General features: G+C 33.4%; 53 protein-coding genes, 1 tRNA gene and 1 pseudogene (1 of these 55 cut by a window edge). 43 read left to right on the top strand and 12 right to left on the bottom strand.

Translation table 11 applies throughout. From position 1 onward, the window contains the following. From pgeF to tnpA (CACET_RS21315), 17 genes and pseudogenes are all read left to right on the top strand, one after another. Nucleotides 1-492, top strand: the 3' portion of a protein-coding gene (gene pgeF, locus CACET_RS10600) for a peptidoglycan editing factor PgeF (RefSeq protein ID WP_052661454.1). It extends 324 nt beyond the left edge of the window; only the last 492 of its 816 coding nucleotides appear in the window; its start codon lies off the left edge, out of view; the stop codon is at nt 490-492. A gap of 12 nt (nt 493-504) precedes the next feature. Then, entirely contained in the window at nt 505-1,194 is a 690-nt protein-coding gene (locus tag CACET_RS10595) for a response regulator (protein WP_044825077.1), read from the top strand. Nucleotides 1,195-1,202: 8 nt separating this feature from the next. Then, entirely contained in the window at nt 1,203-2,966 is a 1,764-nt protein-coding gene (gene pnpS / locus CACET_RS10590) for a two-component system histidine kinase PnpS (RefSeq protein WP_044825078.1), read from the top strand. A 377-nt stretch (nt 2,967-3,343) separates the two neighbouring features. Beyond that, on the top strand, nt 3,344-4,066 hold the full coding sequence (locus tag CACET_RS10585) for a YphA family membrane protein (RefSeq protein ID WP_044825079.1): 723 nt from the start codon (nt 3,344-3,346) through the stop codon (nt 4,064-4,066). Beyond that, nucleotides 4,056-5,246: a stage II sporulation protein P gene (spoIIP, locus tag CACET_RS10580; protein ID WP_052661455.1), complete on the top strand. Its 1,191-nt coding sequence runs from the start codon at nt 4,056-4,058 to the stop codon at nt 5,244-5,246. The genes CACET_RS10585 and spoIIP overlap by 11 nt, the downstream gene beginning before the upstream one ends. A 13-nt stretch (nt 5,247-5,259) precedes the next feature. Further along, nucleotides 5,260-6,186: a YIEGIA family protein gene (locus tag CACET_RS10575; RefSeq protein ID WP_052661456.1), complete on the top strand. Its 927-nt coding sequence runs from the start codon at nt 5,260-5,262 to the stop codon at nt 6,184-6,186. Between the two features lie 37 nt (nt 6,187-6,223). Further along, nucleotides 6,224-6,415: a capping complex subunit for YIEGIA gene (locus CACET_RS10570; protein ID WP_044825081.1), complete on the top strand. Its 192-nt coding sequence runs from the start codon at nt 6,224-6,226 to the stop codon at nt 6,413-6,415. A 9-nt stretch (nt 6,416-6,424) separates the two neighbouring features. After that, on the top strand, nt 6,425-6,691 hold the full coding sequence (locus CACET_RS10565) for a DUF3189 family protein (protein ID WP_044825082.1): 267 nt from the start codon (nt 6,425-6,427) through the stop codon (nt 6,689-6,691). 27 nt (nt 6,692-6,718) lie between these two features. Then, on the top strand, nt 6,719-7,177 hold the full coding sequence (locus tag CACET_RS10560) for a DUF3189 family protein (RefSeq protein ID WP_044825083.1): 459 nt from the start codon (nt 6,719-6,721) through the stop codon (nt 7,175-7,177). Nucleotides 7,178-7,217: 40 nt separating this feature from the next. Continuing rightward, nucleotides 7,218-8,621 carry a DUF512 domain-containing protein gene (locus tag CACET_RS10555; protein ID WP_242849903.1) on the top strand — a complete coding sequence of 468 codons (1,404 nt, stop codon included), beginning with the start codon at nt 7,218-7,220 and terminating at the stop codon, nt 8,619-8,621. A gap of 21 nt (nt 8,622-8,642) precedes the next feature. Then, entirely contained in the window at nt 8,643-9,968 is a 1,326-nt protein-coding gene (der, locus tag CACET_RS10550; protein WP_044825084.1) for a ribosome biogenesis GTPase Der, read from the top strand. After that, nucleotides 9,969-10,556: a glycerol-3-phosphate 1-O-acyltransferase PlsY gene (plsY, locus tag CACET_RS10545; RefSeq protein WP_242846935.1), complete on the top strand. Its 588-nt coding sequence runs from the start codon at nt 9,969-9,971 to the stop codon at nt 10,554-10,556. 16 nt (nt 10,557-10,572) lie between these two features. Continuing rightward, entirely contained in the window at nt 10,573-11,607 is a 1,035-nt protein-coding gene (locus CACET_RS10540) for an NAD(P)H-dependent glycerol-3-phosphate dehydrogenase (RefSeq protein WP_044825085.1), read from the top strand. Nucleotides 11,608-12,044: 437 nt separating this feature from the next. Next, nucleotides 12,045-12,746 carry an iron-sulfur cluster repair di-iron protein gene (gene ric / locus CACET_RS10535; RefSeq protein WP_044825086.1) on the top strand — a complete coding sequence of 234 codons (702 nt, stop codon included), beginning with the start codon at nt 12,045-12,047 and terminating at the stop codon, nt 12,744-12,746. Nucleotides 12,747-13,249: 503 nt separating this feature from the next. After that, on the top strand, nt 13,250-14,728 hold the full coding sequence (gene spoIVA / locus CACET_RS10530; protein WP_044825087.1) for a stage IV sporulation protein A: 1,479 nt from the start codon (nt 13,250-13,252) through the stop codon (nt 14,726-14,728). A 431-nt stretch (nt 14,729-15,159) separates the two neighbouring features. After that, nucleotides 15,160-15,236, top strand: a tRNA-Pro gene (locus CACET_RS10525). 210 nt (nt 15,237-15,446) lie between these two features. Beyond that, nucleotides 15,447-15,635 (top strand): annotated as a pseudogene (tnpA, locus tag CACET_RS21315) (IS66 family insertion sequence element accessory protein TnpA); the annotation flags it as partial. A gap of 30 nt (nt 15,636-15,665) precedes the next feature. Here the strand turns inward: tnpA (CACET_RS21315) and CACET_RS21310 are convergent. The 5 genes from CACET_RS21310 to CACET_RS10510 all read right to left on the bottom strand — a co-directional run bounded on the left by CACET_RS21310 (nt 15,666) and on the right by CACET_RS10510 (nt 17,890). Beyond that, nucleotides 15,666-15,920 (bottom strand): tyrosine-type recombinase/integrase, encoded by a 255-nt coding sequence (locus CACET_RS21310; protein WP_423229897.1) that lies wholly within the window; start codon nt 15,918-15,920, stop codon nt 15,666-15,668. 483 nt (nt 15,921-16,403) lie between these two features. Continuing rightward, the gene (locus tag CACET_RS20485; RefSeq protein WP_158386035.1) at nt 16,404-16,544 is read right to left on the bottom strand and encodes a hypothetical protein; all 141 of its coding nucleotides are present in this window, start codon (nt 16,542-16,544) and stop codon (nt 16,404-16,406) included. Between the two features lie 179 nt (nt 16,545-16,723). Then, nucleotides 16,724-17,062, bottom strand: coding sequence for an IS66 family insertion sequence element accessory protein TnpA (tnpA, locus tag CACET_RS10515; protein WP_044825089.1), 339 nt, complete (start codon nt 17,060-17,062; stop codon nt 16,724-16,726). A 12-nt stretch (nt 17,063-17,074) separates the two neighbouring features. Next, nucleotides 17,075-17,305, bottom strand: coding sequence for a hypothetical protein (locus tag CACET_RS20165; protein ID WP_144414759.1), 231 nt, complete (start codon nt 17,303-17,305; stop codon nt 17,075-17,077). 234 nt (nt 17,306-17,539) lie between these two features. Further along, nucleotides 17,540-17,890, bottom strand: coding sequence for a helix-turn-helix domain-containing protein (locus CACET_RS10510; RefSeq protein ID WP_044825090.1), 351 nt, complete (start codon nt 17,888-17,890; stop codon nt 17,540-17,542). A 166-nt stretch (nt 17,891-18,056) separates the two neighbouring features. Between CACET_RS10510 and CACET_RS10505 the strand changes: the two genes are divergently transcribed. From CACET_RS10505 to CACET_RS10460, 10 genes are all read left to right on the top strand, one after another. Next, complete coding sequence (locus tag CACET_RS10505; RefSeq protein ID WP_044825091.1) at nt 18,057-18,869, top strand: hypothetical protein; 813 nt, start codon at nt 18,057-18,059, stop codon at nt 18,867-18,869. A 119-nt stretch (nt 18,870-18,988) separates the two neighbouring features. Continuing rightward, nucleotides 18,989-20,716 (top strand): phosphoadenosine phosphosulfate reductase domain-containing protein, encoded by a 1,728-nt coding sequence (locus tag CACET_RS10500; RefSeq protein WP_044825092.1) that lies wholly within the window; start codon nt 18,989-18,991, stop codon nt 20,714-20,716. A gap of 1 nt (nt 20,717) precedes the next feature. Beyond that, entirely contained in the window at nt 20,718-21,647 is a 930-nt protein-coding gene (locus CACET_RS10495; protein WP_044825093.1) for a DUF4007 family protein, read from the top strand. Then, nucleotides 21,640-25,281 (top strand): hypothetical protein, encoded by a 3,642-nt coding sequence (locus tag CACET_RS10490; protein ID WP_044825094.1) that lies wholly within the window; start codon nt 21,640-21,642, stop codon nt 25,279-25,281. The genes CACET_RS10495 and CACET_RS10490 overlap by 8 nt, the downstream gene beginning before the upstream one ends. A gap of 79 nt (nt 25,282-25,360) precedes the next feature. Beyond that, nucleotides 25,361-26,515, top strand: a complete 1,155-nt coding sequence (locus tag CACET_RS10485; protein WP_044825095.1) for an aminotransferase class V-fold PLP-dependent enzyme — start codon at nt 25,361-25,363, stop codon at nt 26,513-26,515. Between the two features lie 28 nt (nt 26,516-26,543). After that, the gene (locus CACET_RS10480) at nt 26,544-28,226 is read left to right on the top strand and encodes a hypothetical protein (RefSeq protein ID WP_044825096.1); all 1,683 of its coding nucleotides are present in this window, start codon (nt 26,544-26,546) and stop codon (nt 28,224-28,226) included. A gap of 12 nt (nt 28,227-28,238) precedes the next feature. Next, complete coding sequence (locus tag CACET_RS10475) at nt 28,239-29,810, top strand: hypothetical protein (RefSeq protein ID WP_044825097.1); 1,572 nt, start codon at nt 28,239-28,241, stop codon at nt 29,808-29,810. Next, nucleotides 29,807-34,918 carry a DNA translocase FtsK gene (locus tag CACET_RS10470; RefSeq protein ID WP_044825098.1) on the top strand — a complete coding sequence of 1,704 codons (5,112 nt, stop codon included), beginning with the start codon at nt 29,807-29,809 and terminating at the stop codon, nt 34,916-34,918. The genes CACET_RS10475 and CACET_RS10470 overlap by 4 nt, the downstream gene beginning before the upstream one ends. A gap of 299 nt (nt 34,919-35,217) precedes the next feature. Continuing rightward, nucleotides 35,218-35,811 carry a type IV toxin-antitoxin system AbiEi family antitoxin domain-containing protein gene (locus CACET_RS10465; RefSeq protein WP_044825099.1) on the top strand — a complete coding sequence of 198 codons (594 nt, stop codon included), beginning with the start codon at nt 35,218-35,220 and terminating at the stop codon, nt 35,809-35,811. Continuing rightward, a complete protein-coding gene (locus CACET_RS10460; protein ID WP_052661457.1) occupies nt 35,808-36,002 on the top strand; it encodes a nucleotidyl transferase AbiEii/AbiGii toxin family protein in 195 nt (64 codons plus the stop codon). Before CACET_RS10465 ends, CACET_RS10460 begins: the two co-directional genes overlap by 4 nt. 528 nt (nt 36,003-36,530) lie before the next feature. Here the strand turns inward: CACET_RS10460 and CACET_RS21120 are convergent. The 4 genes from CACET_RS21120 to CACET_RS10440 form a co-directional block, all read right to left on the bottom strand. After that, complete coding sequence (locus CACET_RS21120) at nt 36,531-36,689, bottom strand: transposase domain-containing protein (protein WP_144414758.1); 159 nt, start codon at nt 36,687-36,689, stop codon at nt 36,531-36,533. 97 nt (nt 36,690-36,786) lie between these two features. Further along, nucleotides 36,787-37,080 (bottom strand): ATP-binding protein, encoded by a 294-nt coding sequence (locus CACET_RS10450; RefSeq protein WP_278287105.1) that lies wholly within the window; start codon nt 37,078-37,080, stop codon nt 36,787-36,789. Nucleotides 37,081-37,179: 99 nt separating this feature from the next. Then, entirely contained in the window at nt 37,180-37,362 is a 183-nt protein-coding gene (locus CACET_RS10445) for a hypothetical protein (RefSeq protein WP_044825102.1), read from the bottom strand. Then, nucleotides 37,355-37,861 carry an ATP-binding protein gene (locus CACET_RS10440; protein ID WP_201774944.1) on the bottom strand — a complete coding sequence of 169 codons (507 nt, stop codon included), beginning with the start codon at nt 37,859-37,861 and terminating at the stop codon, nt 37,355-37,357. Before CACET_RS10440 ends, CACET_RS10445 begins: the two co-directional genes overlap by 8 nt. 4 nt (nt 37,862-37,865) lie before the next feature. Here CACET_RS10440 and CACET_RS21115 point away from each other — a divergent pair, with 4 nt between their 5' ends. The 10 genes from CACET_RS21115 (at nt 37,866) to CACET_RS20480 (ending at nt 44,969) form a co-directional block, all read left to right on the top strand. Then, nucleotides 37,866-37,955: a hypothetical protein gene (locus tag CACET_RS21115; protein ID WP_278287075.1), complete on the top strand. Its 90-nt coding sequence runs from the start codon at nt 37,866-37,868 to the stop codon at nt 37,953-37,955. Next, a complete protein-coding gene (locus CACET_RS19860) occupies nt 37,942-38,223 on the top strand; it encodes an ATP-binding protein (protein ID WP_278287074.1) in 282 nt (93 codons plus the stop codon). Before CACET_RS21115 ends, CACET_RS19860 begins: the two co-directional genes overlap by 14 nt. A gap of 363 nt (nt 38,224-38,586) precedes the next feature. After that, nucleotides 38,587-39,087 (top strand): hypothetical protein, encoded by a 501-nt coding sequence (locus tag CACET_RS10430; RefSeq protein WP_044825103.1) that lies wholly within the window; start codon nt 38,587-38,589, stop codon nt 39,085-39,087. A gap of 1,116 nt (nt 39,088-40,203) precedes the next feature. After that, a complete protein-coding gene (locus tag CACET_RS10425) occupies nt 40,204-40,542 on the top strand; it encodes a DUF4258 domain-containing protein (RefSeq protein WP_052661458.1) in 339 nt (112 codons plus the stop codon). Further along, entirely contained in the window at nt 40,539-40,982 is a 444-nt protein-coding gene (locus tag CACET_RS10420; RefSeq protein WP_044825104.1) for a helix-turn-helix domain-containing protein, read from the top strand. The genes CACET_RS10425 and CACET_RS10420 overlap by 4 nt, the downstream gene beginning before the upstream one ends. 80 nt (nt 40,983-41,062) lie before the next feature. Next, on the top strand, nt 41,063-41,770 hold the full coding sequence (locus tag CACET_RS10415) for an ImmA/IrrE family metallo-endopeptidase (RefSeq protein WP_082058216.1): 708 nt from the start codon (nt 41,063-41,065) through the stop codon (nt 41,768-41,770). A 265-nt stretch (nt 41,771-42,035) separates the two neighbouring features. Next, nucleotides 42,036-42,251, top strand: coding sequence for an HNH endonuclease signature motif containing protein (locus tag CACET_RS10410; RefSeq protein WP_201774946.1), 216 nt, complete (start codon nt 42,036-42,038; stop codon nt 42,249-42,251). Between the two features lie 15 nt (nt 42,252-42,266). Then, on the top strand, nt 42,267-44,087 hold the full coding sequence (locus CACET_RS10405; RefSeq protein ID WP_052661459.1) for a DUF2075 domain-containing protein: 1,821 nt from the start codon (nt 42,267-42,269) through the stop codon (nt 44,085-44,087). A 217-nt stretch (nt 44,088-44,304) separates the two neighbouring features. Continuing rightward, complete coding sequence (locus tag CACET_RS10400; protein ID WP_044825108.1) at nt 44,305-44,604, top strand: hypothetical protein; 300 nt, start codon at nt 44,305-44,307, stop codon at nt 44,602-44,604. Nucleotides 44,605-44,627: 23 nt separating this feature from the next. Continuing rightward, the gene (locus CACET_RS20480) at nt 44,628-44,969 is read left to right on the top strand and encodes a hypothetical protein (protein WP_158386033.1); all 342 of its coding nucleotides are present in this window, start codon (nt 44,628-44,630) and stop codon (nt 44,967-44,969) included. 749 nt (nt 44,970-45,718) lie between these two features. On the opposite strand, the gene CACET_RS10395 is transcribed toward CACET_RS20480, so the two are convergent. After that, a complete protein-coding gene (locus CACET_RS10395) occupies nt 45,719-46,153 on the bottom strand; it encodes a DUF2383 domain-containing protein (protein WP_044825109.1) in 435 nt (144 codons plus the stop codon). A gap of 253 nt (nt 46,154-46,406) precedes the next feature. Here CACET_RS10395 and CACET_RS10390 point away from each other — a divergent pair, with 253 nt between their 5' ends. The 5 genes from CACET_RS10390 (at nt 46,407) to CACET_RS10370 (ending at nt 55,251) form a co-directional block, all read left to right on the top strand. Next, a complete protein-coding gene (locus CACET_RS10390) occupies nt 46,407-48,338 on the top strand; it encodes a sensor domain-containing diguanylate cyclase (protein WP_044825110.1) in 1,932 nt (643 codons plus the stop codon). A gap of 280 nt (nt 48,339-48,618) precedes the next feature. Continuing rightward, on the top strand, nt 48,619-49,440 hold the full coding sequence (locus CACET_RS10385; RefSeq protein ID WP_044825111.1) for an undecaprenyl-diphosphate phosphatase: 822 nt from the start codon (nt 48,619-48,621) through the stop codon (nt 49,438-49,440). Nucleotides 49,441-49,741: 301 nt separating this feature from the next. Next, complete coding sequence (locus tag CACET_RS19470) at nt 49,742-51,514, top strand: dynamin family protein (RefSeq protein WP_052661460.1); 1,773 nt, start codon at nt 49,742-49,744, stop codon at nt 51,512-51,514. 293 nt (nt 51,515-51,807) lie between these two features. Beyond that, a complete protein-coding gene (locus CACET_RS10375) occupies nt 51,808-52,521 on the top strand; it encodes an AbiV family abortive infection protein (protein ID WP_082058218.1) in 714 nt (237 codons plus the stop codon). Between the two features lie 741 nt (nt 52,522-53,262). Next, nucleotides 53,263-55,251 carry a methyl-accepting chemotaxis protein gene (locus CACET_RS10370; RefSeq protein ID WP_044825113.1) on the top strand — a complete coding sequence of 663 codons (1,989 nt, stop codon included), beginning with the start codon at nt 53,263-53,265 and terminating at the stop codon, nt 55,249-55,251. Nucleotides 55,252-55,276: 25 nt separating this feature from the next. On the opposite strand, the gene dmpI is transcribed toward CACET_RS10370, so the two are convergent. After that, nucleotides 55,277-55,471 (bottom strand): 4-oxalocrotonate tautomerase DmpI, encoded by a 195-nt coding sequence (gene dmpI, locus CACET_RS10365; protein ID WP_044825114.1) that lies wholly within the window; start codon nt 55,469-55,471, stop codon nt 55,277-55,279. Between the two features lie 525 nt (nt 55,472-55,996). On the opposite strand from dmpI, the gene CACET_RS10360 reads away from it, so the two are divergent. Next, on the top strand, nt 55,997-57,223 hold the full coding sequence (locus CACET_RS10360; RefSeq protein ID WP_044825115.1) for a BaiN/RdsA family NAD(P)/FAD-dependent oxidoreductase: 1,227 nt from the start codon (nt 55,997-55,999) through the stop codon (nt 57,221-57,223). A gap of 118 nt (nt 57,224-57,341) precedes the next feature. On the opposite strand, the gene CACET_RS10355 is transcribed toward CACET_RS10360, so the two are convergent. Continuing rightward, nucleotides 57,342-57,611, bottom strand: coding sequence for a hypothetical protein (locus CACET_RS10355; RefSeq protein WP_044825116.1), 270 nt, complete (start codon nt 57,609-57,611; stop codon nt 57,342-57,344). Nucleotides 57,612-57,671: the final 60 nt, after the last annotated feature.

Below are 57,671 nucleotides of genomic sequence, written 5' to 3'. Positions count from 1 at the left end.
GCCCTCATTACTGATGCATCAGCAGTAGCGCTTATGACCTTTCATGCTGACTGCGTACCTTTGTTATTTGCTGATCCTGTAGAGAAGATTGTGGCCGCTGTCCATGCAGGATGGAAGGGAACAGCACTAAAAATAGGTCAAAAGACAGTGGAAAAGATGATGAAGGAGTTTGATTCTAGAGCAGAAGATATTGTTGTAGCTATAGGACCTTCTATAGGAAAGTGTTGTTATGAGGTATCAAGCGAGGTAATCCAAAGATTTAACACAAATTTTACAAATGCTTCAAACATTGCATTTCCAACTTCTGAGGGGAAGTATATGCTGGATTTATGGGAAGCTAATAGGATAGCCTTAAAGGAAATAGGCTTAGTAGATAGAAATATAAGTATAGCAGGTCTATGTACTGCTTGCAGCACAGATTTGTTTTATTCTCATCGTAAAGAAAAAGGACTTACTGGAAGAATGGCTTCTGTGATTGAACTAGCTGAATAAGGGGGCAAGTGAATGGATAAGAGAAGAATTTTGGTAGTAGACGACGAAGAACATATTTTAGAACTAATCAAATTTAATTTAGAAAAAAACGGTTTTTACGTGCTAACTAGTGATAATGGTGAGGATTGCGTAGATTTACTTCATAATAATGTGGTGGATTTGGTGATATTAGATTTAATGCTTCCTGGTATAGATGGGTTAGAAGTGTGCAAGGAAATACGAAAAATAGAGGGGCTGAATAAACTTCCCATCATCATGCTGACAGCAAAGAGCGAGGAAACTGATCGCATTTTAGGATTAGAGTTAGGGGCTGACGATTATGTTACAAAACCCTTTAGTGTAAGAGAATTAGTAGCTAGGGTAAAAGCAGTCTTAAGAAGAATCGAGGATGTAAAGAAGCAAGAAGTAAAAGTATTAAAATTAAGAGATATTATCATGGATTTAGAAAAGCATGAAGTCTCAGTGAGTGGCAGGTCAGTAGAACTGACCTTGAAGGAGTTTGAGTTATTGAAAATGTTGTTAGAAAATAGGGACAAGGTCATGTCAAGAAATGTACTTTTAGATGAAGTATGGGGCTATGATTATTTTGGAGAAACAAGAACTGTAGATGTACATATTCGGCACTTGAGAAAAAAAATAGGAGATGACGAAAGCGGAAAATATATAGAAACCATTAGAGGCGTGGGATATAAGATGAAGTAGGTGGAAAAGTGCAAAAGAAAATTTTCATTGTTTTTTTTGTTATTTTATTAGTGGGGATCTTGTTAACAGGTTTTTTATCTTTAAGTCTGATTCGTTCTAGTTATATGAATCAGTTAGAGGAAAAACTAATTTCTAATGCAGTTCTTATCCAGGAGTTTATAAAAGAAGACGATAATAATTTTTTAAATACTACAGGGTTGCAAGAAAAAATGCAGGATTTAGGAGATCAAATAACTACTAGAATTACCATTATTGATGAATATGGGAATGTTTTAGTAGAGACTTTTAAAAAAGAAGGAATTATTGAAAATCATCGTGATCGACCAGAAATACAAGCTGCTTATAGAGGAGAAGTCGGTAAAGCAATTCGTTACAGTAATACTGTAGACTTAGATATGTTATATATCGCTCTGCCTCTTCACACAGATGAAGGAAATGTTGTCGTTAGACTGGCGGTAAGCCTTTTAGAAATAAAAAAAATAAATCAAACTTTATTTTATTATATAGCTATCTCTATTGGCAGCGGTTTAATCATAGCTGCTTTGATAGGTTACCGATTTATTGAGAAGATCATGGAGCCAATAAAAGAGATGACAGAGGTGTCAAAAAAAATGGCTACAGGTCGATTAGGTTTGAGGGTTTATGTTCCTTCTAAGGATGAAATAGGTGAATTGGCAGATCACTTTAATCATATGGCAGTTAGGTTAGAGGAGATGATCGCTAAACTCTCAGATAGCAATACAAAATTTAAAGCTTTATTAACTAGTATTACAAATCCCATCATAGCAGTAGATAATAAGAAAAATGTTATCTTGTTAAATACTGCTGCTGAAAAATTATTTAATATTGAAGGAAAAGATGCTATAGGCAAACATATTTTGGAAGTAATCAGGAATAATCGATTGGATGAAGAAATAAAAAAAGTTTTACAAGACAATATAGAAACACAGATTGAAATTAACGTAAAGGATCCTCAAGAAAAAAATTTAAAAGTATACACCAATCTTATAAGATTAGAAAACGACCCTAACAAAACTATTGGATTAGTTACTGTTATTGAGGATATTACTGAGATAAGAAAGTTAGAAAAAATACGCTCACACTTTGTAACGAATGTGTCTCACGAGTTAAAAACACCGTTGACTTCTATTAGTGGATTTGTTGAAACACTGAAATCAAATACTATAGAAGACGAGGAGACAAAACAACGCTTTTTAGACATCATAGATATAGAAACAGAAAGATTAAAACGTCTGATCGAAGATATATTAACATTATCTGAAATAGAAAATTCTCAGCATAGGGCTTTGCAAGAAGAAGTTTTTCCAACAAACATGATGAGACAGGTAGAAGAAATGATGAGACCTATTGCAAGCAACAAAGGTATAGAGTTATCGTCAGAAATAGATATGAATCTTCCAATGATTTATGGCAACAAAGATTGGTTTAAACAGATGTTGATCAATCTAATAGATAATGCTATCAAATATACACCTAGCGGAGGAAAAGTTCTTTTGACTGGCTATAAAAAATATCATAATATCGTGATTACTGTAAAGGATACAGGAATAGGTATCCCTAAGAAAGATTTACCAAGGCTTTTTGAGCGATTTTATCGGGTGGATAAAGCTAGAAGTAGAAAAGTCGGAGGAACTGGGTTGGGTTTAGCTATTGTAAAGCATATCATATTATCTTTTAAAGGAAGAATTAAAGTAAATAGTGAGCAGGGAAAAGGTAGTGAGTTTACTGTGATTCTTCCTATAGAAAAATAAAAGCCAATAATATGTTAAAATCTTCTGAGATAGAGAAGTCATGGGGAAGGTAGACTGCGTAAAAATTAACTTTATTCGTGTTTTTATTATTTAAGACCCATTCGCTACGCTCAGGGTGGCAATCATCATCCAGTCTGACAGTTCTTCGGACACGTATCTTTTTTTATGTGCCTGTGGAACTGTCTCCATTGCGTAGCAGTGTAGAAGGAAAACTTAAAATTTGCTTTTAAAAAAGGAAGATATTTTACCGAAAAATATCTTCCTTTTTTTGTTAGGATAGTAAGCAATGATAAACCTTCTGTATAGTTTCATACTGTCAAGGGAATTATAAAAATAAGCAATGTAATATTATTTTCATTTTATAAGGAGGAAAAATTATGGCTATAGGAATGATTCTACTCATCGTTGTATCTATACTGATTTTTGCAGGTTTAGCAGAAAGAGTGTTAGATCGTCTGAGATTGAGTGACAAAGCAGCAATAGCAATTATCATTGCAATTGTTGTATCTACAATTTTTTTGCCGGATATAAATATCACCGAAAATGTGTCCTTTAATATAGGAGGATTTGTTATTCCCATGGCGCTAGCTATTTATCTGTTTATTAAAGCTGAGACCGGGAAAGAAAGATGGCGAGCTGTCATCGCAGCTATTGTAGCAGGAGCAGTGATTTATGCAACACAAAGGTACATACTTCCTGCAGAACCAGAGGCACAGAATATAGAGCCTAACTATGTTTATGCCATGATAGCAGGAATTATTGCCTATGTTCTTGGAAGATCTAGAAGAGCTGCTTTCATTGCTGGAGTTGTTGGGGTGGTTATTACAGATGTCATACAGATGGTGATCAATGCCATCAATAATATACCAGCACCTACTAGGTTTGGTGGAGCAGGTGGGGTAGATACTACTGTCATTGCAGGAGTTTTTGCTGTCTTATTAGCAGAGGTTATAGGAGAAATCAGAGAAAGACTACAGGGGGGAACAGCAAAAAAAGATATGCACTTTGAAAAAGGACATTTTGTCAGCACATTAGGTGAAAGTGAAAAAAAATCACAAAAGGATGATGAAGAAAAAAGAGGTGACAAAGATGAAAAGTAAATTAAGTCTATGTCTTGCTATAATCTTAGTCCTAATGCTAATTACCCTTCCAATCGCTCATGGAGATGACTGGTATGGAGAGCATGGTAAATACTATAGAGTTTACGATGCGGAAAACAATCAACTGTTGTTTGAAACAGCCAGAGAGGTTTCAAGAGGAGATCAGTACTTAAGCGGAGATAACAAAATGTATCATGTTGTACGGGTAAACACAAGGAATCATTTAGCCTATGCAGAGTTTGTTAAGGAGGTACAGTTACCAAAGGTTAATAAAGAAGCCCTTCAAAAAGTACAATTAGCCCTAAAAGAGGGAGGATTAGCTGCATTAATTTTGGCTCAAGAAGAGGGAGAAAATGGAGAAGAAGAACAAGATCGACGTGTAGGAATTTATGCAACCCATAGTGCTGAATCCTATACACCCACCGATGGTAGTGAAAGTATTGAAGGTGGGGGCGGCATATTGAAGGTGGCAGAGACACTGAAAAATAGTTTTGATAATTATGGTGTTGAAGGTGTATTTGATAATACTTCCCATGAACCACATGATGCAGGAGCCTATAAAAGATCTCGAAGAACAGCAGTACAACTGATGCGAGATCAAGGAATTGGGACTTTAATCGATGTCCATAGAGATGCTACACCGGCAGAGGCATATTTGACAGAAATAGATGGGGAGCCTGCTTCAAAAGTAAGATTAGTTATAGGAAGACGTAATCAAAATTTCAAAGCGAATGAAGAGCTAGCCATGCAGGTAAAGGCAGTAGCCGATGAAAGTCGCCCAGGTTTGATTAAAGATATTTTCTATGCAAAGGGCGACTATAATCAAGATTTAACGCCAAGAGCTATGTTAGTAGAAATGGGGACTTATCAGCATACAAGACAGAGAGCAGAAAAGGCAGCTGGCTATTTAGCCGAAGTTGTAACAACTGCATTGTTTGGAGGAATTATAGAAGAAGAGGCTGCTGATGAGGAAGGTGCTGCTCCAACACCCCAGGAAACTGGAGGCGTGGAAGAAAGCAACACAGGTTCTGGTGTAGGAATCATTGGTTTGATCGCTGTAATAGCCATAGGAGGTTTCGCCTTTCTATTTATAAGTAGTGGCGGAAATGAATGGAAATCAAAACTTTCTAATTTTAAGCAGGAGTTTGCTAACTTTTTGGGAAGAAGAAAGAGAAAATAGGTGGGTGCTGTAATTGGATAAACACTTTATTACAATAATTGTTTCAATGGTCATGGGTGTAATTGCTAGAACATATATGATGAAAATAGATTATAGGCAGTATCCTACTTATCCACAAGCCTATTTATCTCATTTCACCTTAGGTGTGATAGCAGCAGGGTTGGGAGCTGTTGTTATTCCAGCCATTACAGAAAAAGAGTATGTGGCGGTTACATTTCTGGCTATTGCTGCACAACATTTTAGAGATGTTAGAAGTTTAGAGAGGGAGAGCTTAGATAATATTGAACCTACTGAATTAGTTCCAAAGGGTACAGCTTATATCGAAGATATAGCAAAAACCTTTGAAGCTAGAAATTACATGGCAATTATCACGGCAACTGCTACTGGAACTGCTATGTATATAGGAGAAATATTACAGCTTTCCATCTTCATTAGAGCAATCCTTGGGATTATTATAGGCGCTATTGTGATTAATGCTCTAAATAAAATGCTAGAAACAAAGCTAATTGATGATATAGCAGAAGTAAGAGAAGCCAAAATTACCTTTGAAGGTCCTTTGTTAACCGTAGCAGGTGTAATTATTATGAACATAGGGTTAAAGGATTCAAGAGAAACTTTTGTAAAAAATGGTATTGCAGTAGAAATTATTCCTAAAGACGATAATGCTATAGCGGTTTTATCTAATATAGGACAGCGGCAAGCCATACAACATAATGCAGCTATTCAACTGGGGATTAGAAAGGATGTAGACGAACCTGACTTTACACCTATAGCAAGAAGGAATCCAGAAAATGGAAACATTGTTATGGCAATTGTAGCGATGGAGCCTAACGTTGAATATCTCATTGAAGCAGTAAGAAGAACCCCCATCATAGAATCCTCCAAACGAAAACCATTAGATTCTTATGTTGGGAAAAAAAAGGCTGGTATGAAGGAATAAATAAAAATCCCTTGGGATGTTAAGGGGAGGAAGAAGAATGGAAATTGGTATTACCGAGTTGATTATTGCAGTTGTTACAATGCATAAAGATAAAGTGGGGGGGTCTGCTCCTATATTTTATGTAGAAAATGAAGAACAACTGGAAAGAATGGCACTATTGATTTCAAAAACCACAAGAGGTATGGTGCATGACCTAGAAGGAGGCACTTATATCATTGTGAAACATTAGGTGATCCATATGAAAATAATATATGTTTATAAAAAAAATGTGTATGCAGCCTACAAAGCTGCATATCTTCATTTAAAATTGGATGAAAATAGTATACCTCATGAGGGATTAAGAGAGATAAACAGAGAAGTAAAACCCTATTATATAGGTTTAGATGAGGATTTAAATGAGGTATATATAGCTGATGGAGGTAGAAATCTAACTATCTACAGAAATGTTATGGAGGGTTTATCCTCTATTTATGGTGAAGAAATAAAAATTATTGATATAAAATAAACGCTGAAGGGGGGTATATAACTATCCATGAATATTATATACAGTTGTTTTGGTGGAGCCCACTCCTCTGTTGTTACCGCATCTATTCATATGGGTTATTTGCCTATAGATCGCCATCCAACGAAGGAGGAGATATTGGCCATACCTTTTTATGATAAAGCACAAAATGAAGAAATAGGCAAGCCTCTACCTATGGGGGTAGATAGGAAGGGGCATAAGATTTATGTTATGGGTATGGGACATGCTCGAAATTACTATACAAAAATGGCTTACGAGCTTTATAGTCAGTGGATGAGCAGCTATAAAAAGGATTTGGTCATTATCAACGTAACGTCTTTACTAAATAACTCTACTAGACTGGGAGGCTTTCTATCTAGACGATTAAACATTGTGACAATAGGAAGACCCCTTACCGTTTATGGTATTCGAAAAAATTATCATTATTTTACCGAATTGGTCAGAAGTGTGCAGGGAACAATATCATAAAAGATGCTTGACCTTTATGAAGCCAAAATGATAATATAATTTGATGGTAAAATTATATAATTATGATATAATTTTAGTAGCAGGTACTAAAAAACTTAAAGTAGGTGTTTTTTTGAAGGAATCAAATGCAAAAAATGTTATTAGTAAAGTTGTCCCTGGAAGTATTGCAGAAGAAGTGGAAATCGAAGTAGGGGATCTTCTGTTAAGTATTAATGGTGAAACGATACAGGATATTATCGAATATAAGTTTTATTTATCAGATGAATACTTAGAATTGGCAATCCAAAAACCTGATGGAGAAGAGTGGATTATCGAAATAGATAAGGATTATGATGAGGATTTGGGAATAGAATTTGAAAATCCTATTATAGATGAAGCCAAGAGCTGTAAGAATAAATGTATGTTTTGTTTCATTGATCAGTTACCTAGTAATATGAGAAAAAGCCTATACTTTAAAGACGATGATTCTAGACTGTCTTTTTTGCATGGTAATTATATTACTTTGACCAATATGAAGGATGAAGATATAGATAAAATTATACAATATAGAATTAGCCCTATAAATATATCTGTACATACTACTAACGGTGCCTTAAGGGAAAAAATGCTTAATAATCCAAGGGCAGGAAATATTTTGGCAATACTAAAGAAATTGGCTGACCATCACATAGAAATGAACTGTCAAATCGTTTTATGCCATGGGGTCAATGATGGAGAAGCCTTAGATGCTACCATTAAGGATTTAGAAGAATTAAGCTATGCTATTAACAGTGTTGCGGTAGTGCCTGTGGGATTAACAAGGTATAGGGAGAAACTCTATCCTTTAGAAGCATTCAACATGGAAACTGCCTTAAAGATCATAGAGCAAATAGCGTCTTGGCAGAAAAAGCTGTTGAAAAAATTGGATAGAAACTTTGTCTATTTATCAGATGAGTTTTACCTACTAGCAAAGAAGGATTTTCCTCATTATGAGGCCTATGATGGTTTTCCACAGCTAGAAAATGGTGTGGGGATGGTGGCAAAGTTTCAGCAGGAATTTTACCAACATCTAGAAGAACTAAAGGAAATGACGCTAGAGGTACCACAAAAAGTAACTTTAGTTACGGGAACATTAGTACATGAAACAATAAACGCTCTTTGCCAAGCCATGATGAAAAAGATAGGAAATCTTACGATTCAGGTGGAAGCAATACAAAATGAATTTTTTGGTGGGCAGGTGTCGGTGACAGGGCTGATTACTGCTACTGATCTATTAAAAAATTTACAGGGCAAGGACTTAGGAGCGAAGATCCTTCTTCCTGAATCCATGTTAAAGTCCGAAGAAGAAGTGTTTTTAGATGATATAACGATAAGCGAGCTAGAAAGGAAACTGCAAACCAAAGTACAGGTTTGCGAAGTAGAAGGCAGCATTTTAATCGATAAAATTTTAGATTTTAAATCATAAGAAAGTATGAGGTGAAGGGTCATGGCAAAGCCTATTGTAGCAGTTGTTGGAAGACCTAATGTAGGGAAGTCAACATTTTTTAATAAAATTGCTGGAAAAAGAATCGCCATCGTGGAGGACCAACCCGGTGTTACAAGAGATAGAATTTATACAGAAGTAGAATGGTTAAATCATAAATTTACTATGATTGATACTGGCGGTATAGAGCCAGAGTCAGAAGAAATCATTCCTGCTCAAATGCGTAGGCAGGCGGAGCTAGCCATTGAAACAGCAGATGTTATTGTATTTATGGTGGATGGCAGACAAGGACTGATTTCTTCAGATAGAGAAATTGCAGATATGCTTAGAAAATCTAAAAAGCCGGTGGTATTGGCTGTAAATAAAGTAGATACCAAGGAACAGTCTCCTCATTATTATGATTTTTATGAGTTAGGTATAGGAGACCCGCTAGAAATTTCCTCAGCGTTGGGCTTAAATATGGGGGATCTATTAGATGAGATTGTAAAACATTTTCCCGAAGAAGGAGCAGAGGATTATGATGAAGAGGTAATGAAGGTAGCCATCATCGGTAAGCCTAATGTAGGAAAATCCTCTATCATCAATAAAATACTAGGAGAAGACAGGGTAATCGTCAGTGATATTGCGGGAACCACTCGGGATGCTATAGATACACCTTTTACTGACGGAGAAGATGAATATGTTTTTATTGACACCGCAGGTATAAGAAGAAAAAGTAAAATAACAGAACATGTGGAACGATACAGTGTGATAAGATCTTTAGCGGCTATTGAAAGGGCGGATGTGTGTCTATTAGTAGTGGATGCAGAAGAAGGTATTACAGAACAAGACAAAAGAATTGCTGGTTTTAGTCATGAAAGTGGAAAAGGCCTCATTATTGTAATCAACAAGTGGGATTTAATCGAAAAAGAGACCAATACAATGAATCATTTTCTAAAGAACATCCGAGAAGAACTATCCTTCTGCGAATATGCACCTGTACTATTTGTATCTGCTGTAACGGGTCAAAGGGTCATGAAGGTCTTAGAGAAAATCAAATTTGTATCAAATCAGCATGCTATGAGGATACCTACAGGTACGTTAAATGAGGTAGTTGGTGAAGCGATGTTATTGAATCAGCCACCTTCTGATAAGGGTAAACGACTTAAGATATTTTATGCAACACAAGCTTCTGTAAGACCGCCGACATTCATACTATTTATTAATGATAAGGAATTAATGCATTTTTCTTATCAAAGATATATGGAGAATAGGATCAGAGAAAACTTTGGTTTTGAAGGGACCCCAATAAGATTTATCAATAGGGAAAAAGCTGGAGGTGACAAATAAGTGCAATTGCTGATTTTAGTAATAGCATATATGTTAGGAAACTTTTCTGCTTCCTATATTATTGGAAAGCTGTCTGCTAATATTGATATAAGAAACTATGGTAGTGGAAATGCCGGTACAACTAATGTGATGAGGACATTGGGCTATAAAGCAGCAGTTTTTACGCTTTTAGCGGATTGCTTAAAGGGGGTACTGGCGGTCTATATAGCTAGGAGACTTGGTTCAGAAAATCTAGCTATGATGGCAGGTGTTGCTGTAGTATTAGGACATAACTGGCCTATATTATTGGGTTTTAAGGGAGGTAAAGGTATTGCTACAACCATAGGAGTAGCCCTTAGCATTCATTTTACAATTGCATTAGTATGTGTTGTCATTGGAATTATTATTCTTATTTTATCTAAATATGTTTCCTTAGGTGCTATTGTAGCGATTACTTTATTCCCTATTCTTTTAGTTTCACAGGGTTGGAATTATTTTGTTTTTGGTTTAATGCTATGTGTATTGGCAATTTATAAGCACAGAGAAAATATTCAACGTCTACGACAAGGGACGGAAAGAAAAATAACTGAGAAATTAAAAGTTAAATAGAGGGGAGACTTAGACCATGAAGAAGCTTTCTATAGCTGTTTTAGGTGCTGGAAGTTGGGGAACTGCCTTAAGTCTTGTTCTTAACAGCAATGACCATGTTGTAAACCTATGGATGCGGGGAGAAGAACAATACCAGGAAATTTTGACAACTGGAGAAAATAAAAAATATTTGTCAGGGATAAAAATACCTTCTAGCATTAAACTATTTACAGATAGTATAGCTGCTGTAAAGGATACGGACATTATTTTACTAGCAGTACCTACGCAGAAAGTGCGGGAAGTACTAAAATCTATTCAACCTCATATAAAACCTCATCAAGTCATTGTAAATGCCGCCAAGGGAATTGAACAAAAAACGCAGTTAAGAATTTCTGAAGTGGTAGAGGAGATGTTGCCAAACCAACCTTATGCAATGCTTTCGGGACCTTCACATGCAGAAGAGGTAGCGATTAACATGCCTACCACTATTGTAGCAGCTGCTCTTAAAAAGGATACTGCAGAGTTTGTACAACATGCCTTTATGACATCGAAGTTTCGCGTATACACCAACCCTGATGTGGCAGGGGTAGAGTTAGGCGGTGCTCTTAAAAATGTGATAGCCTTTGGGGCAGGTATAGCTGATGGTTTAGGTTTTGGTGATAATGTGAGGGCAGCTTTGATGACAAGGGGTATTAGAGAAATTGCTAGACTAGGCAAGGCTATGGGAGCAGATATCTCCACCTTTGCGGGACTTTCTGGCATTGGAGACTTAATTGTTACTTGTACAAGTATGCACAGCAGAAATCGCCGCGCAGGAATTTTGATTGGAAAAGGCAAGAGTTTACAAGAAACCTTAAAGGAAATTGGTATGGTGGTGGAGGGCATCACCACCACAAATGTTGCTTATGAGCTGGCTGTAAAATATAACATAGAAATGCCTATAACAGAAGAAATATACAAAGTTCTTTATGAAGGTAGAGATCCAAAGGATGCTGTGATCAATCTTATGACAAGAGATAGAAAAAACGAAATGGAAGAAATCGTAAATGACAGCAGCGTGGATTGGCAGTAAAATTTTATAGTACATAAAGGAACCCTTGGGGGTTCTTTTTTTCTTTAAAAGATATTATAGATAAGCAAGCGCAAACTTTAATGTTGTTTATCTATAAAAATAAGTAATTGTATAGGCAATTTACTATTCTTCTTTAGAAAAATTGCAAATATGCTAGATTTTTATGGGTGTGATATAAATCATATTGATTTATCATAGGCATTAACTTAGTACAATTATTAGCAAAATTCTCTTGAACTGTCATCCTGAGGGTAGCGAAGGATCTTGGAGTAGCCAAGAATTTTACTAACACTAAGATCCTTCGACTCCACTTTGCTCCACTCAGGATGACAAATTATGGCTTAAGTTAACGCTAATGATTGATTTATATCACAGCTATAATTTTATTTATCTTATATAATAGGCATAAAGATGCAAATTAAGGGGAGGAAAACAATATGAAAAAAGTATTTGATGTAAACCAGCAGATAGGCGAAATCGTGGCTATGTTTCCCAAGGCGACAGATATATTTATGGAATATGAAATAGATTTTTGTTGTGGTGGAGATAGAGCATTGTTAGTGGCTATTAGAGAGCAAAGCATTCATCAGGAAGAATTAATGGATAAATTAAATAAAGCCTATGATACATTTACTCAACTAACAAGAGAGGACATAGACTGGAGAAAAGTGGACTCATCAGAGTTGATTGATTTTATTGTGAACAAACATCATACTTTTATGAGGGAGGAACTGCCTACCACAGAGAAACTGCTAAATAAGATTTTAAGAGTTCATTATGTTGATCATGGAGACCTTCTTTCTAAACTTCACAAACTGTTTAATAGTCTAAAAGTGGAGATAGAAGGACATCTTATCAAAGAGGAAGAAATACTCTTTCCACTTATAAAGGCGTACGAGAACAATCCTATAGAAGAAATGAGAAAAAAAGTTATGCAAGTGATGCAGGAAACAGAAGATGAGCACGATAATGCTGGGGTTGTACTAAAAGAAATGAGAAAAATTACCGAGGGCTATGTGACACCTGCATCTTCCTGTAGTTCATTTGTTAGAACCTATGAAAAATTAAAGGCAATAGAATCAGATCTATTTCATCACATTCATTTAGAGAATAATATTCTTTTTAAGAGATTTAAGTAGGTTCTTGATAGGGACAGCTATGCTGTCCTTAAAAAAAGCTTAGAGTTTCCTAGGGAAAGCGTCGTAGACGCTTTTTTTTATGTTCAATGATATAGATAAACAACATCAGGACTTAATTTTGATATACTAAGGGCTACATTTGCAGCCCACGGTTTTGGGGCGAAACGTAGACCATGTATATCAAAATTGAAGTTTGAACTTGCTTATCTATAGAAAAATTCTAAAAAATATAAAAAAGAAGCATAAATGTCCTCTGTGAAAAATATAAAGTAGTAGATAGATTGCATTGTCATATTTTTTTTGAAGGGTCATATATTTATAATGTTATAGGTATACAGTTCTAAAGCTGAATTTTAATGTCCATCGTTTACGTTTTACCTTTAATTTTAAAACGTAATCAAGGACTACAAACATAGTCCTAAGTATATTAAAATTCATGGGTGTATGTCTATATAAAGTATGAAATATAGTTATTTATCTATATATGAATAAGGAGGGATAGGATGGAAAAGTACCATATTTACAGAGATATAGCGCAACGTACACAAGGTGACATTTACATAGGTGTTGTAGGACCTGTTAGAACAGGAAAATCTACTTTAATAAAAAGAGTGATGGATCTATTGGTTTTACCTAATATAGAAAACACCTATAAAAAAGAAAGAGCAAAGGATGAATTGCCTCAAAGTGGTTCAGGAAAGACCATTACTACAACAGAACCTAAGTTTGTTCCAAATGAAGCTGTTGAACTAGTTTTGAAGGAAAATGCATCCTTTAAACTGCGGATGATTGACTGTGTTGGTTATTTAGTAAAGGGCGCTTTAGGTCATCAAGAGGATGGACAGTCAAGGTTGGTAAATACTCCTTGGTTTGAAAAGCAAATACCTTTTGAAGAGGCAGCAGAAATTGGCACGAAAAAAGTTATTCAAGAACATTCCACCATCGGCCTAGTGGTGACTACAGATGGTTCTATCACTGATATCGAAAGGGAAAACTATCTTGAGGCTGAAGAAAGAGTTATTAATGAATTAAAGGAAATTGATAAACCCTTTGCCATTGTTCTCAATAGTAAAAACCCAGAAGCAGAAGAAACACAGGCATTAAAAGACAGCCTACAGGAAAAGTATGGGGTTTCTGTAGTAGTAAAAGACTGTGCAACAATGAACATTAATGATATCCATGAAGTTCTAGAAAGTGTATTATTTGAGTTTCCTATTACAGAGATTAATTTTAATTTGCCTGGATGGGTTGAAAGTATTGAATCAGGTCATTGGTTGAAATCTACTATTATGAAGGGCATTAGGGAGATTGCTAGCGAAACAAGAAGAATCAAAAACGTAGAAACCATGATAGCCAGCTTGAAAGGGATTGAAAACATCAAGAAGGTTTCTCTTGAAAATATTAAAATGGGAGAAGGCTCTGCTTTAATTGAATTAACTACAGATGATAACTTGTTTTATAAAATCCTAGGTGAAAAAACAGGTTATGATATTGCAGGGGATCATCAGCTGATTGGTTTGATTACAGAACTGGCAAAGGCAAAACGAGAGTATGATCGAGTAGAAAAGGCATTGGAGGATGTGAAGGCTATAGGGTATGGGCTTGTACCACCAGCCTTAGAGGAGTTAGCCTTAGAACAACCGGAAATATTTAAACATGGCAATCAATTCGGTGTAAAGTTAAGAGCAAACGCACCTTCTCTGCACTTTATTAGAGCTGATATAGCAACAGAGGTTTCTCCAATAGTAGGTACAGAAAAGCAGAGTGAAGAGCTGGTAAAATATTTACTGGATGAATTTGAACAAAGTCCAGAAAAAATATGGGAAACAAACATGTTTGGCAAATCTCTTCATGATATGGTGAAAGAACAATTACAAAGCAAACTTCAAACGATGCCAGATGATACTAGAATAAAACTACAAAAAACCCTGCAGAAAATTATCAATGAAGGAAATGGAGGCTTTATAGCTATTATTTTATAACCAATAGGAAATTATAAACTTTATAAATTATGGATAAGTTATAATTTCCGTTATTGGTTTCAACAAAGTCATCCTTTAAATCTTCCAAAGGAAGACTTTGTTCTAAAATGATATAGGGTATAAAAAGATAAAATAGGGGTGTAAGCACATACCCCTATATTTTTATGTATGAAGAGAAGAAAAAAGGCATATACTTACTATATAGATAAAGGCATTAACTCAAGCTAAATCTTCCTAAAGATTTTATCTAAGTGATGACTAGATTTTAAGATTTACTTATTGATTTCAGGAGGATAAGTACAAATTAAAACTACTTGACAATAGTTAAAAATTGTCTTACAATGTATAAGGTAATTAAATAAATGTTATCTGGCTGTGGCGCAGTTTGGTAGCGCGCCATATAAGGGTATAGTCAGTATGTTTTGTTAATTCGGGGCGTAGTTCAGTTTGGTAGAACGCATGACTGGGGGTCATGAGGCCGCAGGTTCAAGTCCTGTCGCTCCGACCATGTATATTCAACTATCTAAAATTTAGATAGTTTTTTTTGTGTTATAAATAACTTTAACCTAATGTCAAAGGAAGCCACCACCTCTACTTAATATATTAACTGAAAATATAACTGCGAATGTCGTATCTGTCAAATGCAACCCATATAGATTTCAATACTAGGATCATGAGATAATACACCAAAGATATAAATCGGAGGTGTTTGTTTTTTATGAAATTAAAGGAAAACAGAGAAATTTGGATTAATCGTGTTGAGGACTATAAATTAAGCGGTCTTACACAGAAAGCATGGTGTGAGAAAAATGGTCTTAAGACCAGCACCTTTAGCTACTGGATAAGGAATTTTAACGAAGCATCCAGCACTACTTCAGACAACTTGGTTTCTTCTGGATTTGAATTTGCCAGTGTTTCAATTTCCCAGGATTTTTCTTCAACGGTAGGAAGGTCTGAGAGGAATGTCTATGGCATGGTTGGTTTTTTCCTGCACCAAATGAATGACTTCATTCTTCCAATCAACATCGTCCAGTTTAAGATTGCTAATATCTATCGCTCTTAGTCCAGTTTCTATTGACAGTAGGCAAATTGCTTTATCCCTTTTGGAAATATCGGACTTGTTCAGATAATTTATGAGCTGTTCATGCTCCTTGTCGCTATAAACTTCAATGATATCTTTCTTCCGTGGCATATAGGAAGGGAGTTCTCTTATGAATATACTACTTGTTTTAGACATAGCTAAGAATTTCTTCATTCCTGGAATATATGATCCCAGACATTTGGGATGCCAACGTTCCTTGCACATAGCTAAAATAAAATCTGTCACATCACCGCGACATAAATCCTCAATGGATTTATACCCTTTTGTTTCAATATAGTTCAAGAAATAGGCAACAGTCCTGCCATAAGTACACAGAGTGCTTGGTTTCATCCCTTCCTCTTTTAGGAACATAATGTAATCGGTATAAATGCCCTCAAAGAGAGGCACTCCGAAGGAATGTCTGGTTTCATTAGATGAACATTTAGACCAATCTACAAGACCTGTATAAATCAGAGTCTCCAATATATGTACACATCGTTTATGAAAATAGAATCTATGATGGCTGAACTTGTCAGTGCCAATATAATTACAATCTTCAACAAATGCCTTCCCTAGTTGTTTTGTGTAAAACATTTACTGTCTGATATTAGCTAGTTTCTGCAGCCTTCTATATACATCTCTGTATTGACGGCGGGTTTCCTCACTGAATTGCGCATTTTCCATTTCATCTAAAATCATCGCAACCAGTTCATTCAATGGCTTCTTGGTTTTCATTTTGAGTACCTCCTAATTATTAATGTTAAAGTTAGGTTCTCAAAAAGCATCCTGAAATACAAGAAAGTTATACCGAAATTTTCACTCTGAAATATAGACTATACACAGCTGTTACTAAAACTTCGGTATAATTATTTTTTCGGCATAAGCCAAATATACCTTATCCACTTTATCTATATTTAGCATAATGCTATAATTTCCTTAAAAACATTAGATAGAGATACCTTGTCATTGCTTGGTATATATATCTTAGCTTTGCCTATTTCAATTTTTATAGTTGCCGTTGGGGAAGGATTAGATGGGGTACTTTCTTGATTTACAGCCTCATCAGCTTCCGTATCTTTAAAACTAACAGCATGAAATACAGGAGTATTATTGTTTTCTAGCTTTTTTCTCCGATAATACAGCTGATGAATACCTATATTATTCTCTTCACAAAAAGCTTTGATGGTCCCTTCATGAGAAGAGAATTTATCTAAAATATCTTCCCAGTCAATGTCCAGCGTTTCATTTGTCATAACAGATACCTCCTACTGCTTATTATCTGTTATTCTAGCAAAACTTCCTGGTACAATACTAGGCGGAAATTCTTTGGCACTTACTAAAAATAGAAGCTGTTGAAAATATGTAAAAATCTCTGAAAAGCCATAAAACCGACTTCGAATCTGCAGGTTTAAAGTAATATACCCAGATTTACAAAAACCTCCGTAATAATTATGACTACAGAGGTTTAAAAATGTCAGTTGCCATCCACTTGCCACCTATCCAAAAGTTATAGGGAACTATAGAAAAGTATAGAAGGTTACTATACAATCTTTAGTTCCCTATATTCCAATATTTTAAGACTATTGAATAATATAATATGATATACATATTGATGATAGAATAAACTAATGAGATAAACGGCTCATGTGGAAACAACTACACTAATAAGTTGATCTTAGTAAAAACTCACACTAGACTATTCGTGAAATAGCAAGCTGGAGATATGCAAATCATTCACAGCTATCGTCTATTAATCTATCTTTGTAATGAAGTAATTTAATATACTCTTTAACTTTAGCTTTGTCTTCATCAGATAGGTTAGTATAGCTAAATTTATGATATGCATGTTCTTGTGTATCATTTTTTTTTGAATAAGGTGTAGTTATATCCGAAAGGCCTAGTAGCCAATCGATAGAAACATTAAAATGCTCTGCAAGAAATTTAAGTGTATTGGTATCAGGATCCCTTTGGTCTCGCTCGTACATACCTATAGTACTAGGAGAGACATTCAAAAGTTCAGCTAGGTCCTTCTGGAGTAAACCTTTTTCAGTTCTAATGATTTTAAGCCGTTTACCAAACACCGCAACCACCCTCTCATAATTATAGATAAATATTAACACAATAAGTCTTTTATTAATACTAAAAACACAATAAGTGAAAAAATACTTGCAAAAACACATATTGTGCGATATGCTTAAGGATAAATAATACATATTGTGTTCTTATTAAATTATTAGGAGGGATTTTATGAAATATGTAGTATGTTTTTCAGGTGGACATTCCTCAGCCATAGCAGCAATCGAAACCGTAAGAAAATATGGGAAAAATAATGTAATCTTACTAAATCATAATATAAGTGCAGATGTTGAGCATGAAGATATTAAGCGATTCAAAAAAGAAGTAGCTAATTATTTAGAAATTGAAATTACATATGCAAATATGAATGGTTGGAGAGTTAAAGGGCCATTAGACATTTGTATGGAGATTGGTGCTTTCAAAGTCGGAAGAGGAAGTGCATTATGTACTAATCGATTGAAAGTAATGCCTTTCAAAAAATGGTTATCTAACAATTTTCCTTCTAAACCATTTGAAACTAGACAAGATGTGAAAATAATCTATGGATTTGATAAAGAAGAGATTAAACGGATACAAAGAAGAATAGGGATATTATTGTCATGGGGATACCAATCAGATTATCCACTAGCTCTCTGGAATAGAACTATTAAAAGTACTGAAGAAATACAAATAAATAGACCACAAACATATGAGATTTTCAAACATGCTAATTGTATGGGATGTTTAAATGCTGGACGACAACAATGGTACATTGTGTATTGTTTGAGGCGCGATTTGTGGGATAAGGCGAAAAAAGCAGAAGAAAGTATAGGGTATTCCATTTTAAACGGTATATACTTAGAAGATATAGAATCAAAGTTTAGAAGAATGCATTGTTTAGGTATAGTTCCTACAGAAAAAATACATTGGCAAAAATTCTGGGCTTTAGTAAGAAAAGAATTGCCTGATGAGGGAGTATTACCATGTGAATGCTCAACGGGTTAGATTAGCAACTCTAAGATTGAATAAGAACACGAAAAAGAACATACGTTTCGAAAACTCCATTCAAATAATGCCCTCCTTATGCTATAATATACAAAGGACAGATGATATGGAGGGGTATTATGTGGTGTGATAAATGTAAGAAGCGAGTAAATGAAGAAAAATGTCCAGACTGTAGTGCAGAAACACAGTTTGATATCCCTACAGAGATATATTGGTGCCGTGATTGTAAAGTTCCTATAATAAAAGAAATAGATTCCATAAATAGAGAAGAATGCCCTTTATGTAGAAGTGAAATAAGTTATTTAAGTCAGGATTTAAAACCAGTATTTCCTGAGGAAAGATTACTACTAGAATCTCTAAAAGGAACACCTTTGAAGTACAAAGATAACTCAGTATGGAGTATTGCTAACTGTTATTTTATAGATGGGGAAAAAGAAAGTATTTCTTCAAAAAAAATGAAGGAAGCTGATGGCATTAGATTACTAAAAGTTATTGAAAAGCACAAAAAAGCAAATAACAGTACATATAGTGAATTTATAAAATTTGCAGATACTTTTGTAAGAGCCAACAAAGAAAGACTACATTATTTAAAAGAAGAAGCTCATAGCTTCATACATGAAGCTCGGAAGAACTACAACGATGATCAGATTATCGTATCCTTTTCGGGTGGTAAGGATTCTACAGTCGTTTCGGATTTAGTGATAAAGGCATTAAGTAATCCAGAAGTTGTTCATATTTTTGGGGACACAACTTTAGAATTTCCGCTAACTTTAGAGTATGTAAAACGGTTCAAGACGGAAAATCCTCTAACAATTATTAGGGATGCAAAAAATAAAGAACAAGATTTTTATGAAGTATGTAATGAAATTGGACCACCTAGTCGTGTAATGAGGTGGTGCTGTACGATGTTTAAAACAGGCCCTATCAATAGACGAATTAATGCAATGTTTAAAGAGCAATTTATCCTAACATTTTATGGAATCCGTAAATTCGAATCTGTTAGTAGAAGTAAGTATGATAGAATTTATGATAGTCCTAAAATAAAAAAACAAAAAGTAGCATCGCCTATTTTTTATTGGAAAGATATTGATATTTGGTTATACATATTAGCAGAAAAAATAGACTTTAATGATGCTTATCGACTAGGATACGATCGTGTAGGATGTTGGTGTTGTCCTAATAACAGTGCCCGTTCTCATTTTCTAGCTAGGATTTATATGGCAGAAGAAGTACAAAAGTGGAGGAATTACTTAGTTGATTTCGCAAGAAAAATAGGAAAACCGGATGCCGAAAACTATGTAGATAGTGGAAATTGGAAGGCTCGACAAGGTGGATATGGTATTAAGGCAGCAGATGATGTGAAAATCGTTTCAAAGAATTGTACTACTGAAGAAAATGCTAAAATATATCAGTTAAAAGCCCAAGTAACGGATGAGTTTTTCAATCTTTTTGTGCCTTTCGGCAAGGTTTCAAAGGAAATGGGGAGCAAATTATTAAATGAAGTTCTAGTATTAGACGTTAAAACAAATATTCCAATTATTTCTATACAGACAAAAAGCGATAAGTATGATTTTTCAGTGAAAATTAAAACTTTAAATGTAAAAAAACATGATGATCTCCAGCGGATGATAGGATATCAAGTTCGAAAGTATAATGCTTGTCGAAAATGTCTTAGTTGTGAGACTGTATGTATGTTTAATGCCATAACTGTATCAAACAACGGTTATAAGATAGATGAAAATAAATGCACCAAGTGTAAAATGTGCGTTACTAGCAAACATCTTGAATATGGTTGTTTAATGGGGAAATATTTATATTCCTCGGCTACTAAAAAGGGGGACGCATAAAGTGAAATTTCGAGGTCATGAAACCTTTTTCATAAGAAAAGGTTGGTTGTATAAAGGATTAAAGCAAGTAGACATAAATCCTCAGGTATTTGTTGATAAAGAAAATAAACCAACAGATGTATTAGGGATAGGAACTAATATGGTAAAGGCTTTGCGATATTGGATGCAGGCAGTGGGCTTAACCGATGAAAAAAGGGATGGAAACACTAGATATCAAGAGTTTACTGATTTTGCAAAACTTATATGGAATTATGATAAGTACATGGAAGAAGATGGTACACTATGGTTTATACATTATTTGCTGTCTTCTAATCAAGAACTAGCCACTACATGGTATTGGTTTTTTAATGAATTCAATATTAGAGAGTTTACTAAGGACGATTTCATTCTATCCATAGATGGATATGTTAAATACAATTTAGAAGGAACACCAGTGGCACAGAGTTCACTAGAAGATGATTTCAATTGCTTACTTCACACATATATTTCAAGAAAAAAAATGCATCCAGAACGAGTATCACCAGAAAATACAATTGATTCTCCTTTGGGAATTTTAGGAATTTTAGATATAGTAGACGAGAAAAAGAAAATCTATAAAAAGGTAGTTTTAAGAAAAGATATGATTCATCCTCTAGTGATCTTAGCAGTGATAGTAGATCAATATCAAAAGAAAGAGAATAAGAATAGTGCAAAGGAAATTAAGATAGCAAATCTATTAAGTGATAAATGCAATATTGGCAAAACATTTGTTATGGATCTAAATGTTCTTAATTATTATCTTGATAGATTGCAGGAAATGGGTTATTTAAAAGTGGTTCGTACTGCTGGCTTAGATGTTATTAAGTTAAATACAGATATGAAGCCAATGGATATATTAACAACATATTATGAAGAATTAAATTTAGTGGGATTGAGGGAAGAAAATGAGTAGAAACCAACATTATTTATCAGACTTTATCCATACTGCTCCGGGATTTCAATATTCTATCAATCTAAAGTATGATATGGAAAACATTGAAAAAATCAAAAACTATATAGCTACAACCAGTGCTATTGAAATTATGGAAGATATATTGTTAAGCTTGAATTCATCATCAAGCGATAGGGCTAGGTTATTAGTTGGGCCTTACGGCAAAGGAAAATCACATTTAGTCTTGGTAATTATGGGGTTGTTATATTACAAAGATAGAGACATATTTGCTAGTTTGCTTAGCAAACTTAAAAATTACAATGATGACTTATATCATCTAGCAGAAAGAGTAATAGCAGACCAAGAAAAGGTGTTGCCAGTAGTTGTATCGGGGACAAGCTTAAATTTAACTCAATCTTTATTATTGGGGTTAAAAAATGCACTTAAAAGTGAAGAACTTGATGGGATTATGCCTGATACATACTTTAATGCAGCTATAGAAATGATTGAACTATGGAAAAAGGATTACACCGATACCTATGAAAAGTTTAATGAACTCATTCATACATCAAGTGAAGAGTTCGTCAATCAATTACACAAATATAATCAAGATGTTTATAATGAATTTCTTGAGCTTTATCCACAGCTAACTTCGGGAGGAGAATTCAATCCACTACAGGGGATTGATATCGTTGAGTTATATGGAGATGTTGCAAGTAAGATACAAGGAAAAGGGTATAAAGGTCTCTATGTGATTTATGATGAATTCAGTAAATTTTTAGAAGGTAGTATTGATAGAAACTCTGCAATGGAAATAAAGCTTTTACAGGATTTTGCAGAAAAATGTAATAGAAGCGGGGAAGAGCAACTTCATATTCTACTTATATCTCATAAAAACATTAGCAACTACGTAGATAAGCTTCCAAAAGAGAAAATAGATGCTTGGAAGGCTGTAGGTGATAGATATAAACCAATTGAGATTAGTCACCTTGAAAGCCAAACCTATGAGATCATGTCCCATGTAATTTTAAAAGAAGAAAAACAATGGGAACAGTTTATAGATAGACATGATGATGACTTCAACCAAATGATATTAGATACTAGTCGAAGTGGTATTTTCTCTGAGTTAGGAGGAGCTTTAGAGGATTATGTTGTTTATGGTACCTACCCGCTACATCCTATCACAACATATATCCTACCTAAGGTTTCAGAAAAGGTAGCACAAAATGAACGAACAATCTTTACATTTTTATCTACTAAGGATATAAATACTTTAGGATATTTTCTTCAATACAACAAAGCAGAATTTCCTATTATGACACCAGATTACATTTATAATTACTTTGAGCCTCTATTTAAGAAAGAAAACTATGTATCAGAAATTTATCAAATATGGAGAGAAACAACCACTGCATTGAAAAAATTGAGTGATGGTGAAGAAATAGAAGAGGCAATTGTTAAGACCTTGGGTCTGATTAATATAGTCGGAGAGTTTCAAAAACTTCCTCCTAAAGTTGAAGTACTACAATTACTATTCAGCAATGACACTGAAGCTGCAAGAATTAAAGAAGTAGTTGGCAAGTTAATCGATCAAAAAGTCCTATATTTTATTAAGAGTAAAGGTTATTTAGAATTTGCTAATGCTACAGATATGGATATTAGCGCTGATATAGCTGATACCATAGAAAAACGAAAAAACCTATTTAGCAGCAGAGGAACGTTAAATAAGCTAGTCGATGACAGCTATATTTATGCAGCAGGATACAATGATGAGTATGAAATCATTCGATATTTTGATTTTGAATTCATTGAATATCGAGAATTGATGGAAACACGAGATTGGAATAAAAAGATACAAAGTAAGACTGCTGATGGTGTAGTATATGCTGTTATTTTAGAAAAAGATAATAGTAGAAATGACGCTGAGACAGTCATCCCAAGTATAAATCACGATAGAGCAGTATTTGTTTTGCCAAAAGAAAATACAAATCTAGAGGATTTACTTCGACAGCATGATGCTATAGAATTTTTAATCGGTAAGAACAAACATGAGGAACAGGATAAACTTCTGCATGAGGAGTTAAGTGTCTACTTAGAGGATATAAGGCATCAAATTCAATATTATATTGATGGTTTCTTAAGGCCTGAGTTAAAAGCTTCAACCTACTATTACCAAGGAAAAGTACAGAATATCAATCGAAAAGCACTACTAACTCGTTTGATCTCAAGAATATGCGAAACTATTTATAGCGATACTCCGATCATTGTTAACGAGTTAATCAATAAAAATATGCCTACAATCACTGCAATCAGCAATCGCAGAAAAGTATTAGATGGTTTGCTGAGAAATTCAATTACACCTCGATTAGGACTTGTTGGCTATGGATTAGATGTAAGTATCATGCAATCTACTTTAGTGGTACCGGGGATTTTAAAAGAAGAAGACGAAAATGCTTACTTATGTACTAAAGGGTTAGACCCTAAGATGCAGAAGGTCTTAGATTCCATTCGTAGTTTTATCATTAGCACTTCAAATGAAGGAGTGAAGCCTTTTAGTGAGCTATATGAGAAGCTTATCAAACCTGAGTATCACATGGGACTTAAGAAGGGGATTATACCTATCTATCTGGCAGTGGTTTTACGTGAATTGAAAAGGTATACAGTTATAGTGAGAAATGGACAGGAGATGGATATTAAGGGACAACTACTAGATGATATAAATGAAAAACCCGAAGAGTTTGAAGTATATTTAGAAAACTGGGATGAAGAAAAAGAAAGCTATATCCAACATCTAGAAGGTTTGTTTTATGATTATATAGAGCCTAGTGAAAAAGAGTATAATACTTTCGAATATGTTTTTAGAGCAATACACCGTTGGTTTCTAGCTTTACCTAAATATACAAAAGAACATACACAAAAGTATCTTGGGAGCGAGAGTTTTAATAAAGTAGATAGAAAAATACTGCGACTAAGAAATACGTTAAAGGGTACAAGGATGAATTCACGTGATTTCTTATTTAGTAGGATATTTGATATTTTTTGCTATGGAGAATTTTCTACAGCTGTTTTAACTGATATTATAGAAATAAAAGAAGCCATGGATGGTACAAAAGAAGAGCTAATTAATATATTAGCAAATGACTTAAAAGTAATCTTTTCTAATGAAGAAAAGACTGAAGCTTCTTTAAGCTCTATTATGAAAGATTGGTATGAGGGTTTAGATCAGTTAGTAAAGGAAAATTTGTTTAGTCAAGGAGAAGATCAATTCCTTAAGGAAGTACAAAGAATAAGTAACAATCATTATGAGTTTATTGAAAAAATTGCTAAACTGATCACTGGTTTAAGGATAGATGATTGGGACGACAAGAAGGTGTCTCTATTTATTGAACGAGTTAAACTCTTCAAAGGGAATATAGAAGCTTTTAGTAAAGAACTACAACAAAAAGGAGTAGAAGAAATTGACCAAATGTCTTACAAAGTCTCCTTTTATTTAGAGGGTGAAGAGAAGACTAAGTCTATTGTGAAACAAGAAGTTTCAAATAAAGGAAAGTTACTTTATAATGAAATAGAAAGTATCCTTAATGATTATGGAACTGTAGTAGATACTAACGAAAAAAGGCAGATATTGTTAGAAATTTTTGAAAAATGTTGTTAAATAATGTTAAGTATTTGAAAGCTTATGACTAAAATGTTATTATTTAGTTATAAGCTTTTTGCGTTTTAGGGGGGAATATATGTCGAAAAAAATTTATTTTGATAATGCAGCAACAACTTTTCCTAAACCATCATCGGTTTATGAAATTATGGATAAATTTTACAGAACTAATGGAGTCAATGTGGGAAGAGGACAATATGACCTTGCAAGTCAAGCATCTATATTAGTGCAGGAGACAAGAGAACTGCTATGTAAGTTATTTAACTGTCCTCCTAATAAAAGGGTAGTATTCACTAGCACTGCTACAGAAGCTATTAATGTTATTCTTCAAGGGATCAACTGGCAAGGGGGAGAAAATGTTTATATTACTCACTTTGAACACAATGGCGTATTGCGATGTTTACATGAACTACAGAAAAGATTTGGGCTCAACTTAAATTATCTAAATACTGACTCTAAGAGCCTATCTTATGACGTGGAAGGAATTCGTACACAATTTCAAGAAAAGAAGCCGGACGTGGTTATTATGAATCATGCTAGCAATGTCTGTGGATTGATCACACCTATAGCTGAAATTGCTAAGATGGCGAAATCCTATCAAGCGGAAGTAGTGGTGGACTGTGCCCAAACAGCTGGACTAATTGAAATTGATATGATGAAGTTATCAGTAGATTATATGATCTTTGCAGGACATAAGACATTATATGGACCCTTAGGGATAGCTGGTTTTATCATTGATGAACGGTCTTACCTTAAGCCATTACTTTATGGAGGGACAGGGGTTGATTCAGCAAGTTTAAGTCTACCAGGCACAATACCCCATAGGTTTGAAGTAGGAAGTCCTAATATTCATGCAATCTCAGGATTAAACGCTGCACTAAAATGGATAAACAAAGAAGGGATTAAGGAAATCTATAAAAAAGAGAGGGTATTGACAAATAAGTTAGTTGAAGTTTTAAGGAGCTTTGATACTAATTTATACTTAAATAATGATTTAGACAATCATATTGGAGTAATATCATGTACCTTTAGAGATATACCAGCTGATCGTATCGGAGAGATACTGAACCAAAATGAAATTGCAGTTAGAACTGGACTACATTGTGCACCGGATGCTCATAAGTTCTTAAACACATCACCAGGTGGAACCGTACGATTTAGTTTAGGATATTTCAACACAGAGGAAGACATAAGTAGAATTGAAGAAGTGTTAGGTGCAATTGAGTTTGGTTAAAGATGACTATTATATGGGGTGATTAGAGTTGAAAAAAAATAATTTTGTTAATTACTTAGATCAGTTTAATATACTATCTCCTAACCATTCAAAAATTTACGATGAATATACAGTAGATAACGAATTTTCTAAGTACAGTTTTACGATAGATACAAAAGTGCAAGAGCAACTTCTTTCTTTTTATCATAACAATCCACGAAGTGTAATATTAACAGGGAATGCAGGAGACGGTAAAACTAGATTATGCCGTGTAATACATGATGATCTTAGGAATGAAAAACTAGGTGACTGGCCGGAAAAAGGAATTATCGATATTGATTTTCAATTTGGGACCTTAAGAATTGTAAAAGACCTCTCAGAGTTAAGAGATGATGTGATTTTTCAACAGTTAAAAGAATTACAAGAAACTTTATCTGATAATAGTAGAAAGTTATATTTTTTAATTGCTGCAAACGAAGGAAAGCTGACAAAGTTTCTATCAAATTACGATGAGTTAAAAAAATTACGAGAAGAAGTAGGATTAAGATTTAAAGATCATAGAAGGAATGATGAAAAATTTAGCGTAATTAATTTATTAGATATTACCTCATCGGTTTATGTCAAAGCTATTTTGGACCATTGGAATTGTGAAGAAAACTGGGAGGTTTGCTTGGAATGTGGAAAAAAAGAAAGCTGTATTATTTACCTTAATCATATAAGAACATCTAGGGATGAGACTAAGAATAGGATACTAGAGCAATATCGGATATTAGATTATTTAGACATCCATGTTACCATGCGAGAACTATTAATACATCTAGGTTTCACTTTAACTGGAGGACTCGTTTGTGATAATATTCATGAAGCTCAATACAAAGAACTATCGGAACAATCCAACAAAGTATACTATGAAAATTTTTATGGTTATAATGTAAACTCAAATGCTTTTGCAGAGATGAAAGCGATTAAAGCTTTTCGAATCATTGATCCTGGTATTTCTTCTCAATCTGAGATTGATGATTTCATTATAAATGGTGATATTAGCGGAGATGAAAAATGCGAACAGTATCATAAAAATCTTTTTAATAAAGAATTGGATATGAGCTATGGATACTTTTCTAGAAAACTGAAAAGATATAGAGATCATAATGGTGTAGCAGATAGTGACTTTATAGATCAATGGGTAAGCAAGTTAAGACGAAAGTTTTATTTCGAAGTTCCCGATGAAATTGAGATGGATCGTATGTTACTATTGCCATTTCAACATTTAACTCAATACGAAGATTTGTTTTCGAATGATAAAATGAAATCCCTTATACGAACTAAGTTGATAAATGGTTTGAACCGTTCTTTTACGAATAGACTTGTTAAACAGACCAAAAATGTATTATTTGCTACAAGTCAAGATTTAATGATTTATGATGAATTTAAAGGAAAACAAGTAGAAATTAAAGATCAGTCGTTTAGAGAAGATATTGATTTTAAGCCATCTAAGTTTACTTTAGAAGTAAATCAAGAAGTATCTTTGCCAATGAATTTATATATTTTTGAGTATTTAATGAGAGTCAATAGTGGGGGAACTTATAATCTACTAAGTGAAGAAACGCATATTTTGATCGATACTTTTAAAAATGAACTCTTGAAAATTAGTGAACCAGAAGAATATGTGTTAAATGTTCTACGGTTTGATAAAGACAGCGGACTATATGTAGAAGATCAAATTAATTTATAAGGGGGATTTCAATTGACGGTAAAAGAAACTGAGAAGACAAGCTTTTCTTCAAAGCTATCGGAAAGTGTTTGGGGACATCGTTTTATGGATGGTCAAAGAGGTCCAGAATATGTCCTGGAATTCTTGAATGTTATGGCAGGTACCGAGTATACTTTGGATGCTGAATCCTATAAAAGAAAAAAAATGACTGGTTTTCGAAGATTTGTTTTTGAAGGGTCTAAAGAAGGTCGAGCCAACGAAATTATCCAATTAAATAAAGAAGAGCGGAAAAAGCTAATAGAAGCCATTGACGACACTGATAAAATTGATGTGATAAAAGAATTTTTTAGAAACTTGGAAGTAACTATTTATGATGCAAGTGGAAAGCCCACAAATAGGTCTTGGTATGCCAAAACATTATACCCGCTACATGAATCTCTTTTATTTTTTGAGGTTCGAAAAAAAGGCGATAGCATTGGCTATGAAAGAAACTTTTTTGCTAGAGGAGGAGAGTTATACTATCTAATGCTCTCTATGGGAACTCAAAAACATCCAGAATTAAAAGTTTCTATTGAAAATCGACTTAGTGAACTACTTTCTAAAAACAAGCCAATTGAAACCATAGTAAAGTCTATTACCAGCGCAATCGATTATGACTCACAACAAGATGATAAAAGAGCACCTTTAAAAGTAAGAGAAAATGACCCACATCCTTACTTACCAGAGAATGTTGACGTAATATTATTTGAAAGTTTTGCTAAGGAATTTAACAACTTAATAAACCTGAATATTGAGATGTACGAAATGTTTAATTTGATGAATAGCTTAGTCACATTTCAAATAATGAGGTACCTTCTAGATAGAGTGAATTCTGAGAAGCAAACGCGATTATTTATAGATGCAATGGATGGTCAGATTCAACAAATTATGAAGCTATCTTCTGAATCATTTTCGAAAAACGAGTTATTGATTAAAAATAAATACGAACAAACCTTTAAAAAAATCTTTGACGAAAAAATTCAAAACTCAGAATACGTAGAAGAAAACCTTGAAAATTGGAAAAAAGATGATGGATATGCTTTTTTTCAGTTATTAAATTTAGGAAATCTTCATAAAAAAACAAAAGAACGAGCGATTAAAGTTTTAGAAAAATGTAAAGATTATGATGATATAAAAAATAAATTATTTATTGTTGTAAAGGATATTATTGATGATCAACTAAAAAAACACCAAATCCCAATCATGCGTGGCTTAGTTAGAGATGGTGGTTTAGGAGGATTTCGTACGGGCACGAATTATCGTTATTTTTTGACCGATAATTTTTTAAAAATTTTAGTGTTTAGTAATGTTGCACCGGATAGATCTATTGAATTTAGTGATTTCATGGAACAGCTATATGAAAAATACGGAATTATTATAGGAGAAGTTCAAGCAAAGAAATCTGGGCTATATGAAGAATCTAAGTTGAATGTTCGCTACTTTCAAAGAAACGAACAATCTTTACGAAGCAAACTACAACAAAATGGATTATTGGTTGAATATTCAGATGCTACAGCTATGATCCGAAATCCATATAAATGCGCTAAAAATGGGGTGAACGGATGAATACAAAAGAAAAAATTCTAAGCAAATGGATAACGAAAGTATTATGTAAATACTTCAAAGAACAGAAAAATGAAAATACTCCGAAATTATTCATTAAGATTAGTGGATTATTAGATGATGAACTAAAAAGTTTTTTAGATATTTTTAAACAAGAAAAAGCTAAACTAAATACTTATTATACGCCAATAGTTCGACTAATAAAGCCTATTGAAGGATATGAAGACTTTCATTTAAGAGAACATGAGACAAGCATTTGGTTGAGAAATAATACTAAAGTCAACGAAGCTCTTATTATATTAATCAATGATATAGCCCCCGAAGCACAAAGTTTAGAAAATCTTTTTTCAATTGATGAGGCCTTTTTGCTATCAAACCTAGGAATTCAAGAACTTTATGGAGTTTTATCGGAAGAGTACAAATTAGTTTTAGAGGAAATTGAAGATATCCAACAGTTCGTTAAAATGTATAATCAGCTTTCTGAGCCTCAGTTACGAACTTTAGTTGAGTTCACTGCAGCTTTAGTTAATAATACAGAAAACTCGATGGTAAAAAGCATTCAAAAAAACTTACCAATTTTGAATCTTTTTGTAGATCAACATCTCATTGTTGAAGATTCTAACGTAAAAAGATTAAGAAGAAATTTTACTTTGGCAAACTTAATCAGGAAAAATGGAGATGTCGAAAAATTAAAAGAAAAAATTTATACTTTCTTGGATAATGAGGAAATAAACGAATATCCTCATGACATTTGGCAACTTATAACCCCTGAGAGCTTTAGAGAAATAGCATTGAGTTTTATAAATAAAGAGAATCGACGACTTTTATATTACGATTTTGAAACAATCGAAGAAATCTTTAATTTTAAAGAAAAAACAAAGATAAAAGACAGAATTAAAGATGCTTTAGAGTACAATATACGTTCTAAAGATGAGAAACAAATAATTGATGAGGGTATCGAGTCCATTGAAGAAAACGAGAATCCTGATGATATTCAGGATTTTTATGAAAATTTTGAGGATGATCTAGATAAGGATAAAAGTTTAAAAACAATGATTATTCGTAGGATTGAAAAATTGAGAAATCCCTCGGAGTATGAAGATTTATACAAAGCTCTTTTATATGAGTGCTATGGGTTACTTAGTGAATGTGCTGAAGAAGAGGAAATATCAGATGCATATTTTAAGCTAACTGTAGATGAAAACAAATTACCGAGTGATATAATAAGATTTTTGAAAATATACATTAAAAATATTGAAAAACAAGCGCCTTTAGTTCGATACGAGGAAAATATAATAGAAGAAGATGCAAGTAAAAAAGGTCAAGAGATTACTTTTACATTGACAATTTATAATGAAAACAACAAACTAAAAGACAAGTCTTTTAAACTAATCAATTTAGCCGAGAGTAATTTAGGCAGCTTTATAGAAAGCATTGAAGCAAATGAACTTCCTAAGGTGTTGCAATATAAAGATGAAACCGTTGAAAAAATTGAAATAGTTGAAAAAGTAAGTGATGCTCTTGGTCTCCTAGCTGCTCAGCAAAATGAGGAGATGAAAAATCAACTAATATCTTTCAAAGAGTTCTCCACTTGGTATTCTGATGTTTTGAAAGAAGCTTGTTCAAATGGAGTTTTTTCTTTAGATATCAATACTATAGAAAATCGAATAGAAGCCTACTTTAAAGGTGTTGAAGACTCTGTACATATTACAAAACAAGTTTTTAGTCCATTAATGGAAATTGGGACGCTTGATATGTGTAACTATAATCAAGGAAGCACAGGTTTAATCACAGAAAGAACCTTGACAATTTTTCATCCAATACGACTAATCAGTTATCTAAAAAGGTATCAAGAGATTCAAAACAAATTGCAAGATTGGATACAAAGAGCTATGGATGATCGGTTGTTTGTAGAAAAGGAAACTGAGTATTTAGATTATGTCACAGACAGCTTAAAGCAACTGGCTCCACGATATTTTGCACTAGATAGTGATTCGAAATTCTTGATTGAAATTAATGAGGTCTTAGGACAAGGGAAGTTTGTGTTAAATAATGAATTAATGAATAGCACAGATCATATTTCAACAGAATTATCGGAAGAATTGGTAAAGACTTCTAAGAACTATTTGAATGTCTATCCTTATTCTAAAGATAGCTTAGACATTTTGTTTCTTTACTGTCAAAGTTCAGACATTATCATCAAGTCCATTGAAGAACTCTTTAAGAAGATTAAAAGTTTAAAGAAAATAAGATTAAATGTACATAGTCTACATGCTGGATCAATTCATAAAGAAATTAATGATTGGATTAAAAGAAAAGAAGAATATTCTAAATCAGATATTGATCGGAAGTTCCCAAATGTTGAAGTCAAGGTTTTATCTGGAAAAAGGATGGAAGAAATTTTTGAACAAGTAGATGAATACATGATTGACAATGATATTGTGGTTTTAGCAGATTACTTTGGTCAGTCTGATCAAGTACAGTTTTCCTTTGAAAAAATTAGACCAGAAGAATCTTTGAATTGGTTTGAAAAATTGGAAGTGGAGCCATTAAGGAAAAGTGAGGCCATAAAACGACTTCCCTATATCAGTGAAAAAATGTCCAAATCTCTTGAGTATTTTTATAAAATGCAATATATGGTTCAAAAGCATGCGATGTTAGATGAAAATGAGTTATTTGTGTTGAAAAACACCATAACTATTAATAATATTAGCAGCCACTTAATTGATCATATACATGAACGGTTTAATTGGATTATGATTATGGATCGTTTTTTAGACAAATCTTTACTACAAAAAACTTCGTCTAAAGCTCAAATCATTCAATACCGATCCAAGGCAGGAAAGAATAAAAATTACAAATTGATTCTTTCTTCTTCAAAGTACATTAAAAAACTAAACAAAAATATCAAAGATTACGAATATCATGATCGGCTTTTAAGAAAAGTAAAAGAAATAATGAAAAATGAAGGGGTCAAAAAGGAAAGTATTTTAAATGCTGTAAAAGAAGTGAAAGAAATTTCGGGGGCATTAGTACTAAAAGCCGTTGGCCCTGGAAAGTATGCTCATGAAATGTTGGCTACTTATTTATTGATTAAAGCAAACCAAGAACTTAAAAAAGAAACTGATTTTGAAATATGGTCTCTTTGTGATGAACTTCCGTGGTTTAGTTCTAGAAATAGAAGACCGGACCTTGTTATTACTAGAATTAAAAATGAGGAAGACACTTTAATAATTAATTTTTCTATTAAAGAATTAAAGTTCGTAAACCATCGAATTTTTGAACCAGAGAGAATTGATGCGATCAAGCAGATTAAATCAGCAGAAACTTTGTATAATAATATTTTTAATTTTCATCCTGATAGTCCAGACGCTAGTTTTTGGAAAGATGAGCTAGTTCATTATATAGTTGAGCGCGATGCTTATAGTTTCGAAGAATCTAGGTTGATAAAAATTTTGCAAGATAAACCTTTGGATAAGATTCGTGTGAATATAGATACATCTATTGATGTCTTTTGTTATACATCAAATTTAAAGGATTATGAGTTTTCACAAGGAGAATCGGAAGTATATCAAGATTTAATTCAAAGCAAATATAAGAACAATATTTACTCCAGAGATTATATTTTGCATGCATTAGGTGCAAAAGAAGAAGTTGTACCAGATTATGAGGAATTAGAACAGGATTTTCTATTTGAAGAAAAAGAAGTATTTGAAAAAAATGCAAATTTACAGATGAAAGAAGAGAAAGCTGATAAAGATATTGATTCAAAAGAGTCAGAGGACACAAAACAAGAAGAGCTTACAACAGACGAATCAGAACTTAAAAAAGAAATCCACGATAAAAAATATGGAAACCAAGAAAAAGAAGATAAAGAACATGTTTTAAAAGAAAAAGAGACCGATGAGGACGGAAAAGAGCCTGATGAAGAAGTAGAGGACGAAGATATAGTTACAAAATTTGATTTAAAGCCTGAAGTTGCGGCTTTACAAGGGATAGCACTAGACTATGAAACAAAAGAAGCTCCTGATTATAGTCAATTAAAGAAAAAATATGCTAGCAAATTAATTAGTAATTTTGCTAAAAACAACATCGAAATCGATGTTGAAGATGTGATTGTTGGTCCCGGTGTTATAAGAATTGTTGTAAAGATACCTGCAACTGTATCTCATCAAAAACTTACATCCAGGAGCAAAGACATTCAATTGTGGTTAGAAACGAGCCAAGAACCTACTATAAAAATTTATAAAGGAAGGATCAATATAGATATAGTTAGAGATGATCCTGATACCATATACTTTGAACAATTTATGGCACTGATGAGAGAGCAGATTGGTGATAAAGTTAAAGAAACAAACTTAATTGCTCCGTTAGGATTAAACCCTCTAAGTAAAGCGATATATATTGATTTAGCTGATTCAACAACGCCTCATCTATTGGTAGGAGGAACTACTGGTAGCGGAAAAAGTGTATCGTTAAACTCAATAATCCTTGGGATAATGTGTCTTTATTCTCCAGAGCAAGTACAGTTTGTTTTTATTGATCCAAAGCAGGTGGAGTTTAGCTACTATAGCCAGAAAATTCATACCCAAGATGTGATTACAGATATTGAAAAAGCAGTGGTTGTTTTAGATGAAATGGTTGATGAGATGGAGAAACGATACAATCTCTTTTCTAAAGAGTATGTTACAAATATAGATGAATATATAGAGGTTACAGGGAAAAAGTTACCTCGCCTAGTGATGGTTTTTGATGAATTTGCAGACTTTATGAATCAAGAAAAAGAGTTAGCTAAAAAAGTAGAAAACGCCATTACTCGGATAGGACAAAAAGCCAGAGCTGCTGGAATTCATCTAATTGTGTGTACACAACATCCAAAGGCAGAAGTTATCAATACAAATATCAGAAATAACCTGGGAGCTCGGTTAGCATTAAGAACTGCTGATTCTATAGCTTCTAATGTTATCATTGATCAAGATGGAGCTGAACGGTTAGCGGGAAAAGGAGATTTTCTTGCAAAGGTAAGCTATGGTAATATCGAACGAGGCAAAAGTCCATTTTTAACACAAAAAGTAAGAAGAGCACTTTTGAAGTATTTTGAAGAAAATTAAATTCCATGTTAATTTATGAAATGAATTTAGTACTAAGTTAGAAAGAACTTAGGTACAAAATGTTAAGAAAATTGATAGATTAATATAATATAGTATCTCTATATAACATTATTCTATCGATTTTCTTTCTATTTATTAGATTAACATCACTGGCCACCATGCAGTCTTCTCCATATTAGTGGTTCGCTTCGTAAAATCTATATTTTTCAACGGTTTTAAATATATTGCACAAAAATAATGTTTACAAATATACTGATATTGGATATGATATCAGTATATTTGTAAAAGAGGTGATATAAATGAATTACCTTGAAAAATTAGAAGATTTTATAAAACAGAAAAATGGAACTATATTAACATCAGATCTAGAAGATTTAAATATTCCAAGGATATATTTATCAAAGCTTGTTGACATGGGAAAGCTGGAACGTGTTAGTAGAGGTGTATATGTGTCGCCTGAAACAATTGAGGATGAAATGTACTATATGCAGTGTAAGTATCCTAGAATAATCTATTCTCATGAAACTGCTTTATTTCTACATAATTTAACTGATAGGACGCCATTTGAGTATTCTGCTACTGTTTCAAGTAGCTACAAAGTTGTTAAGAATATATGTGAGAACTTCAAAATCTACTATATTAAAAATGATTTACATTCATTAGGAATTACTGATAGCATGACTTCTTTTGGGAATAAGATCAAGGTGTATAACGTTGAAAGGACAATTTGTGATATTGTAAGAAGTAGAAATAAAATAGATATTCAAATTGTAAATGAAGCATTAAAGAGGTATATAAAGCTTACATCTACAGATTATGCACTTCTTATACAATATGCAAAAAAATTGAAGGTCGAGAAATTAATTAAAAATTATATGGAGGTACTACTATGAGCAATAAAGCGATGAGCTTAAAAGCTAGAATCAAAAATCTAGCTAAGCAAAAAGATATGTCTGCTCAAGTAGTTCTTCAAAACTATATGTTTGAGAGGTTCTTAGAGCGTTTATCGAAATCACAGTACAAGAATAAGTTTATACTTAAGGGCGGTATGTTGATTGCAGCTATCGTAGGCATTGATAATTGAGCAACAATGGACATGGATGCAACGATAAAAGATTATCCATTGAATATCGAGCCTTTATCGAAAGCTATTATTGATATCTGTTTAATAGATGTAGATGATGATTAAATAATTTTGCAGTTCTTTTGCTATTGAAATTCCACTAGTATCAGCCCCAAAAACTGCAAACATTTTGCAAACATTGCAAACAAAAATCTAACGAAAAAGGTGAAAATGAGGCAAATTTGATAAAAACGAGAACTCTTTTATATTGCAATAAATGTGTAAATTTCAACAAAAACAGGAATAGGCATAAATTAATAAAAAAAGAAAAAAGCGACCTGAACAGACTGGGGGTCTGGAGGTCGCAGGTTCAAGTCCTGTCAGCCAGACCATGTAAATTCAACTATCTAAAATTTAGATAGTTTTTTTGTGTTATAAATAACTTTAATCCAATGCCCCAAGAAGTCACCACCTCTAAGTATTGTAAGCGTACAATAAAAGATGCATGGAATAATAACAGGGATATCGGTATGATATCCCTGTAGGTATTTAATCTGCTTTACACGTTGTTTGAATTAATTCATCCCAAGGCATCATTAGATCCAGTGAGTTTGAGTTAGTCTTATAATTAGATCCTGGTAACCTTGTTAAAAGAAATTCTAGGTATTTGTAGGGGTTAAGTCCATTGGCTTTCGCCGTTTCAACCAACGAATATACACATGCGCTTGCTTTAGCTCCATCATGTTTTTTGCAAGCACTTTCTGTAACGAAATGCAATGCAAAAGTGTAACACCCCAAATTGTATTTAATTGTTAGACTGCTTCATCAAAGAGTGCTTTAATCGCCAGCTATCTCGACCAAAAACAATTAAATGACTATGATGAACAAGCCTGTCGATGAGAGCGGCGGTGAGCTGGTCATCATAGAAAATGCCATTCCACTTGCTAAACTCTATGTTTGTGGTAATAATAAGACTGCGCTTTTCATAGCAGTCTGCAATAACCTGAAACAGCAGCTGGGATCCTTCTGCGTCGAATGGGATATAGCCCCATTCGTCACAGATAAGTAGATTGCGAATGTCAATGAATTTTTTTACCACGTGATACTGAATTTGTTTACCAGTAGTGCTACTCAAAAAGTTTACCACTATGGGGCTTAATATAGGGAAACCATGTAATGGTCCCACTATGTGATTTGATTAAAAGAATGATGGTTCTTGAAAATCTGGAATTTCAATGGAATGCTGTCTACATAGTTCTTCCAACATTTCTATGTATACGGTTAGTTCACTAATTTCAAGCTTTGCATCGTTGTAGGCACTTTTTACTTGTTCAAAGCATTCTTCTAAGTTTTCAAGATATTTACGTTCTTTTTTAGTCATTTGTTGAACCTCCCTTTGGGTTTTCTCTGGAATAATCACTCCGAAATGATGGACCATTCATATTCAGTACATGTGAACGGAATGTTAGTCTATCAACCAAAGCAGCTACCATTGTTTCGTTCTCAAAGAGGGTGGTCCATTCAGAAAACTTTAGGTTGGTAGATACAACAACACTTCTTTTTTCTGCACGGTCAGCTACTACTTTGAATAATAGCTCTGATTGATGCAGGTTAAATGTTAAATAGGACATTTCATCTATAATAAGTAAATCTGTCTTAGCAAGCTGCTTCTCAAGTTTTAAGAGGCGTTTGTATTCCATGGCTTCAATCAGTTCATTAGATAGATTCGCTGCCGTATAGAATTTGACATTCATACCTTGCATGCAGGCTTTAATACCTAAAGCTATGGAACAATGGGTCTTACCTTTATAGAAAGTTTTCCATAATGGAAAGTCGCATCTTGCAACTGCAATTGGTGTAGCAGCCTGCAGCAGTGGCAAGAGAGTGAAGTTCTTCCGCACCGCATCGCTGGTGAACCAACTTAGTGAAGCAAAGGCAAAGGGTGAACTGAAACGTTTTTTTGAGGGTAATTGAAAAAACAGATTTATTGATATGCGATGAATGGGGTTATATCCCCTTCGAGAAGGAGGGCTCACAACTTCTGTTCCAAGTCATATCGGAATGCTATGAAAGGAGAAGTGTCATCATAACAACCAATCTAGAATTTAGTAAGTGGAATGGCATTTTTTATGATGAAAAACTAACCAGTGCTATTATTGATAGGCTGGTTCACCACAGTCATTTGCTGGTTTATACAGGTCCAAGTCACAGACTAACACACTCAACCATGAAATCCCAATAATGGAAATGGGGTGCTGGGAAAATTAAGTTCCGAAGTGCAAGAAAAGGTACTTGCCAAAAACATCCATCTACCAACTAAGGTTCCATAGAGTTAGGAATCACTTAGGGTTAAAACAAGTATTACTATTTTTTGAGGGCTTTTTATTCTACTAAAAAATTTGTAGAATTTGGAGGAAAAATGTAGAAAATGTAGAATATTTAATAAGGTATTCCTAATAAGAAATAACCCATTTTGTTTTACCTTAAAGTTGTTGGACTTATTATATTCAATATATTGACGTAAATCTATATAGGATTTTGTTAACAATGCTGTATAATATGTTGCCGAATTAATCATGTCAATAAAAAAATGGGGGATATTTATATGACTAAAGAAACGAAAAACAATCAAGTATCAAATAAAATAATCGTTATGATAATTGGGCTAGCTATACTCATGGGAATGTTGACATCGGCAATAGTAGTGTTTTTTTTATTTCAAAATGAAAAACTGGATCAAAGTGAGCCAAGGAAAAATATAGAAATTAAAAAAATTGATGCTACTGTTGAGAATACACTTGAAAAATTTAAAGAGAAAGATGCAAGTTATTTGGGTACAGATGAATTTGGTAAAGATCTAGAAGAAGTAAGCAAAGAATTATATGCTAATGCTTCTGATACAGGTGGTTATACTAATGAGGAAGAGAGAGTATGGAAGTATATTATGGATAGATGGAGTTATTATGATGATTTAGAGGGCGGGTATGCTGGAGACAAATACACAAAACAAGTATTTCAAGATGCAAGTATTAGATTCAATATAACAGCTAGCGAAGCTGAAAGGATTTGGAATAAAGTTGACAGGGCTAAATTGGGCATTTATTAAAATATAATGTGAAAGTTTTAGTCAAATTAACAACTTTACAGATCAATTTTAGTAGCTTTTATTAATTGATACTTATGTAAACATTAAGAAATAGTATATTAGAAGTAAGCATTTTTACTATAGTTCGATAATTTAAAATAAGTAAACGCATGCTAAAACCAGGTGAAAGACAACAAAAGTTCAATTATAAATTTCTATATGGGAGTAAAAACCCATCGTAGTAGAAATATTGGTATGATTCAGCATACTAGAGACAATTTTAAGTGAAATACTATTTGACATCATTAGTGTGGCAAAGTATGGCTTAATCACTAGATACAGGGGGTTACCTTAATCGGCAACCCCCTGTATCTTTTATTTTATCCCGCCATCACACTAAGGACCTCTGGGGTCCACAAACTTCCTTCGGTTGATCCAGACACAAAAAAATGCTTCCACAAAATACCCTTACAAAAAGTAATACACAAAAAAACCTATTGCTATGCTTTGAAGCTTTACTTTGATTTTTTACAGGAGCAGGGTAAGGCCTATGGTGAAATTACTATAAAGGATTTAGCGACTTTTGTAGGGTGGTTAAGAAGCCAAGTTATCCGAAACACTGCTGGGTGTTTCATTAAGGTGTCTGAGCCAGTAGCTAAAGGTAATGGTCTTAAGAGCATTTTGCTCACACTATGCTTTCTGAGTAAGATTACTGGATTTGTAGTCGTTTACACGATTTATCCAAATTTATCTGTTTTCTTTTAGTTTCATAAAAAAACAAACACCTCCGATTAATATCTTTGGTGTATTATCTCATGATCCTAGTATTGAAATCTATGTGGGCTGCATTTGACGGATACAGAGATAGACAGAAGGGCCGGAAGAGGGAAGGGTGTTTCTTCTCTCTGGAGGAGAGCAACTGTATTTAATCCCTTTCTTACACTTATAAGCAATTGGAATCTTTGTATCTTAGGTGTTTACCTGCTTAGCGGGTATGAATTCCTGTAAGCATATTGTAGGAATGATATATATTATAATATTTTATGTTATTTTATAATAATTTATAATAATTTATAATAATTTATTGTAAAAACCTATTTTCAGGTGTATGCTATAGATAAGAAGAGGTAACAATTTATGATAGAACAGTTAGCTGAAAAAATGATTCGAAAAAAAATTAATGAAGGCGATTTTGATGTTACTGAACATGCAATGGCAAGAATGACAGAACGTAAAATCGACTTTAATAAAGTATTAGACTGTATTATAAAGGGAAAAACCGTAGAATTTCAAACTGATAGAAGAATAAATGATATTAAAGTTTTATTTCAGGAGGCAACAGATAAAAAGCCAGAAATTTATACTGTTGTTGCTGCTTTGGATACTCCTTTAATTATTACCGTATGCAGAACAAAAGAAGAAGTTTGGGAGTGTATTGATAATGTTCTGCAAAGAAGGGAGAGATATAAACGATGAGTAAGAAATGTTATATCTGTAACAGCGACATGGAGAAAAAAACCACATCCATTAATACAGGATGGGGAACTTATAAGTTAACTGTAGATGGCATTAATGCGTATGTATGCCCAAAATGCAATGAGGTTACAATCGAAGGAAAAGATGCTATTATGCTACAAAAGCTTAGCAAAAGCTTAGTAGAGGTAGATGAAGATCAGAAGCCTGATGTTTTAAATTTAACTGAGGTAGCAGATTTACTAAGGGTCAGTAATCAAACAATATATAATATGATTAAAGATGGCAGATTAAAAGCCCATAAATTCGGGAGAGAATGGAGATTTCTTAGGAAGGATATAGAATCCTTCATGAATGGAGAAGAAGCATACGGCATTGCTGCAAGAGGCAAAACAGGAGAGTTAGATAAAAAAGATACTGAAATAATATCTAAATATCTATAATTGCATGATGTATCTATATAAAAATAATCCTGGGCTTTATGCTCAGGATATTCTTTCATCATTAAATTTAAACTCCTCCTATTGATATTTTAAAAGTATGCCAAGCCTATGATATAAAGGTAAATTATGAAAATATAAGCTCTGCCGAAGCACTTTTGATTGTTTCTCAAGGAAAAAAGAATATTATTATAAATGGAAAGGTTTTGTATGTACCAAGACAAAGGTTTTCTATAGCTCATGAAGTAGGACATTTTTTTATTCCTTGGCATAGTAGTATGTGTACATGTTCTAATATTGGGGATTTTAGTTCAAGTGATATTCAGGAGAATGAGGCAGATGTTTTTGCTTCGGAACTATTAATCCCAACCAATAGATTACTTCCTAAAATCGATGGTAAAGATATCACGCTAGAACTAATAAAGGAGTTGGCGCAGGAATTTCATGTATCCTTAGGAGCAATGACGAGAAAAGTAATATCAAATACCAAGGATAAGGTGATTGCATTGGTCTATTACAGTAATGGAAGAAAGATTATTCAAGTACAGTCACCAAGTTTTGACTTTAATTTAAAACCAGGGATTATACATAGATCGGCTGCCAAAGAACTTCTACGCCATAGATATAGCAATGAAATTGTAAGAAGAATTTTAAATCGTAATGTATGGTTCCATGAGAATAGAGATGATTTTAGGATCGTAGAAGAATCACTATATCAGCCTAATTTTAATAGAGTATTTACAATATTAAGAATAGCTAATGATTCCGATTACTATGCTGAGTTGTTTTAATGAACTTTAGAAGAGTAAAACTATCAGTAGTATTTAGTCTGAGGTTTAGAAATGTTTGAAGGTTTCTATAAAAGAAGATAAAGGAAAATTCCTCTAAAACTGATGGAGAAATCATCCTTTATCTTTATTTTTATCTAATTTCATTCGATAAAATTCCTCAAATAGATTTCCTATCTCCTCTACACTACTATACCTCACCAAAACCTCAAAACTAACCAACCCCATCCATTGCTAGCCACTGTAAACCTGTAGTGATAAAGAGCGACTGGATGTTGATAATGGTATGTTATTATGTCCTACCCATGATGCATTATTTGATAAAGGTTTTATATCATTTAATGATGATGGGAGTATATACATTTCAAATAAGATAGATAAGAGAGAATATGAATTACTGAACATCAATAAAGATATAAAGTTAAATTTTAAAAGAGAGCAACTACCTTATATCAAGTGGCATAGAGAAAATGAAGTGCAGTAAAGGGGTTAAATGGAAATGAACTGTTGCTATAAAGGATTTATCTATGATTTTTTATTTTTAACTAAAGAGCAATGGCTTAATGAAATGATCATGAACTATAGAGTACTATGCCATGAGGCACCAAGTAATAGTCAAATTAATGCATGGGTTGATTGTCATAACAAGTTGGTAGCGAATTTCTATAAGTACAAAGACAGAAACTACTATCTCATATTTGAATATGAACTGCCCCATGAGGGTGGTAGAAGGCCAGATTTAATTGTATTAATGCATAATCATGTTGTGATAGTTGAATTTAAAGAAAAAGATTTTATTACAAGAGCAGATTTAGACCAAACCGCAGCTTATGGGAGAGATATCAAGAGTTATCATCAAATCTCTCATAATAAAAACATAACAGCTCTATTGATGCCCACAAAAACAAAGGGGAAATTGAGTAAGATAGGCCCTGTAACTATATGTTCACCGGATAGAATAGGCGAGATCATTGATGGATTAAGTGCTGATGGTATTCATTATGATCCAGAGGAATGGCTGAACTCTGGTTATGAGCCATTGCCAACGTTAGTTCAGGCAGCTAAAAAGTTATATAAAAGGAAACCTTTACCTGCTATCAGGCGAGCAAATAGTGCTGGTATACCGGAGGCAGTTGAGGTGCTAAAGGATATAGCGCAAAAGGCAAGAGAGAAAAAAGAGCGGGTTTTAGCTCTAGTAACAGGGGTTCCCGGTGCGGGTAAGACATTATTGGGGCTACAATTTGTCTATGAGTGTTTTGAAGATGATAGCAGCAAACAATCTATCTTTTTATCTGGAAATGGTCCTTTAGTGGAAGTATTACAGCATGCATTAGATAGCAAGGTTTTTGTTCAACCTCTTAGGAATTATATTAAATATTATGGAGTAGAGAAAAGAGGGATTCCTAAGGAACATATTGTGGTTTTTGATGAAGCGCAAAGGGCGTGGGATCTAGATCATGTTCAAGAAAAGCATAGGATCAACCTATCTGAGCCTGATTTAATCATTAATATTGCTGATAGGATTCCAGATTGGGCTGTGTTTCTTGGACTGATTGGAGAGGGTCAAGAGATACATAATGGGGAGGAAGTTGGAATTCAGCAGTGGAAGGATGCTATTGAAAAAAGTGGGAACAAATGGAGGGTTATGTGCCCCAGTAAGATATCCCATGTTTTTAAAAATATTGCGGAAGTAGTAGAAGTGGATGAATTAGATTTAAATATTACATTAAGATCTCATCTTGCGGAGGATGTTACGCTATGGGCTAATGAGCTTTTAAAGGGAAATATCGTAAGGGCTAAGGTTTTAGCAGAAAAAATTATTTCAGAAGATTTCAACATGTATGTGACAAGAGATTTGAAAAAGGCAAAGCGTTATTGTAGAAATAGGTATCTAAATAATCCTGAAAAAAGGTATGGGCTGCTTGCTTCTTCTAAGGCTAAAATATTACCTAAGTTTCATGTAGAGAATTCTTTTAATGCCACAAAACAACTAGAGGTAGGCCCTTGGTTTAACTATAGGGAAGATAATAAACTGTCATGTTGTAAAATGAATAGGGTGGCCACTGAATTTGCATGTCAGGGGTTAGAGCTAGATATGCCAATTGTTTGTTGGGGAGAAGATATGCTTTGGGAGGGAACTGGTTGGAGGAAATATGAGCAAAGAGGAGCTAAAGCAAAGGATCCAAGTCAACTAAGATTAAACAGTTATAGGGTTTTATTGACTAGAGGAAGGGATGGATTTGTGGTTTTTGTTCCAGACACTACAGTGCTAGATGATACATATGAAGTGCTTTTAGAAAGTGGAATTACTGCCTTATAAAGGTTGACTATAAAACTGAAGTATCTATAGCGCAAGCTAAATAGATCTAGATTTAAAGTAAAATACAATTGATGAAGCGGGGTAGCTATATGCAAAAATATAATAATGTCACAGATGCTGTATGGGTGGCAGCAGCTATAATGAAATATAATAAATATTTTCACTGTATTAAAGTTATGTGAAATACAAATTAAGGGGAATATATTGGAGGTAAACTATGGAAGAATGTGCACTGTGTAAGAAAAAAGCCGAACTCAAGAATAGTCATATAATTCCAAAATTCGTTACTGACTGGATTAAAAAAACTGGACCAACAGGCTTTCTGAGAGATACTAACAATGCTTTTCGCTTAAGAGTACAAGATGGATTAAAGGTGCATTTGCTATGTGGTGAGTGTGAACAGTTATTTTCTAAACATGAAAAGATTTTTGCGGAGAAAATATTTATCCCCTATTTAAAAGATAAAATGAATTATCATTTCTTAATTATGCACAACTTCATCCAATTTCATTTTTAAAACGAAGTATTTTTGTTTCTTTATTGGAGAATGGTAATCCGGAATATTCTTATGTATATTCCAACTTATGCGGCATTTTAATCGTAACAGCTATTAAGAAAACTAGTTATGACTTATGGCATAATACATTAGTCACAGATGGAACTATAACCACCGATCAATTAATGGGAAGCCCGGTATTAGGAGAGTTAATTATGATATTGAAAGAATGTAGTACAGGTATTATACCAGAAAAACAACTAGCTAAGATACTAAGCCAGTTTATTGAGAATGAAGACAAAGTTTTGAATAGTAAATTTTTTGAAGAATTCTCTAAAGATGTTGAATTAAACGAGCTATACAAGAAAATTATCAAGGATCAATAGCTTGGCACTTCACAATGTGTTTGCATAAGGGTGCTTGAAGCCGTAATTGAGAGAAAAGATCAGTGCACCACATCCCTTTCACTGGGAGCGCAGCTAGGACCATGTGGGTCCGGTTTAGGGACGTTGTAAACACGGGTACGATAGATGAAAAAATCACCCATTCTAATGGTTGTTTGTGTTTTATAGTAGGTTGTATGAGTCTAACAAATTGGTTGTTATAAATTAATTGAGTAAGCTTAATAATTAATGCAAAAAAGCATCTACAAAATGATCAAGTATTTTATTCTGATATTTATCTTAATGATACCTTTAAATTGACTTAGTAGATTTTTACTATTAAACTAAACTTCAACCAAAACTAACCCCAAAAACTGCAAACATTTTGCAAACATTTTGCAAACATTTTGCAAACATTGCAAACAAAAAGCTAACGAAAAAGGTGAAAATGAGGCAAATTTGATAAAAATGAGAACTCTTTTACATCTTAAGAAATGTGTAAATTTCAACAAAAACAGGAATAGGCATAAATTAATAAAAAAAGAAAAAAGCGACCTGAACAGACTGGGGGGTCTGGAGGTCGCAGGTTCAAGTCCTGTCAGCCAGACCATGTAAATTCAACTATCTAAAATTTAGATAGTTTTTCTTGTGTTATAAATAACTTTAATCCGAGGCCACAAGAAATCACCACCTCTAAGTATTAGCACAGGTGGTGAGAGTGTGTCATTTTTTTATTAATTACCAAATACTATTTAGCTTTGAGAATTAATCATTTCCTGCAATTTCTTTAAGTGATCATGATCAGTTGCTAAAATATCTTGAACCATTTCTGAACTAGTGGAGTCTAAGTCTCCTTGAATAATTTTTTCTACCATAGCAATTCCTTGATCTTCTCCATCGTACAGCTTTGTTAGCATACTTTTGTCACTTCTTAAAATACCTTCAGCCCTGAGCTTGGTTTGAGACATAATCCCTACAATGCCTGTAGATTCCTCAGGTATGCCACCTAGACTTATAATGCGATCTGTTATTCTCATGGCATGCTGCTTATGATCCTCCAAAATAGTATTAATTTCTTCTCTTGTTTTATGATTTTCAACTGTAGGTAAAACACTCTCATAGCTCTCTATAGCCATGTGTTCACCTTTTAGTAATTCATTTAAAGTTTTTACATTTGGCTCATCCATTTGAAATATATCCTCCTAAAGTTCATGTCTTTTAAAGTAGTATTCCCCAAAAACATGAAGCATTATAATAGCATTGCTGTAGTATCAATATAAGTGCTGATAGTTTAAAAAAAGTGCAGGAATTGGAATTCTTTTGTCGAAATATATCGTAATTATTAATAGTGCTAAGAGATTGCTAAGAGATAAAGTATATATAAAAGAATAGATAGAATAGTGTCTATGCAGATAAAGGCATATGTCTAGGGGGTTGAACATGAGAAGGACTAAAGCAATAGTTAGTGTGGTTATTTTAGCTATTATACTTTTGTTATTATTGACAAAAAACTTTTTAAAAATTGATGTGGACCAAGGTGAAGTTAAAAAAGGAGAAATTATTATTGAGAGGGTTGAAGATGATCGTGCTATTGCCTTAGATGGAGAATGGGAGTTTTATTGGAACCAATTGATAGATCCTTCAGAATTTACAGCAATAGAGGAGACGGATATTGAGTACTTTACTGTGCCGCAGTTGTGGAAGGGAGGAGACTATAAAGGAGTACCATTAAGTGAAAGAGGTGTAGCTACCTACCGAGCATATTTCCAAATAGATATGAGCCAATTAGAAGAAAATCAATGGATTGCAGTAAAAATGCCTTTTGTTTATTCCGCCTATAAGCTATGGTTAAATGGAGAAGTGATTTCTACTAATGGGGAAATTGGATTAAACAGGGAAGATGAAATTCCTAATAGAAGACCTACAGTAATTATGATTTCTCCTAAAAAAGGTATGAATGAAATAGTCCTGCAGATAACGAATCATCATTTTTACAGAGGAGGCATATCTAAGTCTATATTAATAGGAGAATTTGATTATCTATATCATATTAGAGAAAAACAAATAACCTTAGATATTTTCATGGCAGGAAGCTTTTTTATATCAGGAATACTTTTTTTACTGTTGTATTTTAATAGAAGAAAAGAAAAGGTCATATTATATTTTTCTTTTGTATGCTTTATCTTCCTAGTGAGAGCATTAATTACCAATGAAATTTATCTTGTTCAAGTTTTCAAGGACTTTAATTGGGAAATTGGAAACAGAATAGAAGCAGGCTTTAGCTACGTTGGGATATCCATGGTTTTAATTTTCCTAGGAGAATTATATAACAATTACTTCCCAGTAAGATATATAAAAGAATGGAAAGTTTTTGCTGGCAGTATGCTGATCTGCATATTTTTCTTACCCCATGAGATATATGATAAACTAATGATTTATACGAATGGAGTACAAACCGTTTATGTAGTCTACCTGTCCGTAATATTAATAAAAAACTACGATAAATCTCTGATAGATTTCTATGTGTTACTGGTTGGCAAAATCATCTTAGTTACTTTGGCAATTCATGATATTATTATCACTTATGCTGTTATAGATGTGAGTACCAAAATACATATTGGTATGTATATCTATGTTTTCTCTTTAGGATATGCTTTAATATTACATCTTTATAGAGAATTTGGCAAAGTAGAAAGTTTAATGATTCAGAATGACAGGATGCTTAAAGAAATATCTAAAATGAATCAAGGTTTAGAGGAATTGGTTGAGAAAAGAACAAGGGAGCTTGAAGCTACTAATAAAAGATTGTATGAGCTTTCTATGTTGGATGGCCTCACAAGGATACCCAATAGGACAAGTTTCAATGACAAATTAGAGGATTATTGGCATTATGCACTTGAAGAAGGGTTAAGTTTATCCATTATCTTCTGTGATATTGATTTCTTTAAAAACTATAACGATAACTACGGACACATCGAAGGGGATAGAGCTCTGCAAAAAATAGCATATCTTCTTTATAAAAGAGTAAAACAAGATGATCATGGTTTTATTGCCAGATATGGAGGAGAAGAATTTGTTATACTTTACTTAAACAAAGATTCTAAGGAGACCTATGAAGTTGCAGAAGAACTAAGACTTCTTGTTAAAGAAATAAAGATTTCTCATGAGTTTTCTGCAATTGCTGATACAATAACTATAAGTTTAGGAGCCATTTCTGATATTCCTGATAAGCAAGGGCAGGCTACTGATATGTTAAATCAAGCAGATCAAGCACTATACAGAGCAAAGCAACAAGGTCGCAATAGAACCTGTATGTGGAATAATTATGAATATAAGGGTGTAGAGAACCCCAAGCCTGAAAATGTTTTGTAGTGTTAACTATACAAAACATTTTTTCCTCGACAATATATTTTCAAACTTTAAAATGATGCTGGAAAGTTTCTCCCCCATGATAAATGGTAGTAGAATAAACTAAGTAATCCTACTAATGAAATAATGAAATGAAATAAACATTTAGATAAATTATATGATAAAATAGTATAATGTTCTTATATATAGTGATTAAATGAGGTTACTTGGTTTGATTGTATGGAAAACAGATGTATATATGGGAATAAAAGTAACTATCTTAATATATGGGGGAAAAAACAGCATGGTTTTTATTGAACTATTGAAAGTAATCTTTTTAGGAATCGTTGAAGGGATTACGGAATGGGTGCCCATAAGTAGCACCGGACATATGATTTTGGTTGAGGAATTTATTCAGTTGAATGCATCAGAAGCATTCAAAGAGATGTTTTTTGTGGTTATTCAGTTGGGGGCTATTATGGCGGTGGTGCTTCTTTATTTTCAGAAGTTAAATCCATTTTTAGCTAAAAAATCTATACGACAAAAGAAAGATACGATGAAGATTTGGTACAAAGTAATTGTAGGCGTCATTCCAGCGGCGGTGACAGGACTACTTTTTGACGATTGGTTGAATGAACACTTCTATAATTACCAAACTGTTGCCATCATGTTGATTGTCTATGGAGTTCTTTTTATCGTCATTGAAAATCGAAATAAAAATAAAGTTACAAAAATTAACAGCTTCAACGAATTATCCTATTTGACAGCTTTTTATATCGGTATATTTCAAGTGTTAGCTTTAATTCCTGGAACCTCACGTTCGGGTGCAACGATCATTGGTGCAATTCTCCTTGGGACATCACGACATATTGCAGCGGAGTATTCGTTTTTTCTTTCTATTCCAGTAATGTTTGGTGCAAGTGCATTAAAGCTGATTAAATTCGGTTTTAATTTCACCGGCTTTGAAATCGTCTCTTTATTGACGGGAATGATGGTTGCCTTTGTTGTTTCTATCATTGCTATTCGATTTTTATTATCTTATATCAAGAACAATGATTTTAAACCATTTGGTTGGTATCGCATCATTTTAGGTTTCATCTTAATAGCATATTTTACTTTTCGATAGATATAGTCTGGATAATAATAGATTATATCTATTATTATTTTTAGCCAGATGTGCTTCTACAGTTTTATCCCAAAACCTTGGGTTGTAAATATAGTCCTTAATATATTAAAAATTAAAGGCACATAGCTATAATTTTTTAGAGGGTGTTATCTTAAAAATTATCCTCTGTTTTCAACAAAAGGCATGAAAATATAAAAAGAACAGATAATATATCCCAACAACGATTGAGTAGAAAATAGCATAGAAAAGAGATAAAAATATAGAAAAGTGTTTTCGAATAAAAAGATAGAGGTGTATCAAAATGTTGAAGGAGCTAAATAGAGCTTTAGATACAAATAGAAGTCTTCTTAAGGAAATAGAGAATATAGCGGTAAATCTTGATTGTAGCTATATATCTGATAAGTGTCATACACTACTAGATCGAATGGAAAAGTTAGAATTTCATGTGGTAGTTATTGGACAATTTAAGAGAGGGAAGTCTACCTTGCTTAATTACTTTATGGGTGAAGAACTTCTGCCGACAGGGGTGATACCGATTACATCTATTATTACAAAGCTAAAATATGGAGATCAACCTAAGGCAAGAGTTATTTTTCATGATGAATCGCAAGAGGAAGTAGATATTCATTCAATTAGCCAATACATTTCAGAACAGGAAAACCCTGAAAATATAAAACAGGTAGACTGTATTGAGGTGTTTATTCCTTCAGATTTATTGAAGGGAGGCCTGGTATTCATCGATACCCCAGGAATAGGGTCTATTTACGCTCATAATACAGAAGTAGCGTACAACTACTTATCTGAAGCTGATGCAGCTATTTTTCTTATTTCTTCCGATGCACCTGTTGGAGAGATAGAGTTAGAATTTTTGATGCAGGTAAAAAAATATATAAACAAAATATTTTTCATTCAAAACAAGATGGACTACCTATCTCACAAAGAATTAAAAGAAAGCATGGTCTTTTCATGTAAGGCGATAGATGAAGCTATTGGAAAAGAACCCAAGCTTTATCCTATTTCCGCAAAGCTAGCTCTTGAAGGAAAGCTTCAAAAGGCTCATGATAAGGTAAAAAAAAGCGGTATCAAACAGTTTGAAATTGAATTGGAAAGTTTTATGATGAAGGATAAAGGAATATATCTAATCAACAGTTATCAAAGTAAGATAGAATCAAGGATTAGAGAGCTAGAAGAATACATAGATTTTAAAATCAATCTATTAAATAGCGATTTAGAAACATTGGAAAAAAAGGTGGAGACATTAAAACATAAACTCAAAGATACCCAGGTAATGCAACGAGAAGCGATGGCGATTATAGAGCTGGGATTAGAAGGGATTATTGAATCTTTTTCAGAAGAAGTGAGGGCATTTAGACATGAGAAGGTAGAGATGATAAAAAACAAATTGAAGGAGATAGCTAAAGAAAATCAACATATCTCCTCCAATGGACTAGCTGAAATACTTAACGAACAGCTAGAAAGTGAAGTGGAAAATGTGTTGGGACAGTGGAATCAACAACAGGAAATAAAAATTAGAAAGTCCTATGAAGAGCTTATGATTAGATTTACAAGGAAGTTAAATGAAATCATTGAACAAATCAATGAATTGATTTATGCATTGTTTAAAATCAAAGTAGCAGAGGATGTTGAGGAGTTTCATTTAATTGAACGAGACAGCTTTTATTTTAAATTCAATAGCTCAAGTCCTCCATTGTTGGCTCCGAAAATAAAAGATTTTATGTTTCTACTTCCCAAGAGAATGAGAAACAGAAGAATATTAGTAGAGGCATTAAAGCGAGTAGAAAATGAATTGGAGAAGAATGGAAACAATCTAAAATGGGATTATGTATGTAAAATACGAGACAGTAAGTATATTTTTGAAAGGACTTTTTATGAGCATATTCAAGCTGTCATGAAAGCAGTAGAGGTAATAATTGAAAGAACAATGAAAACAAAGAGAAGTAAAGGGGATCATGTAGAAAAAGAAATACGGTTTTATGAGGAGAAGAAAAAAGTCACTCAGGGGCTAAAACATAGATTGTATCGTGTAGAAGAACTTCTAAATAGAATTTTATAAGAACTACATTCTTCGACAAAAAATTAACAATAAATATTATATTATAAAAATAGCACTGCTTAATTGGGTAGTTTTTTTCATAGATCTTGTGATGTGCTTTTACACATAAGTGATGGAAAGTGAAAAGTATGGATAAAATTTGACATTTGAAAGTAGTAAGTGAATGGCAAAATTTATTAATAGACACTTTGATATAGTGCATAATATGCTGTTTGCAAACAGTCCACTACAAGCAAGTGTACTGGCATAAGCTAGCAAAATACTTATGGGAAACTATATACAAGTGGGGTGGAATGATGAAGTCTATTTTGTTGGAAGCAAGAAGGAAAACCTATGATAATTCAGTGAAACTAATCTATGATGCAAAACTTTTGTTTTATAAAGAGAAATATGCTTTAGCTACATTTTGTGCTATGACAGCAATAGAAGAAATAGGAAAATTTGTTTTCCTCCATACCATTGGTACATCCAATATAATTAAGTTAGATACAGAACTATCATCACATCTAATGAAAGAAATCACTAAGGTTTTAAAAGATTATTCAGGTAAGGTTTTAGAAGTGGTAAATTGGTCATTGTATATAAATGCAGCAGCCGACAGACGGCATGGGATACACCCATCCGGAATCTATAGAACAAGTGGTGTAGTGTTGTTAGCTCGTTCAGGAAAATGGGCAGAAGTGCGAAATAGATGTTTATATACTGATATTAACTTAACAAATACACATGTTGTATCTCCAGAAAAGATAGGCAAAGAACATGCATACTACTTTATTTGTATGGCATATGAAGGACTAGCTGCTCAAGTTGAAGCAGGATTAGACGTAGAGATAATGGGGATAGAAGGAAGAAGAGCTAGAGATGAATTGATAAACTTAGAAATGGACCTCATAGAATTTATAGAGATAAGTCAAACGAATGTTGATGAACTTGATTTTATTAAAAACTCACAGAAGTATAAAAATTTAGCAGAGCAAAGAAAAGAAATTATTAAAGATAACTTTTGAATACTTATACTTTGTATGTAGTTAAATATGTAATGAAAAGATCATTATAGCTAATGAATTGTTGCAAAATTCAAACTACGTTATCAGAAGAACAGTATATGTTATTTAAAAACAAGTATTATTAAAGTAAACTCCTTTCAATTTATTGAAAGGAGTTTACATCAGAATTTACATTAAAGTATGCTAAACTCATAAATTCCTCCCAACCTATCTTCCTGTGTAAACAAGTTCACAAAGATAGGTCCCTTATCTCCCTGTATAACTGGACATCAAATCTATTCTTAAGAGAGGTGTAAAGGTCGACTCTGCTCACCTCAGCCATTCTTCTAGCTTAGCCATTCTTCTAGCTTAGCCATTCTTCTAGCTTAGCCATTCTTCTACCTTCGGAATTTTCAGCAATGGTATCCAATTTTATAGCTACTTTTTAAAGATAGCGTCAATGTTTTTGCAAAAAAAATACAATTTTTATTTTGAAATTTTTGAAGGAATATGGTAATATTTGTCGAATATATTGCTTTATGAAATTCTATTGTGAACAAAATTTAAAAAATTAACTATAATTTACGGATATAAAACTGCAGAGTTTAGCATATTAAGCGCTGATATTTGTAATATTTAGGTGGATTTTTAAGTTAAGTGAAGAAATATAGGTCTTATTTATTAAAGTTCAGGTTCAAGAATGTATATCTGTATTGTAGATAGCACAAAAGAATTTCAATAACTTACAAGGGGGAATGGCATATGAAGAGCATAAAAACAAAACTGATTGTTTATTTTTCTGTCCTAATTTTATTTATATCTTTTATATTTGGTTTTGTTTCTGTGAAAGCAACTGAGAGAGCGGTTGTAAATGAGGTACAAGAAGCTATGCAGCTATTAGCCAAAGAAGCTGCAGAGCTAGTTGGAAGCGAACTCAACGCGGATATAGAAGTCCTTGAGACAATTTCAAGAATAGAAGGGACGATTAGTATGGATTGGGAAATACAGCAAAGCATACTAATAAGAGAACTTCAAGTACAGTCCTTTCTTGACTTAGGGATTGTTTCTTTAGATGGAACTGCAAAGTACACAGATGGCAGTACTGCTGAACTAGGGGATAGGGAATATATACAAAGAGCCTTTGCCGGGGAATCAAATGTATCAGATGTGATTATAAGTCGTGTAACAAATTCTCCAGTAGTGATGATTGCAGTACCCATCGTAGAGAATAGACAAGTTGTAGGTGCTTTGATTGCCAGAGCGGATGGGGGTTTTCTAAGTAACTTAACAGATGCTAGGGGTTTTGGAGATGCAGGTTATGCTTATATCATCAATGATCATGGAATAATTATAGCTCATCCAGATAGAGAATTAGTAATAAATCAGGTGAACTTGATAAAGGAAGCGGAAGGTAATGAATCACTTACATCAGTAGCACAGCATTACAGTAAGGTACTACAAGAAAAACAAGGAATTAACCGCTACTCCTTTGAAGGTAATGGGCTCTATGCTGCATATGCACCTATAGAGGGAAGAAACTGGATGATGATTATTACTGCTGCTGAGGAGGAAGTATTAGCTTCTCTTTCCTTGATGCAAAGAGGTCTTATGATGATAACTCTTGGGATTTTAGCAGCAGCCATTCTTCTTTGTTCCTTAATAGGCAGTTCTGTTACAAAACCTATTATTATAGCAGTAAAACATGGCAAGGGAATTGCAAATCTAGATATCACACAGGACTTTCCTGAAGTACTGCTAAAAAGAAAAGATGAGATTGGATCTTTAGCCATGACATTTCAAACAGTGATAGAAAGCCTGAGAAGTTTCATAGGACAAGTAACAGAGACCTCTCAGCAGGTAGCTTCATCTTCACAGGAGTTGACCGCCATCAGCCAACAGTCAGCTACTGCAGCAGATGAGGTGGCTAGAACCATTGAGGAAATAGCCAAGGGGGCTAATGATCAAGCAAAAGATACAGAAGGTGGCGTTTTAAAAACAGAAGAGTTAAGTAAAATTATCGACGAAGATTTAAAGGACATGGATAAAATAGAGGAAGCTGTCAAAAAACTAGTAGGTTTGAAGGATCAAGGAATGGCATTGATAAAAGAATTAACAGTCAAAAGTAAAAACAATGCAGATGCAATAAAACTCATTCATAAAACTACTGTGGATACCAATGAAAGTGCAGAAAAAATTGGTGAAGCCAGCAAAATTATTCAGGGTATTGCAGAACAAACAAATTTATTGGCATTGAATGCAGCGATTGAAGCAGCAAGAGCAGGGGAGTCTGGCAGGGGATTTGCTGTAGTGGCGGAAGAAATTCGCAAATTAGCTGAGCAGTCAACACATTCAGTACAAGATATAGAAGAAATGTTAGAAAAATTACAGGAAAACTCTCAAAATGCTGTAGGTACGATACAAGATGTTTTATCTATTACTGAAGCTCAGGTAGGAAGTGCAGAAACTACAGAAAATAAATTTAATGATATTGCTCAGGAAATAGATGTTGTAAAAGTTGTTGTAAATAAGTCGATGGGTTCAGTACAAACAATGAACAACAAGAAGGATGAACTTGCGGGGATTATGCAGAACTTGGCAGCAATCGCTGAAGAAAATGCGGCTGGAACACAAGAGGCTTCCGCATCTGTAGAAGAACAAACTGCTTCTATGGAACAAATAGCCGCCGCTAGCGAGTCTTTAGCAACCCTAGCGGAAGAAGTGCAAAGAAGTATAAATAAGTTTAAGTATTAAAATAAAAGTTGGGATAACCCAACTTTTATTGATTCTTGCGGATTTCAGATAAAAGCTTCGTGCCTTTACCAATGTTATCTAATTCGCTTTCTTTAATAAAAGTAAGAAAGGCTTCCTCAGGTATATTAAGTATTTCACTAGCTTTTGATACCAGGACTTCAACAAGCTTTTCTTTTTGTTCCTTTGTTATTTTACCACAGTCAACATTAATAACTGGCATAAGATCATCTCCCTATATGAATTTATATTTATTATACATAAGCATTAACCTAAACCATAACTTGTCATCCTGAGGGTAGCAAAGTTCCTTGTTATTTAAGATCCTTCGCTACCCTCAGGATGACAGGTCGACAGAAATTTTGAAATACTTGTATTAAGTTAACACTTATGATTTATTATAAACATTTCTACCAAGATTTACAACTGGTACAAAAATATAGTAAAAAATAAAAAATGAGAATATATTGACCTGCTAGGATTAAAGGGGGACTAAAATACCTAGTAATCATTATATTCTCATTAACTATAGTATGGACACAGGATTGAAGTTTTAGACATCATCATTAAAAAAATTTAAAAATTTTTTACGAATGTCTTCCTTAAGTTTAAAAATTTTGCTATATTGACGATAATAATAGAAAAACTAGACTTGTGCAATTGCTCAAACTATTTTCACCACTACACTAAATAATTGCACAACTCAAGTAAAAAATAACTCTAATAAGTACAGTGAAGGGTGTATGTGATGAAGAATAAAAAAGTGATCGTTGTTGGTGGAGGACCTGCCGGTATGATGGCTGCCATCACTGCGGCTCAGCGTAGTGATAATGTGATTTTAATAGAAAAAAACACCAGCCTAGGAGAAAAATTAAGAATTACAGGAGGGGGCAGATGTAATATAACAAACAATTCTTCGCCTGAAGAAATCATGAAAAATGTTATTACAAATAGTAAATTCTTATATAAGAGTTTGCATAGTTTTACCAGTAAAGAACTTATGAAACTAATGGAGGAAAATGGATGTCCTCTTAAAGTTGAAAAAGAACAAAAAGTATTTCCAGCCAGTGAAAAATCCAGTGAAGTTATTGAGGTTTTTCATAAGCTGCTGAAGGAAAATAAGGTAAAGACCTATTTTCAATGTGAAATAAAAAAAATCTTAGTAGAGAACAATAAAGTGGTTGGCATTAAGACCAGTAATGATCAAGAATTTTGCTGTGATGCTGTTATTATGGCAACTGGAGGAATATCTTATCCTCATACAGGAAGTACGGGGGAAGGATACAGCATCTGCGAAAAAATAGGTCATGATATCATACCTTTAAAACCTAGTTTAACATCTATGATCATCAAAGAAAAATGGTTGACGGACATGATGGGGATTTCTTTAAGAGATATTGTGATGAAAACCAAGATAGGAAATAAGTCCATAGCTGCTGATGGAGATTTGCTATTTACCCACTATGGAATATCTGGACCTGCTGTTTTTCAATTAAGTACATATCTTAACAAGCTTATCTTGAAAGAACATATTCTAATGGTGGATTTTTTACCAAAGGTTTCACAGGAAGAGTTAAAAGATATATTCATTGCTGTTGAGAAAAGTAATAAACAAATTTCAAGTCTACTAATGGAATACTTACCTAAGAAATTTTTTACTGAATTATTAAGTAGACTAAACATCTCTAATAACATAACGTTAAATCAGTTGAATAAAAAAGACAGAAATAGAATCATAGATAATTTAAAACATTTTAAAATTACTGTTACAGCATTAAGAGATATAAAATATGCTATTGTAACATCCGGAGGTATAAACGTAAAGCAAGTAAACCCAGCAACAATGGAATCAAAGCTAATAAAGGATCTGTTTTTCGCGGGAGAATTATTAGATATAGATGCTTTGACAGGGGGATATAACCTTCAAATGGCTTTTTCTACCGGTTTTATTGCTGGGAAAAGCAGCGTGGAATAGATTTCTAAAAGATGAAGAAAGAAGACGTATATTTTTAATAATATAGGTCTTCTTTTTTTATGTACCCAATTTATTCAATTTTGAGGTAGCTTGGACTAAAATCAAATATATAAAAAATTTAGCTCTGCTCTTTCTCAGTGGATCTATTGATAACACCGATTTCCTTGCTGATATTTCTAATGAACTGTGTTTTTTCCTCTATTGAGTCAATAGAGTTTTCAATATAAGATGCGATGGCGTTCATTACTCTAGCTTCCTCTGAATTATCCATCTTGGCAACACTGATTTTGATATTGACTAAGGTCATCTTGATTTTTTCTAATCCATCAAATATATCTACTGCATTCTGCCATAAATCTTTCGTATAGTTGTCTATTTCCGTATTCATAAAAGCCCCCCCTTTTAATATCTGACTACACAAAATTAGTCGATATTAAGCTTTTTTAAA

This window comes from Clostridium aceticum (genome assembly GCF_001042715.1).
In the GTDB taxonomy this organism is placed as follows: domain Bacteria; phylum Bacillota; class Clostridia; order Peptostreptococcales; family Natronincolaceae; genus Andreesenella; species Andreesenella acetica.
This window is presented reverse-complemented; position numbering and strand designations above follow the sequence as displayed.

Excerpts from the sequence above, each read along its gene's own strand:
- CACET_RS10540 (WP_044825085.1), top strand. The coding sequence starts at position 10,573 with ATGAAGAAGCTTTCTATAGCTGTTTTAGGTGCTGGAAGTTGGGGAACT.
- CACET_RS10385 (WP_044825111.1), top strand. The coding sequence starts at position 48,619 with ATGGTTTTTATTGAACTATTGAAAGTAATCTTTTTAGGAATCGTTGAA.
- tnpA (WP_044825089.1), bottom strand. The coding sequence starts at position 17,062 with ATGACAAATGAAACGCTGGACATTGACTGGGAAGATATTTTAGATAAA.
- CACET_RS10490 (WP_044825094.1), top strand. The coding sequence starts at position 21,640 with ATGAGTAGAAACCAACATTATTTATCAGACTTTATCCATACTGCTCCG.
- CACET_RS10470 (WP_044825098.1), top strand. The coding sequence starts at position 29,807 with ATGAATACAAAAGAAAAAATTCTAAGCAAATGGATAACGAAAGTATTA.
- ric (WP_044825086.1), top strand. The coding sequence starts at position 12,045 with ATGAAAAAAGTATTTGATGTAAACCAGCAGATAGGCGAAATCGTGGCT.
- CACET_RS10430 (WP_044825103.1), top strand. The coding sequence starts at position 38,587 with ATGACTAAAGAAACGAAAAACAATCAAGTATCAAATAAAATAATCGTT.
- CACET_RS10560 (WP_044825083.1), top strand. The coding sequence starts at position 6,719 with ATGAATATTATATACAGTTGTTTTGGTGGAGCCCACTCCTCTGTTGTT.
- CACET_RS10420 (WP_044825104.1), top strand. The coding sequence starts at position 40,539 with ATGAGTAAGAAATGTTATATCTGTAACAGCGACATGGAGAAAAAAACC.
- spoIVA (WP_044825087.1), top strand. The coding sequence starts at position 13,250 with ATGGAAAAGTACCATATTTACAGAGATATAGCGCAACGTACACAAGGT.
- CACET_RS10465 (WP_044825099.1), top strand. The coding sequence starts at position 35,218 with ATGAATTACCTTGAAAAATTAGAAGATTTTATAAAACAGAAAAATGGA.
- CACET_RS10375 (WP_082058218.1), top strand. The coding sequence starts at position 51,808 with ATGATGAAGTCTATTTTGTTGGAAGCAAGAAGGAAAACCTATGATAAT.
- CACET_RS10370 (WP_044825113.1), top strand. The coding sequence starts at position 53,263 with ATGAAGAGCATAAAAACAAAACTGATTGTTTATTTTTCTGTCCTAATT.
- CACET_RS10595 (WP_044825077.1), top strand. The coding sequence starts at position 505 with ATGGATAAGAGAAGAATTTTGGTAGTAGACGACGAAGAACATATTTTA.
- CACET_RS21310 (WP_423229897.1), bottom strand. The coding sequence starts at position 15,920 with ATGCCACGGAAGAAAGATATCATTGAAGTTTATAGCGACAAGGAGCAT.
- CACET_RS10395 (WP_044825109.1), bottom strand. The coding sequence starts at position 46,153 with ATGGATGAGCCAAATGTAAAAACTTTAAATGAATTACTAAAAGGTGAA.
- CACET_RS10570 (WP_044825081.1), top strand. The coding sequence starts at position 6,224 with ATGGAAATTGGTATTACCGAGTTGATTATTGCAGTTGTTACAATGCAT.
- CACET_RS10500 (WP_044825092.1), top strand. The coding sequence starts at position 18,989 with ATGTGGTGTGATAAATGTAAGAAGCGAGTAAATGAAGAAAAATGTCCA.
- CACET_RS10445 (WP_044825102.1), bottom strand. The coding sequence starts at position 37,362 with ATGACTAAAAAAGAACGTAAATATCTTGAAAACTTAGAAGAATGCTTT.
- CACET_RS10565 (WP_044825082.1), top strand. The coding sequence starts at position 6,425 with ATGAAAATAATATATGTTTATAAAAAAAATGTGTATGCAGCCTACAAA.
- CACET_RS10505 (WP_044825091.1), top strand. The coding sequence starts at position 18,057 with ATGAAATATGTAGTATGTTTTTCAGGTGGACATTCCTCAGCCATAGCA.
- CACET_RS10485 (WP_044825095.1), top strand. The coding sequence starts at position 25,361 with ATGTCGAAAAAAATTTATTTTGATAATGCAGCAACAACTTTTCCTAAA.
- CACET_RS10585 (WP_044825079.1), top strand. The coding sequence starts at position 3,344 with ATGGCTATAGGAATGATTCTACTCATCGTTGTATCTATACTGATTTTT.
- CACET_RS10360 (WP_044825115.1), top strand. The coding sequence starts at position 55,997 with ATGAAGAATAAAAAAGTGATCGTTGTTGGTGGAGGACCTGCCGGTATG.
- dmpI (WP_044825114.1), bottom strand. The coding sequence starts at position 55,471 with ATGCCAGTTATTAATGTTGACTGTGGTAAAATAACAAAGGAACAAAAA.
- CACET_RS19470 (WP_052661460.1), top strand. The coding sequence starts at position 49,742 with ATGTTGAAGGAGCTAAATAGAGCTTTAGATACAAATAGAAGTCTTCTT.
- CACET_RS10355 (WP_044825116.1), bottom strand. The coding sequence starts at position 57,611 with ATGAATACGGAAATAGACAACTATACGAAAGATTTATGGCAGAATGCA.
- spoIIP (WP_052661455.1), top strand. The coding sequence starts at position 4,056 with ATGAAAAGTAAATTAAGTCTATGTCTTGCTATAATCTTAGTCCTAATG.
- der (WP_044825084.1), top strand. The coding sequence starts at position 8,643 with ATGGCAAAGCCTATTGTAGCAGTTGTTGGAAGACCTAATGTAGGGAAG.
- CACET_RS10390 (WP_044825110.1), top strand. The coding sequence starts at position 46,407 with ATGAGAAGGACTAAAGCAATAGTTAGTGTGGTTATTTTAGCTATTATA.
- CACET_RS10405 (WP_052661459.1), top strand. The coding sequence starts at position 42,267 with ATGAACTGTTGCTATAAAGGATTTATCTATGATTTTTTATTTTTAACT.
- CACET_RS10425 (WP_052661458.1), top strand. The coding sequence starts at position 40,204 with ATGATAGAACAGTTAGCTGAAAAAATGATTCGAAAAAAAATTAATGAA.
- CACET_RS10400 (WP_044825108.1), top strand. The coding sequence starts at position 44,305 with ATGGAAGAATGTGCACTGTGTAAGAAAAAAGCCGAACTCAAGAATAGT.
- CACET_RS20485 (WP_158386035.1), bottom strand. The coding sequence starts at position 16,544 with ATGAAAACCAAGAAGCCATTGAATGAACTGGTTGCGATGATTTTAGAT.
- CACET_RS10460 (WP_052661457.1), top strand. The coding sequence starts at position 35,808 with ATGAGCAATAAAGCGATGAGCTTAAAAGCTAGAATCAAAAATCTAGCT.